At 60.0% G+C, this 56,522-nt stretch carries 53 protein-coding genes (2 of these 53 cut by a window edge); 25 read left to right on the forward strand and 28 right to left on the reverse strand.

Annotation, left to right across the window (positions count from 1 at the left end):
• The 3 genes in view from AC24GY_RS07875 to AC24GY_RS07885 are tightly spaced (at most 18 nt apart) and all read right to left on the reverse strand, a layout consistent with a single transcriptional unit that may run on beyond the window.
• Nucleotides 1–379 carry the 5' portion of an acyl-CoA thioesterase gene (locus AC24GY_RS07875; protein ID WP_422315250.1) on the reverse strand. Its footprint begins 47 nt before the window's first position, so 379 of the gene's 426 nt are visible here — the first part of the coding sequence; it begins with the start codon at nt 377–379; its stop codon lies off the left edge, out of view.
• Nucleotide 380: 1 nt separating this feature from the next.
• Nucleotides 381–1,625, reverse strand: a complete 1,245-nt coding sequence (locus AC24GY_RS07880) for a 4-hydroxy-3-methylbut-2-enyl diphosphate reductase (RefSeq protein WP_487681771.1) — start codon at nt 1,623–1,625, stop codon at nt 381–383.
• An 18-nt stretch (nt 1,626–1,643) separates the two neighbouring features.
• A complete protein-coding gene (locus tag AC24GY_RS07885; RefSeq protein WP_422315254.1) occupies nt 1,644–2,270 on the reverse strand; it encodes a L,D-transpeptidase in 627 nt (208 codons plus the stop codon).
• Nucleotides 2,271–2,383: 113 nt separating this feature from the next.
• Here AC24GY_RS07885 and AC24GY_RS07890 point away from each other — a divergent pair, with 113 nt between their 5' ends.
• From AC24GY_RS07890 to AC24GY_RS07960, 15 genes are all read left to right on the forward strand, one after another.
• Nucleotides 2,384–4,081, forward strand: coding sequence for a GspE/PulE family protein (locus tag AC24GY_RS07890; RefSeq protein ID WP_487681773.1), 1,698 nt, complete (start codon nt 2,384–2,386; stop codon nt 4,079–4,081).
• Between the two features lie 36 nt (nt 4,082–4,117).
• Nucleotides 4,118–4,348, forward strand: a complete 231-nt coding sequence (locus AC24GY_RS07895; protein WP_422315258.1) for a hypothetical protein — start codon at nt 4,118–4,120, stop codon at nt 4,346–4,348.
• Nucleotides 4,345–4,644, forward strand: a complete 300-nt coding sequence (locus AC24GY_RS07900; RefSeq protein WP_487681775.1) for a type II toxin-antitoxin system RelE/ParE family toxin — start codon at nt 4,345–4,347, stop codon at nt 4,642–4,644. Before AC24GY_RS07895 ends, AC24GY_RS07900 begins: the two co-directional genes overlap by 4 nt.
• Before the next feature lie 40 nt (nt 4,645–4,684).
• Nucleotides 4,685–5,920 carry a type II secretion system F family protein gene (locus AC24GY_RS07905; protein WP_487681777.1) on the forward strand — a complete coding sequence of 412 codons (1,236 nt, stop codon included), beginning with the start codon at nt 4,685–4,687 and terminating at the stop codon, nt 5,918–5,920.
• A gap of 66 nt (nt 5,921–5,986) precedes the next feature.
• Complete coding sequence (gspG, locus tag AC24GY_RS07910) at nt 5,987–6,439, forward strand: type II secretion system major pseudopilin GspG (protein ID WP_422315264.1); 453 nt, start codon at nt 5,987–5,989, stop codon at nt 6,437–6,439.
• A gap of 3 nt (nt 6,440–6,442) precedes the next feature.
• Nucleotides 6,443–7,162 carry a pilus assembly FimT family protein gene (locus tag AC24GY_RS07915; RefSeq protein WP_487681779.1) on the forward strand — a complete coding sequence of 240 codons (720 nt, stop codon included), beginning with the start codon at nt 6,443–6,445 and terminating at the stop codon, nt 7,160–7,162.
• Nucleotides 7,159–7,572, forward strand: a complete 414-nt coding sequence (locus tag AC24GY_RS07920) for a type IV pilus modification PilV family protein (RefSeq protein ID WP_487681781.1) — start codon at nt 7,159–7,161, stop codon at nt 7,570–7,572. Before AC24GY_RS07915 ends, AC24GY_RS07920 begins: the two co-directional genes overlap by 4 nt.
• The gene (locus tag AC24GY_RS07925; RefSeq protein WP_487681783.1) at nt 7,547–8,536 is read left to right on the forward strand and encodes a type II secretion system protein; all 990 of its coding nucleotides are present in this window, start codon (nt 7,547–7,549) and stop codon (nt 8,534–8,536) included. Before AC24GY_RS07920 ends, AC24GY_RS07925 begins: the two co-directional genes overlap by 26 nt.
• 68 nt (nt 8,537–8,604) lie before the next feature.
• Nucleotides 8,605–9,483, forward strand: coding sequence for a hypothetical protein (locus tag AC24GY_RS07930; protein ID WP_461525724.1), 879 nt, complete (start codon nt 8,605–8,607; stop codon nt 9,481–9,483).
• A 98-nt stretch (nt 9,484–9,581) separates the two neighbouring features.
• Entirely contained in the window at nt 9,582–10,799 is a 1,218-nt protein-coding gene (locus AC24GY_RS07935) for a hypothetical protein (RefSeq protein WP_487681785.1), read from the forward strand.
• Nucleotides 10,800–10,822: 23 nt separating this feature from the next.
• Entirely contained in the window at nt 10,823–11,392 is a 570-nt protein-coding gene (locus tag AC24GY_RS07940) for a GspMb/PilO family protein (protein WP_487681787.1), read from the forward strand.
• Complete coding sequence (locus AC24GY_RS07945) at nt 11,389–12,165, forward strand: hypothetical protein (protein ID WP_422319763.1); 777 nt, start codon at nt 11,389–11,391, stop codon at nt 12,163–12,165. Before AC24GY_RS07940 ends, AC24GY_RS07945 begins: the two co-directional genes overlap by 4 nt.
• 50 nt (nt 12,166–12,215) lie before the next feature.
• Nucleotides 12,216–14,936 (forward strand): secretin N-terminal domain-containing protein, encoded by a 2,721-nt coding sequence (locus AC24GY_RS07950; RefSeq protein WP_487681789.1) that lies wholly within the window; start codon nt 12,216–12,218, stop codon nt 14,934–14,936.
• 76 nt (nt 14,937–15,012) lie between these two features.
• The gene (locus AC24GY_RS07955) at nt 15,013–15,996 is read left to right on the forward strand and encodes an enolase C-terminal domain-like protein (protein WP_487681791.1); all 984 of its coding nucleotides are present in this window, start codon (nt 15,013–15,015) and stop codon (nt 15,994–15,996) included.
• Nucleotides 15,993–17,231 (forward strand): M20/M25/M40 family metallo-hydrolase, encoded by a 1,239-nt coding sequence (locus tag AC24GY_RS07960; protein ID WP_487681793.1) that lies wholly within the window; start codon nt 15,993–15,995, stop codon nt 17,229–17,231. Before AC24GY_RS07955 ends, AC24GY_RS07960 begins: the two co-directional genes overlap by 4 nt.
• Nucleotides 17,232–17,554: 323 nt before the next feature.
• On the opposite strand, the gene AC24GY_RS07965 is transcribed toward AC24GY_RS07960, so the two are convergent.
• The 6 genes from AC24GY_RS07965 to AC24GY_RS07990 form a co-directional block, all read right to left on the reverse strand.
• Nucleotides 17,555–18,532 (reverse strand): SMP-30/gluconolactonase/LRE family protein, encoded by a 978-nt coding sequence (locus AC24GY_RS07965; protein ID WP_487681795.1) that lies wholly within the window; start codon nt 18,530–18,532, stop codon nt 17,555–17,557.
• 41 nt (nt 18,533–18,573) lie between these two features.
• Complete coding sequence (locus AC24GY_RS07970) at nt 18,574–19,875, reverse strand: PQQ-binding-like beta-propeller repeat protein (RefSeq protein WP_487681797.1); 1,302 nt, start codon at nt 19,873–19,875, stop codon at nt 18,574–18,576.
• A 65-nt stretch (nt 19,876–19,940) separates the two neighbouring features.
• Nucleotides 19,941–20,141 (reverse strand): hypothetical protein, encoded by a 201-nt coding sequence (locus AC24GY_RS07975; RefSeq protein WP_487681799.1) that lies wholly within the window; start codon nt 20,139–20,141, stop codon nt 19,941–19,943.
• Between the two features lie 5 nt (nt 20,142–20,146).
• Nucleotides 20,147–20,716, reverse strand: a complete 570-nt coding sequence (locus AC24GY_RS07980; protein WP_487681801.1) for a hypothetical protein — start codon at nt 20,714–20,716, stop codon at nt 20,147–20,149.
• Nucleotides 20,713–21,255: a hypothetical protein gene (locus tag AC24GY_RS07985; protein WP_487681803.1), complete on the reverse strand. Its 543-nt coding sequence runs from the start codon at nt 21,253–21,255 to the stop codon at nt 20,713–20,715. Before AC24GY_RS07985 ends, AC24GY_RS07980 begins: the two co-directional genes overlap by 4 nt.
• 43 nt (nt 21,256–21,298) lie before the next feature.
• Nucleotides 21,299–22,978, reverse strand: coding sequence for a ribulokinase (locus tag AC24GY_RS07990; RefSeq protein WP_487681805.1), 1,680 nt, complete (start codon nt 22,976–22,978; stop codon nt 21,299–21,301).
• 148 nt (nt 22,979–23,126) lie between these two features.
• Here AC24GY_RS07990 and AC24GY_RS07995 point away from each other — a divergent pair, with 148 nt between their 5' ends.
• From AC24GY_RS07995 to AC24GY_RS08005, 3 genes are all read left to right on the forward strand, one after another.
• Nucleotides 23,127–23,804, forward strand: coding sequence for a 3-keto-disaccharide hydrolase (locus AC24GY_RS07995; RefSeq protein WP_487681807.1), 678 nt, complete (start codon nt 23,127–23,129; stop codon nt 23,802–23,804).
• Nucleotides 23,805–23,877: 73 nt separating this feature from the next.
• The gene (locus tag AC24GY_RS08000; protein ID WP_487681809.1) at nt 23,878–24,669 is read left to right on the forward strand and encodes a dienelactone hydrolase family protein; all 792 of its coding nucleotides are present in this window, start codon (nt 23,878–23,880) and stop codon (nt 24,667–24,669) included.
• Between the two features lie 16 nt (nt 24,670–24,685).
• Complete coding sequence (locus AC24GY_RS08005) at nt 24,686–25,540, forward strand: hypothetical protein (protein WP_487681811.1); 855 nt, start codon at nt 24,686–24,688, stop codon at nt 25,538–25,540.
• A 53-nt stretch (nt 25,541–25,593) separates the two neighbouring features.
• On the opposite strand, the gene AC24GY_RS08010 is transcribed toward AC24GY_RS08005, so the two are convergent.
• The 5 genes from AC24GY_RS08010 to AC24GY_RS08030 all read right to left on the reverse strand — a co-directional run bounded on the left by AC24GY_RS08010 (nt 25,594) and on the right by AC24GY_RS08030 (nt 32,575).
• Nucleotides 25,594–28,068 (reverse strand): PPC domain-containing protein, encoded by a 2,475-nt coding sequence (locus AC24GY_RS08010; RefSeq protein WP_487681813.1) that lies wholly within the window; start codon nt 28,066–28,068, stop codon nt 25,594–25,596.
• Nucleotides 28,069–28,089: 21 nt separating this feature from the next.
• Nucleotides 28,090–28,602 (reverse strand): hypothetical protein, encoded by a 513-nt coding sequence (locus AC24GY_RS08015; protein WP_487681815.1) that lies wholly within the window; start codon nt 28,600–28,602, stop codon nt 28,090–28,092.
• A 3-nt stretch (nt 28,603–28,605) separates the two neighbouring features.
• Nucleotides 28,606–30,690 (reverse strand): FAD-dependent oxidoreductase, encoded by a 2,085-nt coding sequence (locus tag AC24GY_RS08020; RefSeq protein ID WP_487681817.1) that lies wholly within the window; start codon nt 30,688–30,690, stop codon nt 28,606–28,608.
• A gap of 112 nt (nt 30,691–30,802) precedes the next feature.
• Nucleotides 30,803–32,209 carry an efflux transporter outer membrane subunit gene (locus AC24GY_RS08025; RefSeq protein WP_487681819.1) on the reverse strand — a complete coding sequence of 469 codons (1,407 nt, stop codon included), beginning with the start codon at nt 32,207–32,209 and terminating at the stop codon, nt 30,803–30,805.
• A 63-nt stretch (nt 32,210–32,272) separates the two neighbouring features.
• Nucleotides 32,273–32,575: a hypothetical protein gene (locus AC24GY_RS08030; RefSeq protein WP_487681821.1), complete on the reverse strand. Its 303-nt coding sequence runs from the start codon at nt 32,573–32,575 to the stop codon at nt 32,273–32,275.
• A gap of 95 nt (nt 32,576–32,670) precedes the next feature.
• On the opposite strand from AC24GY_RS08030, the gene AC24GY_RS08035 reads away from it, so the two are divergent.
• Nucleotides 32,671–34,305, forward strand: a complete 1,635-nt coding sequence (locus tag AC24GY_RS08035; RefSeq protein WP_487681823.1) for a sulfatase family protein — start codon at nt 32,671–32,673, stop codon at nt 34,303–34,305.
• Nucleotides 34,306–34,366: 61 nt separating this feature from the next.
• A complete protein-coding gene (locus AC24GY_RS08040; protein ID WP_487681825.1) occupies nt 34,367–35,848 on the forward strand; it encodes a hypothetical protein in 1,482 nt (493 codons plus the stop codon).
• 529 nt (nt 35,849–36,377) lie between these two features.
• Here AC24GY_RS08040 and AC24GY_RS08045 read toward each other — a convergent pair.
• Nucleotides 36,378–36,767 carry an RNA-binding S4 domain-containing protein gene (locus AC24GY_RS08045; protein WP_487681827.1) on the reverse strand — a complete coding sequence of 130 codons (390 nt, stop codon included), beginning with the start codon at nt 36,765–36,767 and terminating at the stop codon, nt 36,378–36,380.
• On the reverse strand, nt 36,764–37,462 hold the full coding sequence (locus AC24GY_RS08050; RefSeq protein WP_487681829.1) for a YggS family pyridoxal phosphate-dependent enzyme: 699 nt from the start codon (nt 37,460–37,462) through the stop codon (nt 36,764–36,766). Before AC24GY_RS08050 ends, AC24GY_RS08045 begins: the two co-directional genes overlap by 4 nt.
• 71 nt (nt 37,463–37,533) lie before the next feature.
• On the opposite strand from AC24GY_RS08050, the gene AC24GY_RS08055 reads away from it, so the two are divergent.
• Nucleotides 37,534–38,853 carry a Gfo/Idh/MocA family protein gene (locus tag AC24GY_RS08055; protein WP_487681830.1) on the forward strand — a complete coding sequence of 440 codons (1,320 nt, stop codon included), beginning with the start codon at nt 37,534–37,536 and terminating at the stop codon, nt 38,851–38,853.
• A gap of 613 nt (nt 38,854–39,466) precedes the next feature.
• Here AC24GY_RS08055 and AC24GY_RS08060 read toward each other — a convergent pair.
• From AC24GY_RS08060 to AC24GY_RS08085, 6 genes are all read right to left on the reverse strand, one after another.
• Nucleotides 39,467–39,949: a transposase gene (locus AC24GY_RS08060; RefSeq protein ID WP_487681832.1), complete on the reverse strand. Its 483-nt coding sequence runs from the start codon at nt 39,947–39,949 to the stop codon at nt 39,467–39,469.
• A 50-nt stretch (nt 39,950–39,999) separates the two neighbouring features.
• Complete coding sequence (locus AC24GY_RS08065; protein ID WP_487681833.1) at nt 40,000–40,233, reverse strand: hypothetical protein; 234 nt, start codon at nt 40,231–40,233, stop codon at nt 40,000–40,002.
• A gap of 451 nt (nt 40,234–40,684) precedes the next feature.
• Nucleotides 40,685–41,335, reverse strand: coding sequence for a C40 family peptidase (locus AC24GY_RS08070; protein ID WP_422318613.1), 651 nt, complete (start codon nt 41,333–41,335; stop codon nt 40,685–40,687).
• Between the two features lie 179 nt (nt 41,336–41,514).
• Nucleotides 41,515–42,264, reverse strand: a complete 750-nt coding sequence (locus tag AC24GY_RS08075) for an ABC transporter ATP-binding protein (protein ID WP_422318615.1) — start codon at nt 42,262–42,264, stop codon at nt 41,515–41,517.
• Nucleotides 42,264–44,069, reverse strand: a complete 1,806-nt coding sequence (locus AC24GY_RS08080; protein ID WP_487681835.1) for a hypothetical protein — start codon at nt 44,067–44,069, stop codon at nt 42,264–42,266. The genes AC24GY_RS08075 and AC24GY_RS08080 overlap by 1 nt, the downstream gene beginning before the upstream one ends.
• Nucleotides 44,066–45,751, reverse strand: coding sequence for a TolC family protein (locus tag AC24GY_RS08085; RefSeq protein ID WP_487681837.1), 1,686 nt, complete (start codon nt 45,749–45,751; stop codon nt 44,066–44,068). The genes AC24GY_RS08080 and AC24GY_RS08085 overlap by 4 nt, the downstream gene beginning before the upstream one ends.
• 147 nt (nt 45,752–45,898) lie before the next feature.
• Here AC24GY_RS08085 and AC24GY_RS08090 point away from each other — a divergent pair, with 147 nt between their 5' ends.
• From AC24GY_RS08090 to AC24GY_RS08100, 3 genes are all read left to right on the forward strand, one after another.
• Nucleotides 45,899–46,573, forward strand: coding sequence for a sigma-70 family RNA polymerase sigma factor (locus AC24GY_RS08090; RefSeq protein ID WP_422318621.1), 675 nt, complete (start codon nt 45,899–45,901; stop codon nt 46,571–46,573).
• Between the two features lie 195 nt (nt 46,574–46,768).
• Nucleotides 46,769–48,169 carry a N,N-dimethylformamidase beta subunit family domain-containing protein gene (locus tag AC24GY_RS08095; RefSeq protein ID WP_487681839.1) on the forward strand — a complete coding sequence of 467 codons (1,401 nt, stop codon included), beginning with the start codon at nt 46,769–46,771 and terminating at the stop codon, nt 48,167–48,169.
• Between the two features lie 94 nt (nt 48,170–48,263).
• Nucleotides 48,264–48,539, forward strand: a complete 276-nt coding sequence (locus AC24GY_RS08100; RefSeq protein ID WP_487681841.1) for a hypothetical protein — start codon at nt 48,264–48,266, stop codon at nt 48,537–48,539.
• A 19-nt stretch (nt 48,540–48,558) separates the two neighbouring features.
• On the opposite strand, the gene AC24GY_RS08105 is transcribed toward AC24GY_RS08100, so the two are convergent.
• Entirely contained in the window at nt 48,559–48,822 is a 264-nt protein-coding gene (locus AC24GY_RS08105) for a hypothetical protein (protein WP_487681842.1), read from the reverse strand.
• 161 nt (nt 48,823–48,983) lie between these two features.
• Between AC24GY_RS08105 and mgtA the strand changes: the two genes are divergently transcribed.
• Complete coding sequence (mgtA, locus tag AC24GY_RS08110) at nt 48,984–51,506, forward strand: magnesium-translocating P-type ATPase (RefSeq protein ID WP_487681844.1); 2,523 nt, start codon at nt 48,984–48,986, stop codon at nt 51,504–51,506.
• Here mgtA and AC24GY_RS08115 read toward each other — a convergent pair.
• The 5 genes from AC24GY_RS08115 to AC24GY_RS08135 all read right to left on the reverse strand — a co-directional run.
• Nucleotides 51,503–52,522: a lysylphosphatidylglycerol synthase transmembrane domain-containing protein gene (locus AC24GY_RS08115; protein WP_487681846.1), complete on the reverse strand. Its 1,020-nt coding sequence runs from the start codon at nt 52,520–52,522 to the stop codon at nt 51,503–51,505. The genes mgtA and AC24GY_RS08115 overlap by 4 nt on opposite strands.
• Before the next feature lie 50 nt (nt 52,523–52,572).
• The gene (locus AC24GY_RS08120; RefSeq protein WP_487681848.1) at nt 52,573–53,508 is read right to left on the reverse strand and encodes a sodium:calcium antiporter; all 936 of its coding nucleotides are present in this window, start codon (nt 53,506–53,508) and stop codon (nt 52,573–52,575) included.
• 134 nt (nt 53,509–53,642) lie between these two features.
• Nucleotides 53,643–54,935 (reverse strand): SGNH/GDSL hydrolase family protein, encoded by a 1,293-nt coding sequence (locus AC24GY_RS08125; RefSeq protein WP_487681850.1) that lies wholly within the window; start codon nt 54,933–54,935, stop codon nt 53,643–53,645.
• Between the two features lie 9 nt (nt 54,936–54,944).
• The gene (locus tag AC24GY_RS08130; RefSeq protein ID WP_487681852.1) at nt 54,945–55,775 is read right to left on the reverse strand and encodes a ThuA domain-containing protein; all 831 of its coding nucleotides are present in this window, start codon (nt 55,773–55,775) and stop codon (nt 54,945–54,947) included.
• Nucleotides 55,776–55,990: 215 nt separating this feature from the next.
• Nucleotides 55,991–56,522: the 3' portion of an NAD(P)-dependent oxidoreductase gene (locus AC24GY_RS08135; RefSeq protein WP_487681854.1), read on the reverse strand. The gene runs 296 nt beyond the window's last position; the window shows 532 of its 828 coding nt (coding positions 297–828); its start codon lies off the right edge, out of view; it ends in the stop codon at nt 55,991–55,993.

The raw sequence follows: 56,522 nt of genomic DNA on the forward strand, positions 1-56,522 counted from the left end.
GCAGGCGGGCGGGGCGGCCTTCGGGCATTTGGACGAGGGCGAGGGACTGGCGGCAGGTGATGAGGAGGGCGTTGTCTTCGGCGCGGCGCACTTCGAAGGAGCACCAGAAGCGGACGCGCTCGACGGTTTCGAGCCTGCCGTGAATGATGAGTTCGTCACCGAGTCTGGCTGGTTTTTTATAATCGATCTCGGTGCGCACCACGACGGGGAAGAGCTGGGTCTGCGCCATTTCACGCATTTTCATGCCCATCAGGCTGGCCAGGCGGGTGCGCGCGGTTTCGATCATGCGGAGGTAGGCGATGTTATGGACGACGCCACCGCAGTCGGTGTCGAAAAACATTACCTCTTCGCGGGTTTCAATGGTCGGAGTGTGCTGCATGTCAGTTCAAATCCAAAGCGGCACGGACAGCGGCCTCATCGACCCCCCGCAACCCAAACACGCGCAGCACGGTGTCCTCAATGAGATTGTTGGGGCAGGAGGCGCCGGCGGTGATGCCGACGGTCACCGGACCATCGCCAGCGAGCTTGGTGGAGTAGCTTTCCTTCTCTGCCTTGAGGTGAAGGTCAAAATGGACGATCTGCTCCAGTGATTTGAGGCAGTCCGCAGTGCGGATGAAGAAGGTGGGGAGCTGCTGCTCGCCGATTTCGACGAGGTGCGTGGTGTTGGAGCTGTTGTAGCCGCCAACGACGAGGAGCACGTCCAAGGGCTGCTTGAGCAGGCCAAAGAGGGAGTCCTGCCGCTCCTGCGTGGCACCGCAGATGGTGTCGAAGACCTGGAAATTGGTAACGCCGACTTCGGGACCGTGGCGGTCCAGAACGGCCTGACGCAGGCGACGCTGAACTTCTTCAGTCTCCGATTTGAGCATGGTGGTCTGATTGGCCACACCGATGCGGGTGAGGTGCAGATCAGGGTCGAAGCCGTCAGAATGAGCAGTGGCCGGGAAGCGCTTCATGAAGGCTTCTTTGTCACCGCCGTTGCGAATGTAGTCACAGACGTAATCGACATCAGCCAGGGTGAGCACCACAAGGTAGTTGCCCATGCCGTCGTCGCCCATGGCACGGGAGGAGGTGGCGCGGGTTTCTTCATGGCTGGCTTTGCCGTGAATGATGGAGGTGAAGCCGGTCTTGGCATACTGCCGGACACGCTTCCAGACGCTCATGACATCGCCGCAAGTGGTGTCGACCACCATGCAGCCGCAGGCTGCGATGAGCTTCATGAGGCGCGTTTCCGCGCCGAAGGCAGGCACGATCACCACGTCTTCAGCCGTCATGGTGGCGACCATGGCCTCATGATCGACGTTGGGAATGCTCACCACGCCCATTTCGGTGAGCTGGCGGTTCACTTCCTGGTTGTGGATGATCTCACCCAGCAGAAAGACGCGGCGGTCGGCAAATACTTTGCGAGCTGCGTAGGCAAGGTCGATGGCGCGTTCAACGCCGTAGCAGAAGCCGAAATCCCGTGCCAGACGAACGGTAGTGCTGCCAATCTGAATCACGCTGCCTTTGGAGCGGATTTGCTCGACAATATGGCTGCGGTAATGAGTCTCCACCTCGGCCTGCACGCGCTCCATGACCTCCGGGGTGCGAACATTCACACGGCGGGCGGCTGGGGCGGGTGCAGACATGAGATGGAATAAGTTAAATCAATAGTACATTTTGCCCTTGGCGGCGTCTTCGAAGACCTTGTTGCTGTTCATATACGAATCAGGCGGGTCGGCGAGCTTGCTATCATCAAGCACTGGGAGAGTTTTGCCAATGGTGGCGTCTTCAGGCTGGGATGAGGCGATGTTGAGCGGAGTTCCACTCTTGACCATGCTGAAAATCTTCTGTGCAGCCTTGATCGGCAGACGGACGCAACCGTGGGTGCAGGGATAAGGCTTCACCCAGCCCCAGTGCATGCCGTAGGCGGACTTGAACTCCATCCAGAAGGTCATGGGATAGCCGGCGCCGGGGCTGCTGGCACGGCGGCGGTTGGCCACTTTGCTGTAGATGGTGAAGTTACCCTGGGGGGTCGGGGCGCTGGCGGTGCCAACGGAGCATGGGGTCGCGAGCAGCACTTCATTGCCTTCCATCACATACACGCGCTGGGCGCCTGTGCTGAGCTTCACACGCACATTCGAGGGATTTTTCACCGGCTTCGTTACTGGGTCATAGCTCAGGGAGGAATGGCCGCCTGTTTTGCTGCCGGCGCAGTTGCTGAGAGCGAGAGCGAGTCCGGCAAAGGCGAGCACCTGCAAGGACCGGCGGAGAATGGGGAAGTGCGAATTCATAGAGGCTGCGCATGTAGCACATGATTCCCCTCACTCCACCGTTTTTCTTTGTGGATGATCCTGTTGCAGAGAACGCGAAACTTTGCCCTCGTTGCGGCGTTGTATCGCCCCACATGCCCACCCCTACTTTGATCGACGTCCTCGTACGAACCGCCGCCAGCGCAGGATGCGAAGAACCCACCCGGCTGCGCCATGCCCTCGAAGTGGCCTCCGACAACCGCCAGCCGCTCATGGATGCCGTGGTGGACAGCAGCATGGTGGATGAAGACCGATTCTTTGCCCAGCTAGCGACCGGTCTGGGCATGCCGTATGCCGAAGAAGGCGTCGGCGAAGCCGCTGAAGGACTGCGCAACAACTTCCCCGCCAAACTGGCGCTGCGCCACCGCATCTGCCCGATGCATGTGGCGAGTGGTGAGGCGACGATCCTGACCTACAACCCGTTCGACCTCAGCGCACGGCAGGCGGTGGGCCAGGAACTGCGCAAACGCGTGCACTGGCAGATCGCGCCGCGCCACCGCATCCTCGAAGCCCTGCATCAAGGCTACGGCGTGGGTGCGGAAAACTTTGAAGAGCTGCTGGAAGGCCGTGAAGGCGGTGACGAGCACGACGACCTCAAGCAGGAAACCACGGTGCTGGACGAGGCGGATGAAGAGGCCACGGTGCTCAACTTTGTGAACCAGATCTTCCGTGAAGCTCTCAAGGAACGCGCCACGGACATTCATGTGGAGCCGCTGGAGCGCGATCTGCGCATCCGCTACCGGGTGGATGGCAAGCTGCTGGAAGTTCCTGTGCCGCCGAACATGCGACTGCTGCAGGCATCGCTCATTTCGCGCCTGAAGATCATGGCGCATCTCGACATCGCCGAGCGCCGCCTGCCCCAAGACGGACGCATCAACCTCGAACTCGATGGCGAACCCATCGACGTGCGTGTGGCCACCATCCCGAGCGTGAATGGTGAGTCCGTGGCGCTCCGCCTGCTGACGCGCAAAAAATTTGACCTGATGGCACTCGGGCTCGACCCGGCCACGGAGGCGACGATTCGCAAGCTGCTCGCGGCGCCGAACGGCATCATCCTCGTCACAGGCCCGACGGGTTCTGGCAAATCCTCCACGCTGTACACTTTCCTCAAGGAGCTCAACACCAAGGAGCGCCGCATCGTCACCATTGAAGACCCGGTGGAAAACAAGCTGGACGGCATCATCCAGATCGCGGTGAAGCCGGAGATTGATCTGACATTCGCCGCCGGCCTGCGCAGCATTCTGCGTGGCGACCCGAATGTGATCATGGTGGGGGAAATGCGCGACCAAGAAACGGTCGAGATCGCCATCCGTGGCGCTTTGACGGGTCACCTTGTTTTCTCGACGCTGCACACCAATGACGCCGTCGGCGGCATCTCGCGTCTGCTGGACATGGGCATCGAGCCCTTCATGATTTCGTCCTCGGTGAGGGCCTTCCAGGCGCAGCGCCTTGTGCGTACGCTGTGCGGATTGTGCAAGCAGCCCGCGCATCACGAGGAAAGCCACCTGCGCTGCATTGGTTTCCCTCTGGAGTGGAAAGACAAGCTGTTCAATCCTGTGGGCTGCCGTGCCTGCCGCAACACTGGTTTCACCGGACGTCTGGCGATCATGGAAATCTGCCTCATGACGGAAGCCTTGCAGGACAAGATCAACAAACGCGCCAACACCATGGAACTCAAGGCGCAAGCGCTCAAGGACGGCATGGTGCCCATGCGGCAGTATGGATTCCGGAAGGCTTCGCAAGGGGTGACGACACTGGAGGAAGTGATGACCGTGACAGCGGCGACTGAGTAGTGTTGCGAAGCCCCCTCCCATGAATATCCTTTGACCATGACACTCTCCGCCAATCCTCCTATTGAGCTTCCATTGGAAAGCCTTTCCCTTGCACAGAAATGGCAGGTGTTTGACTGGCTGAAAAGCGATCTCGCTGTCGAAGAGATCGGCCCTCAGGAGTGGCATTTCGATGTCCTTGCCGAGCGTGAGAAAATGCTGGCGACTGGAGAGACGGAGCTCATCAGTCTGGAGCAATTCTCCAAAGAACTGCGCGGGGAGCTGTCATGACGGTCCAGGTCGTCCGGGCCGCTAAAGCGGACATAGCCTCCTCTCATAAGTTTTATGAAAACCAACAACAAGGTCTCGGGAACTATTTTGTTGAGTGCATCCTTGCTGACATTGCTGAGCTTGAAACAACGGGAGGAATCCACCGCCAAACTCGCGGTTATCACCACGTGAACTCGAAGCGTTTTCAATCTGTTCTCTATTACCGCATTGTGAATGAGACAGTCATTTTGACCGCCATTATTGACGGCAGAATCAACCCAGCCAAACGCGACCGTATTTTGTCACGGCGTCATTGATCCATTTGGCACCTGCCGCCTGTTTCCGTCACTTCCTCGTATGCCCGCCTTCACCTACACCGCCCTCACCACCACCGGCCAGACCGTCACGGGATCCGTCACGGTCGGTTCGCGTGCGGAGGCATTTCGAAAAATTGAGGCTCAGGCACTGACGCCGGTGAAGGTGACGCAGGACGAAAAGTCCGATGCAGCGAAAGCGAAAATCGCGGCGGCCGCCGCAGGAGGCCCCGTGAAGCTGAAGCGCGCCCAGCTTATCTTGTTCACGGAAGAACTCGCGGATCTGCTGGATGGCGGCCTGCAGATCGACCAGGCATTTCGGGTGATGCAGGAACGGCAGGAGTCGGGAACGCTGCGCATCATTGCCAGCACGATGCGGAACGAACTGCGCGAGGGCTCATCGGTGGCGAAAGCGCTGAGGAAAGCTTCGCCAAGCTTTGACGATCTGTACTGCAACCTGGCTGCGGCTGGCGAAGTGAGCGGCTCGCTGCCGAGCATCCTGCGACGCCTCGCCAACAATCTGGCGGTGATGGCCGAACTGCAGGCCAAGGTGACGCAGGCGATGATCTACCCGGCTTTCCTGATCGGTGCGTGTATCGTGCTCATGGTGGTGTTCATGACTTTCATGGTGCCACAGATCATGGACTTGATGGGCAAGAACGGCCAGAAGCTCCCCGCAGCCACGCAGCTGCTCATCAGCTTCAATCAATTCATGGGCCAGTGGTGGTGGGCCATCGCAGCGGCCATCACGGCAGGTGTGCTTACATTCCGGGGCTACATCTCTAGCCCGGCGGGCCGGATGTGGTGGGATGAAACGAAGCTCAAGCTCCCGCTGTTTGGCGCGATTATGAGCATGCGCTTCTATGCGCAGTTCGCGCATTCGCTGGGCAATCTGATCACCAACGGGGTACCGCTGCTGAACAGCATCCGCCTCGTTTCCAAGATTTCTGCGAACGTCTTCATCCAGTCGCTGCTGGCCAAGGTGACCAGCATGGTCTCCGAAGGAGCCCCGCTTTCCAACACACTGCGCAAGGTCGGCAGCTTTCCCCTGCTGCTGGCGGACATGATCGCCGTGGGTGAGCAGACGGGGCAGCTTGGCAAATCGATGGAAAAATGCGCCATCCGTTACGACAAGGAGCTCGACAAGCGTATCAAACGCATGACCTCGATGATCACGCCGATCATCCTGATCGTGATGGCCGTGATGGTCGGCACGGTGGCGTATTCCATCGTTGCGGCCATCGCCCAAAGCGTCACGGGCATCCGTGGTGGCGGCTAAAGCCGGCGCAACCAACTTCATTTCCTCCTGTTCATCTCTCCATAAATCCTGTTCAATCGTCCCGTCATGAAAATCCGCACCTCGAACCCCAAGACACTCCCTGCCGCCGCCTTCACGCTGATCGAAATCGTGATCACGCTGACCATCATCGCCATCCTGGCCTCCGGTTCGATTTACCTGCTCAAAGGCCAGATCGACTCCGCCAAGGACACACGAGTGGACAGCGATTTGCAAGCCATCGGGCTGGCGCTGCAATCTTATGAATCCCGTGCGCTGCGCATGCCGACGACCGAGCAGGGCCTGATGGCGCTGGTGGAAAAGCCGACGCTGGAGCCGATCCCTGAAAACTACCGCGCCTTCATGGAAGAGCTGCCCAAAGATCCTTGGGGCCTGCCATACAAGTACCGTTTCCCAGCCCAGAAATCCAAGAAGCCCTATGACCTCTGGACGGCTGGCCCGAACGGGATCGACGGCGACGAAGACGACCTCGGCAACTGGAAGAAGTCGGCGGCGAAATGACCCATGAAACCTGCATGCCGAAGCACGAAGACCAGCCATGACGCGAGTGATGCCCTCACCACCCGTCATCGCTCCTTCGTTCGGCATGGAGACGCCCGGGCGTTTACGTTAATCGAGATCGTCATTGCTTTGACCATCGTCGCTGTACTGGCAGCGGCGACGGTGCCGATGCTCAAAGGTTTCCAGGATGAGCGGCTGGCGCGGGAACCCGTCACGGCGCTGCTTAAGCTGGCACGTGAGGCGCGCATGCGTGCCATGCAGGAGAAGCGGCCCTACCAGGTGGCCTTCCATGCCACGGGATTCACGGCATCCCGCTATTTCAATCCGTACCTGCAGCTCACGGAACTGAACGAATTTCTCGCGGCGGGCGAAGCGGCACCTGCCGTGGAGAGCACGATCGAAGAGGGTGACAAAACGGATATCGACAATGGCGGCAAATCTAACAAGACCACGGAACTGCCGCTGGCCCCGCCTGCGCCGAAGTATGACGAATACTGGTCTGAAAAATACGAACTGCCGAAAGAGGTGAAGTACCAGATCCAGCATTGGTATGATGCTGAGCCAACGCCAATCGAAGGGGAGATGGTGAAGCTGTGGGTGTTTCAGCCCAGCGGCGTCTGCCAGCCGCTGAAGATCCATGTGGAGGGACCGTCCTCGACGTTTGACGTGGAGTTTGCGGCACTGACGGCAGACATCGTGAAGGAAACCGTTGATCTGCGATGAACGCGAAATTCCATCGCCGGCAGCGCCCGGTTTCGCGCGGGTACATTCTCTTCGAGCTGGTGCTGGCGCTGACGATTTTTGCCCTCGCGGTGCTGGGGCTGGCAAAGTCGCTAAACCAGGCGCTGGAGACGGCGAATCTGCTGAAGCGTGACCAGATCATCCGCATCGGCATGCGCAATGTTTTTGAAGAGCTGCGGAACAAGCCGCTGGCCAAGATGAGCACGACCATCTCCGACACGACCTACGGCATCACCTACACGACCAGCACGGAGGCGCTGTCGCTGAAGACCACCAGCGGCGGCATCTTGAGCGACATGTACAAACTCACCATCCACGCGACTTCGTCTTTTGACGGGGTGCCGCAGGGGGACACCCTCGACGTCTATGTTTACAAGCCTGCCCAGCCCTAGACGGCGTTCCGCCTTCACGTTGATCGAGGTGGTGATCGGCATCACCATCCTGTCGATGATCACGGCCACGTTGTTTGCGATCATCCGCGGCTCGGTGCGCGGGGCGTCGGAGATCGAGCACATCCAGCGTGAGAGCGATTCCATGAACCGGTACATTGAGCTGTGCCGGCGTACGTTTGCCACGCTGCCGAGCACGGCCACGCTGGCATTGAAACTGGTGCAGGGTACGGACCCGGTGATTCAGGAACTGACCATCACCGGCTCGCCGGACTGCTTTCCGTTTGGCAACAATCCCATCACCTCCAAGGACACCATCCTGAGCCTGCGGCCCTACCCGGATGCGGTGGTGGACGACAACCAAAAACCACTGAACTACCTGAGCCTGTCGCGTGAGGATTTGATCCCGCAGACCGGGGACATGAAGTCGGGCATTCAACAGTCCACGACGGGAATCTATGCGCCGGACACGGAGGGGCGGTACTGGATGCCGCTGCTGCCGGATGTGGTGTCCTTCAAATGGCGCTTCTATGTGGAGAAGGAGGAGACGTGGTATGAGGAGTGGAGCAAGTCGAACTGGCCGGACCTCATCGAAGGCCAGCTGGTGATGAAGAACCGGACGCTGCCAGTGCGCATGGTTTTCAGCCTGCCAGTGCTGACGCTGATCGCGGGGAGAGCACCGGCCACCAATGGCAATAGCAACAGCAATAATAACAACAACAACCAGCAGGGCGGCGCGGGTGGTAACAATGGCCAAGGCGGTCCGGGAGGCGGACGTGGAGGTCCCGGCGGCGGTGGGCCGGGAGGCGGACCGGGTGGCCCGGGCGGACCAGGCGGCGGTGGGGGGCGTGGAGGTCCTGGTGGGCCAGGTGGAGGCGGCTTTCCAGGCGGAGGGCCTCCTGGTGGTGGACCTCCCGGTGGCGGGGGTGGCCCTCCTGGCGGCGGCGGTGGAGGTGCCGGGCCATGAAGACTTCTGTTCACAGCACTTTTTGCAACGTTCGTCCGGCATCTGCACGGGGGTCTGCGCTCATGCTCATGATTTGGGCCATCCTGCTCATGTCCGTGACGGTCATGGGGGTGGTGGAGTACATCACTTACAGCGCGGAGGAATCCAAACAGGCGGCGTATGATTTCCGCGCCCTGCATCTTGCGGAAAGCGGCATCGCGGTGGGTTTGCACCCCAGCACGCGGCGGGGGGACATCGTGATGAAGCAGAAGGTGGGGCCTGACAGCGGCTTCGACGTGGTGATCAACTATGAAGGCGCGCGCATTCCGATCAACTACATCACGGATGAGCGGCTGCGCGAGGCGATCTACAATCTCTTCATCTACTGGCAGCTCAATGCGGAAGACGCTGGTGTGGCGGCGGATTCACTGGCGGACTGGGTGGACAATGACAGCACCCAGCGCGCCAACGGTGCGGAGGCGGAGTATTACAAGAGCCTGGGAATTTATGACGCGCCGCGCAACCGGGGCTTCATACGCGTGGAAGAAATGATTCTGGTGCGTGGCATGGATGCCGTGGACCGCAAAAAGCCGGACTGGCGTAATTTCTTCAGCATCTATGGAGAGGGACAGATCGACCTGCGCACGGTTTTCAAGGATGTGCTGCTGGCCATCACCGGGGCATCCGAAAACGACGTGCAGCGCTTCATCAGCGAACGCGATGGCGGAGATGGCATTCCCGGGACGGAGGACGACCGCCGCATCCGTGCGCCGGAGGCTTACCAGATTCTCGGCCTCAACGGGGACAGGCTGAACGCTGTGAGCGGCATCGTCAATGACAGCGACACGACGCTGCGCCGCATCACCAGCATCGGCTGGGTGGGGACGAAGCGCTCGAAGATCATCCTCGTCACCCGGCGCGATCAGACGACGGGGGCAGTGACCTATCTCGGAAGGATTGAGGAGTAAAACGGACTCGACAACCAGAGCATCACCGGACATTCGATAATCGTCATTCAATCACGCAACTTCCCACGCGATCGCGCGTTCTACCCAGCCCTTCACGAATGTCACTCGCCGCCACTACCCTGCTCCTCCCCGCCCCTGATGCCTCCTGGCGTGTGTGGAAGCCGCGCGCGACCTCCAGTGCTGAGACGGTGGAAAGCCCGGCCGAGGCGAAGCATGTGAGCAAACCGCTGCTGATCGGGCTGCCTGCCTCGGCATGCCGGACGATCGGGCTGATCCTGCCGCAGACGGATGCCGAACTGCTGGAGCAGATCATTTCCACCCAGTTGGAACGGCGAGGCTTCAAGCTGGAGCAGGATGCTGTGGGCAGAAATTACCGCTGGCATCTGCTGGGCCAGAACGGCGGACTTGCCATCGTGAGTGTGGACATTCTGGCGGAGCCATTCCCGGAAGCACTGGCCGCATCGCACGCCAGCGATTACACCGCCGCGCTGAGGCTGGCTCAGCTGCCTGCCGGACACATTGTCATCATCGAAGAACAGGGAGATCTGGTGCTGGCGGCCAGTCATCAGGGCAAGCTGTACCACAGCCACATTTTTGCCAAGGCACCGGCTGCGGAAGATGTGCTGACGCTGGAGATCACCCTGGCCCGGCTGACCTTGGAGTCCGAACTGGGACCCGACACGATTGACGGGGTGGCGCTGGTGGGAGCGAATTTTGACAAGGGGCTCACCACGCGTCTGAGCTCCATTCTGGACCTGCCGGTGCGGGTGCTCGCTGACCTGCCGCCCAATGGGGCACTGGAAACCCGCACCTGGACGAAGATGCTGCCCTCAGGGGTGCGGACGGCGATCAGCGCGAGCGCCCAGCGCTCCAAGCTCATCCGTGCGCTGGTGCTAGGGGGCATGCTGTATGCGTCGCTGGCATTCCTCGGTTTTGCGTATCTGCATTTCCAAGAAAAGCGGGCGGAAAAACTGGCCGAAGAGGTGGAGGTCACGAGCGAGCCAGCGGCGGCGGTGCGCAAGGCGAATGAACGCTGGAAAGTGCTGGCGCCGGCCATCGAGCCGCAGCGGTATCCTCTGTTTCTGCTGGGTGAGATCAACCGCATCATGCCGGGCAGCGGCATCGTCATTCGTAAGTTTGAAGTGAAGGGCAAGGAGATCGACATCCGTGGTGAAGCACGGGATGCGCAACTCGCGTTTCAATTCATCGAAGATTTCAAAAAGAACCGCGTCCTCAGCCGCTATGAATGGACGAATCCCCGGCCTGAAGTCAAAGGCACCACGGCCTCCTTCCGCGCCCAAGGCAAACTGCCGTAACGAATCCGATTTTTTCAAATTCCATGGCACTCGCCCTCACCCAACGTGAAAAGAAACTGCTCGGAGCCTGCATTGGCGCCCTGCTGCTGATGGCGACGTTCATCATGCTGAAGCAGTTTCTGGACCGCCGCACGGCGGTGCTGGCGCGCATCACCTCGCTGGAGAATGAGAAGAAGGAGAACAGCCACTGGATGGCCGACCGTGAGTTCTGGGACAAGCGCTCGGCGTGGATGGAGCAGCACATGCCCACCACCGAAAGCCTGGGCACGGCGCAGGCCAAGCTGCTGGAAGAGATTCAGAATGTGGCCCTCGACTATCAGCTGCAGGTGCAGAAGCAGCAGCTGCTGCCAGATGCCGCTGACAGCAAGACGAATGCCTCCGTGTATCGTGAGGTGGCCGTCGAAGTACGGCTGCGCGGTGATCAAACCACGCTGCTGGGCTGGCTGGCCACTTTGCAGTCGCCGGAAAAGTTTCAAGCCATCAAGCAGCTGGAGCTGGAGATCGACGGCAAAGCTAAAGAAAAGACACCCCAGGCCTTGTGCAACCTCGTCCTGGCGCGCTGGTTCAAACCTGAAGCCGGATTCCAGCCATGAAAACTCTTTCCACCACTCTGCTGATGCTGAGCGCGGCACTGAGCCTGCGCGCGCAGTCGATTGTACCAGCTGCGCCTGCTGAGGCACCGCTCACGACTTCGGATCTGCTGGCACTGCCCGGGGACGAACTCCTGACACCGGAGCAACCCGTGGCCGCACCTGCGGCCCCCGCAGCGCCAGCCGGGCCGGTGGACCCCGACCTGCCGCAGCCGTTTGATGCGACGTCTTTGAGCGCGATCATTCAGAACTCCCCATTCACCCGCATCGTCAGCATCTCTGACTCCCTCGTTCTCACGGGGATGGCCTACGTGAATGGCAAACCGGTCGTGACCATTTTTGACAAGAACGAGAAGCAATCCCTGGTCGTCAGCGAAGAACCCAATCTCAAAGGCTGGAAACTGATTGAAGCGCTGCCCACCAGCAACATTGAGCGCGCCCAGGCCAAGATTGCCATCGGCGGGGAGACCTTCAGCATCCGTCACAGTGTGCTGGACAAGAACGACCTGACGAAAGGAAAAAGTGACAAGGGCGACAAAGGCCCGCGCAGTGATTCCTCCAGCGGAGACCGTTTCAACCGAGGCAACCGGGGCCCCAGTGAGGAAGACCGGAAAAAGTACGAAAGCCTCTCCGACAAAGCCAAGGAAAAGTTCCGCGATGCCATGCGTGAAAAGTTCAGCGATGAAAAGTTCCGCAACGCCCCTGAGGAGGAGCGCCGCAACGCCATCCGCACCATGTTTGAAAAGATCCAAAAAGAAGACGGCGGGGGCAAATAACACGCCCCGCTGACCGCCTACACCTGCCACTCACGCCACATCCCTTTCGCATGCATCGTTGTCTTCCTGCCCTCACCACGCTTCTGTTTGCCATCTCCGCCGTTGTGCGCGGGCAGAGCATTGTACCGCCAGCCCCACCGCCGACACCTGCTGCAGCTCCTGCAGCCGCCACGACGGAAACGCCTGCGGCCACGACCACCACAACAACCACGACAACGACACCGGCTCCCCTTCCCCCACCGACTCCGACAGTCGCCTCCCCTGCAGCAGGCGGCACTGCCCCTGCAATGCCTCCCGACGGTGCGCGTCCTCCTGCAGGCGGCTTCCCTGGCGGAGGGAGAAGCGGTTTTGGCCGCCGTGGTGGCTTTGGAGCACCGGGCGGTGGTTTTGGTGGTCCTGGCGGCATGAGTGCTGACGGCGCGGGTGGTCCCGCAGGAGAGGCGGAGGCCTTCCAGATCACCGGAGACAACGTCATGATGCAGTTTGCCAACAATCCCGTGGCCGACCTGCTGGCGATCTATGAAAAGCTCACGGGCTACACGCTGATCAAGGACACCAACATTTTTGAAGGGGCTACGATCAGCCTTGTCACCCCCAAGCAGGTTCCCAAGGCCGAGGCCATCAAGCTCATCGAGGCCTCACTGCTCGCGAACGGCTACGCCATCGTGAACGAGCCTGGCAGCAACAGCGCCAAGATCCTGCCGGCACGCAACCAAAGTGCGAATGCCGTGCAGTTCTCCCATGGGGTGCGGTTTTACACCAGTGCCATGGACATCCCTGACGGTGAAAGCATCGTGTCCTACTTCATGAAGCTGGACTATCTCGCGCCTGAAGACGCGGCCACCATGTTCTCAGGTCACGTCGGTCTGGGTGCTTATGGCCGCATCACACCGGTGACTTCCCCGCCCGGACTGCTGATCACAGAAAGCGCCACGATCGTCAAGCAGCTCATCGGCATCCGCGAAGCCATTGATCTCGGTGACACCGGCTCCACGCTGGTCACGAAATTCATTCCCATCAAATTTGCCGATGCCGCAGTGATCGCCCAGATCATCCAGGCCACCTTGAATGCGCAGGCGCAGGAAAAGGAAACGAAAGGCGTGAACACCATCCGTGGCTCTGCCGCCAGTGATGGCCGTGACAACAAAGGCGGCGACAACAACGCCCCAAGGCCGCCCTCGTCCATGCCAAACAATTCATCGCTGTCATCGAATCAAAATGCGCTGAATCCCCAGCCTAGCACGCAGGTGGTGGCCGATACGCGTTTGAACCAGATCCTAGTCGTGGCTTCACCGCTGGACTACACCTACGTCGCCAGCCTCATCGCTGAATTTGACAAGCCGCTGGACAGTACGGAGCCGTATGAGCGCAAGCTCAAGTATGCCGCCGCCCTGGATGTCTTGAGTGCGCTGGTGGACCGCCTGCAGGAAGTGAACGCAGGCACTACCCAGCTGCCGGGCGGGGGCAGCATTCAACAACAGCGCCAGCAGGTGCTGGCGACGAACAGCAGCCAGCTCCTTGGGGGCAGAACCACCCAGGGCACACGGGGTGGCGTGGTGGGCAACACCGCCTCCTCCGCATCTGGCTCTGACACCGCCAGTGCGTCCACAGGAACCACCGGCACCACATCATCAGCTACAAGCACTGGAGGCTCCCGTGCTGACGTCGTGTCCGGTCCCACGGAAAACAATGCCCCGGTGTCCGTGCTGGTTGGCAAGTCCCGCATCGTCGCAGACCCGATGTCGAACACGATCATCGTGATTGGTCGGCAGGAGGAGATCTCCAAAGTCGATGCCCTGCTCGACAAGCTCGACCGCAAGCCTTCGCAGGTTTACCTCGCCACCGTCATCGGCGAACTGACCCTCACCGACACGATGACCACCGGGGTGGATTACATCTCCTCTCTTACCAACAAGAACTTCAGTGCCAGCAGCATCACCAGCCGCACGGACATCCTTGGCACGACGGGCGGCGCGGGACGCGCCATCAATGACCTGCGCAACAATGCGATTACCGCGCCCTTCGGTCCCACCTCAGGCCTGAACCTGTATGGAGCCGCCGGCAGCGGTCTGAGCATCTTCCTCAACGCGCTGCAGACGAACAGTAATTTCAAAGTCCTCTCCCGGCCCTCCATTTTCGCCCTGAACAACAAGAAGGCGGTCATCTCTTCCGGGCGCAAAGTTCCGTATCCGGCGAGCACCGTCACGAACGCCGCCAACCTCAACGGCACCGTCACGTCCACCACCAGCTACCTGGATGTGGTTCTGAAACTCGAGGTCGTGCCGCTGATCAACACCGATGGCGAAGTCACGCTCACCATTTCTCAAATCAACGACACCCTCATCGGCACCCAGCTCATTACGCCAAATTTAGTACCCATCATCGGCACCGAGCAGCTCGTCACTTCCGTCACCATCCCGGACCGTAACACGATCGTGCTTGGCGGCCTCATCTCCGAGGAGAAAAACCTCGGCCAGAGCGGCATCCCTTTCCTCGGCAAAATCCCCGGTCTGGGCAAGCTCTTCCGCACGGACAACAACAGCGTGACCCGCAAGGAGCTGATTGTTTTCATTCAGCCGCAGGTCGTGACTGACACAGAAAGCGTCCGCGAGACCTCGCTGAGCGAAGACATTCGCACCACGTCGGGAGCTCAGGCAGCCCAGCGCTTTCCGCAGGTGCCGCCGCCGCCCGTGCCTGAGCCGGTGGAGGTTCCTGCGAAGAAGAAGAACCTCTTCCAGCGGCTATTCAGCCGCGACCCGAAGCCGCAGTGACTCGGAAGAGAAGCACGAGACAAGATCGAGACAGGATTCCTTGACCTGCGGGGCTCTTGACCTTTGACTGGGAGCCTTGCACTTCGAGATCAAAACCCTTCATCTCAGCGAGCCTTTTCGCATCGCCCACGGCACCTCGGCTACGCGCCAGGTGCTTCGTGTCTCGAATGGAGAACGCGTCACTGAGGCCCCGTTTGTCCCTTACTATGGAGAAGATCCGGCGCTGACGCTGGCCGTGCTCAATCAAGCCGTGCTGCCGGAAGTACTGCCGCGCACCGCAGGCCTCGCGCTCAATCTGCTGCGCCATGACATCATCGGCCACCAGTCCGGCCGGACACTGGCAGCCTACGCCGAGTCAAAGCTGGGCATGCCCGTGCATCACACGCCTCCCGGCTGCCGCTCCTTCAGCATTCCCGAGGATCTCGATGTTTTTGCGGACAAGGTTCGCGAGATCGCCACCCAATTTCCCGTGCTCAAACTCAAGCTCGGCTCAGGTGACCTGGGGCTGGACATTGCCATCGTCTCCGTCGCACGCCAGGCTGCGCCGCATGCGAAACTGCTGCTGGATGTGAACGGCGGCTGGGACATGGCCGAGGCTCCGCTCATGATCGAGAAGGTTGCGGAATACAGCCCGACGCTGATCGAGCAGCCCATCCATCACCGCCTTGGTGTCGATGGCTGGGAAGAACTGCGCACGCTGCTTCCTGGCAATCCCCCGCCGATCTTCGCGGATGAAAGCGTGCAAACCGTGGCGGATGTTATCGCACTCGCGGATTTCGTGGATGGAGTGAACATCAAACTCCTCAAGAGCGGCAGCTTGGATGCTGCTGTGGCCATGATCGCGGCGGCGAGAGAGCAGGGTCTGCAAGTCCTGCTTGGCTGCATGATCGAAACCAGCCTGGGCACCACGGCAGCGGCGCATCTGGCGCCGTGGGCCGACTGGATCGACCTCGACGGGCATTTCTACGTGGCCGATGACGACTTCACGGGCATCACATATGATGCCACCGGCAACCTCATCATGCCCAACCTGCCTGGCATTGGCGCTGTACCGCGATGAACGTTTCTCTTTTTCAATCCGCCGCAGAACTCCATCTCCCGGCTGCGCTCGACTTCCTGCGCCGACTGGTGGCCATCAACAGCTTCACCGCCAATGCTGAAGGCGTGGATGAAGTGGCCCGACTGACTGCAGCCGCTTTTGCGCCGCTGGATTTTGAGGCTGAACTTGCGCCCTGTGTCACTCCCGGCACCGGCCATCACCTCTTTCTCACGCATCGCGGTCAGGGTGGTGAACCCATCGTTCTCGTCACGCATTCAGACACGGTGTTTCCACCGGAAGAAGAACGGCTCAATGATTTCAAGTGGGATGAACGGCCCGAGGAAGGCCGCATCTATGGGCCGGGCACCGTGGATAACAAAGGCGGCACGGCCTTGATCTGGCTCATCTTGCAAAGCCTGCGAGATACGGCCCCCGAGGTGTTTGAGCGCACGCACTGGCTCGTGGCTGCCAATGCTGCTGAAGAAATCACGGGGGACGATTTTGGCCGTGTGACCACTGAACGTTGCGGAGGGAAAGCGCGCGCGGTGCTGGTGTTTGAAGGCGGGCCGGTGGATGAGCGCGGCTGGCACATTGTCACCTCGCGCAAAGGGCGCAGCACGTGGAGACTCAGCGCCGAAGGCAAGGCCGCGCATGCGGGCAGCAAGCACCATGAGGGCATCAATGCCATCGATGCGCTGGCCCGTGTGCTGCCGGACATCGCTGCGCTGACGAATGCGGAAGCTGAGCGAACGGTGAACATCGGCCTGGTGCAGGGTGGCACGGTGGTGAATCGCGTACCGCATGAGGCCGTGGCCGAGTGGGAGTGCCGGGCCACGGAGCCTGCGGCATTGCAGCATGCGGATGATTTTTTTGCAACGCTCAGCGGAACGGCGGCCAACGGCGCGAAGCTCATAGCGGAACGGACCGGTATCACTGCTGCGTGGCCTGGGGGTGTGGAGTCTGAAGCTTTGTTTCACCTTTGGCATGAGGCTGCTGCGATGATGAATCTCACGGCGGTCTCTGTACCGCGCGGTGGCTTGAGCGATGCGAACCACCTCTGGCACCTGGCACCCACTCTCGATGGTCTCGGACCCTATGGTGCCAATGCCCACTGCTCTGAACGCACGGCTGACGGGAGCAAGCTGCCGGAGTATGTGGAGCCGGGGTCGTTTGTGCCGAAGGCGGTGATGAATGCGCTGGCGCTGGTGAAGCTTGTGAAGGGTGATGAGGTTGCGGGTCGCGGTAACGCAGCCTGACTCACCGTGATCGAGGTCAGAAGCTCCCTGCCTTGTCAGAGCAGTTTCCAAAACTGACTTCCAAAAGAAGCGGTATTTTTAGACTTTGCCTCTGCGGAGCGCATTGGAGTGCCGCTGCGAGGAGCTGCTGATTTCGAGTGGCTAGTGGTATGCGTCAAGTGACCGGCTGGCGAAGAATCATCGGCTCCCGCTTACTGGAATTTTCTGACACGCATGAATCACCGAGTCCGGCGAAAGCGGTAGCTGCGTTCGTTCCTCACTACGCGACCGCAGTCCATATCGGAATGCTCGGCTTGATCGGGAAATGAGTTTTACGAATTGCTCTAGAGTCCTTTTGTCAGCGTCTTCACGCGCAGCAGGAACATGTCTGCGGTGATGTAGAGGGTGCTGTGGTCAGCGCCGCCGAAGGCGCAGTTTGCCGTGGCCTGGCCTGTGAGGATGCTGCCGAGGTGTTTGCCGTCTTTGCTGATGATCAAAACGCCGCCGGGGCCGGTGGTCCAGATGTTGCCATTGGCGTCCACCTTCATGCCATCGCAGCCGCCTTTGCGTTCGGCACTTTTCAGAGGCTGCGCATCGAAGAAGACGCGACCGTTTTTGGCGGTGCCGTCGTCCTGAAGATCGTAGGCCATGACACGGGTGTTCTTCGGATCAGACACGGCGATGTAGAGCGTGTGATGGTCGGGGCTCAGGGCGATGCCATTTGGGAAACGAATGTCTGAGATTACCAGCGAGACTTTGCCAGCAGGAGTCACGGAGTAGATGCCGTGCTGCGGGAGCTCTGGTGCTTCGCCTTTCTTCAGGCCGTAAGGAGGATCGGTGAAGAAGATGGTGCCGCTCTTGGCGATCACGAGATCGTTCGGGCTGTTGAAGCGCTTGCCTTCATACTTGTCCGCCAGAGAGGTGAAGGTGCCGTCTTTTTCGAGACGGGCGATGCGGCGCTCGCCATGCTGGCAGAGGATGAGATTTCCCTGGGCATCGACTTGGAGGCCGTTCGAACCCTGGCCGTCTCCGCTGAGACTGCCGCTGGGTTTGAGAACGACCTTGGCAGCGGTGTCGCCTTCCTTCCAGCCGAAGACGGTGTTCTCCGGCACGTCTGAGAAGACGAGGCCGCCATCCCGCCAGACGGGGCCTTCCGACCAGTTGAAGCCTGATGCGAGCACTTCGATTTTTGCTTCGGGTGCGATCAAGGCATCGAGCGCGGGATCGAGTTTTTCGATGGAGCCTTTGAATTCAGGTACGGGCTCGGCAGCGAAGGCTGCGAGGGATGAGGCGAGGAGAAGGGAGAGGGTGCGGTGAAGCATGAGGATGGGATGTAAAGGCGTGGAAGCTGAAGAAGAAATCTTCACCGCGCGGCGGTTTTCGGGGTGCGTTTGCCGAGGCAGATGAGGCTTTTGTCGCTGCGGATGAAGATCTGGCCTTCGCTGAGTGCGGGGGAGGCGAAGACTTTTTCCTTGAGTTCGCTTTCGGCGAGGAGCTTGTAGGTCTTGTCGGGCTGGACGGTGCGAAGGATGCCGAAGTCGTTGATGAAAAAGACGTGACCTTCGGCGCTGGTGAGGGAGGCGTGGTGCTCGCGCATGCGCTCCTCCCATTGGATCTCGCCGGATTTCGCATCGAAGCAGTGGGCGACGCCGGAGTCGGAGACATTGAGCAGATGGCTGCCTTCGATGAGCGGTGATGGGACGTAGGAGACGCCTTTGTTGGTGCGCCAGACGATGTGGGTGTTGGTGACGTTGCCGCTGCCGTCGGGCTTGATGGCGAGGAGGTGGTGCTCGGGGAAGCCTCCGGTCATGTAGAGGAGGCCGGATTGATCGCTGTAAACGATGGAGGCGACGAACTGCTCGGTGGGGCCGTCGATGATCCAGAGGAGCTTGCCGGTGCGCGGGTCGTAGCTGGTGACGCACATGGTGCCGGAGAGGACCATCTGGGTGCGGCCGCCGATGTCGCGAATGAGAGGGACGCAGTAGCTGCGGGTGTTGTTGGGGCGTGCGATGCGCCACAGCTCCTTGCCGTCGGCGCGGGCGAGGGCGACGATGTAGCCGTCCCCATCGTGGTCGCAATTGACGATGACTTTGTCTTCAAAGACGATGGGGCTGGAGCAGAAGCCGTGCTTGCTGGAGAAGAGGCCGGGGCGCACCTGCCAGATTTGTTTGCCGCTGAAGTTATGTGCGGAGATGACGACGGTGCCTTTGGGCACTTCGCCTTTGCCGATGACACGACCGGCGTTGGCGGCGCGGGTGGCGTCGGTCTCGGTGTTGTCGAGGAAGGCGGTGAAGACGCGCTCGCCATCCGTGGCGGGGGTGCTGGAGGCCTGGCTGTTGAGTTTGTGGATGCTTTCGATGGGTGCTTTGAGGACCGTGGACTGCCAGAGCTGTTTTCCTGAAGCACGGTCGAGACAGAGCAGGACACGCTCCTGGTTTTCTGTCAGTGCGGCGACAATGAAGATGCGATCCTGCCATACGATGGGCGAGGCATGACCGCTGCCGGGGAGCTCGACTTTCCATGTGACATTGCCATCTGCGGAGATCGGAAAGCCGGTGTCTTTGGAAGTGCCATCGAGACGCGGTCCGCGCCACTGCGGCCAGTCTTCGGCAGGCAGGAGCGAAGGGGTGAGAGCGAGGAGCAGGGAAAGCGTGCGGAAAGTCATGAGTGGGAGAAAACGCCGGGGAGAGGGGGGAGCTTGCGAGAATGAGGCGAAGAGCTTCCGCCACATCAGCCGAGCCACCAATACAACAGCAAGACGGCGGTGATCGCGATCAAGCCACGCAGGCAGAGACGGATGAGGCGGCGATCACTGGCCGAGGTGTCCGGCGAGGTTTTGGAGAAATCCTGCTGGAAGATGACAGACACATACGGTCCCAGCCAGAGGAGCAGAATAAGCAGGGCTGGGTAAAGGATGTGGCGCCAGTCCATGGTGCTCACGAGGGCGAATAAGTGTCGAGCAACCGCCTCACCACCGGCAGCGCACGTTCGAAGGCATCTCGCAGTTCATGGATGTCCGGCATGCGCACGTCGCGAAAGGCGGGCTCCATCTGTTCGCTGGTGATGCCATCGTGTCGGATCAGGAACTCCACATCCTGCATGTCCTGAGGGTCGTTGCCTCGCATCATTTTGGTCAGAATGAGGTCGATGGTGTGAGGACGAAAGAGCTTCAGAAAGCGAGTGGCCGGACGGAGCACCGGAACGATGAAATTCTCCCAGTCCGGGCGGAGAAAGACCTGATCCTCTTGAAACAGATGTGTCATGTAGAGGCCCTGCTTTTCCAAGATTGCATTCACCCGGGCCTGGGCCTCCCAAAACTGGTCATCTGCTTCAAGTTCAGCGGACTTGGAGAAGCGTAAAATCACATCCATGTCCAATGAACGTCCAATGGCTGCAGGCACGTCATCGAACCCAAGCGCGATGGAGGCACGGCCATAAGCCACCAATGAAACCTCATGGTCGAGCAAACCATCCAGGGTGGAGGCAATAATCTCAGCATTAGTCATGCCGCAAAACGCCGTGGACGCTGCCATTCAAAAGTAGTTTTCCTCCCCACATGCCGCTCGTAACCATTCATCGCCACGAAGCGGGTGGGATGAGGCATCACGCCGTCTTTAGGCTCCGGCATGGGCGGCAGCAGCGCCAGCAGTTCAGTCCAAAAAGAATTGTCCGGTTCGTATTTCCTACCGCATGCCGCCACATAGGCGACGACCATTTCGCTGCGCTCCCAAACCGCAAGCCGCGCCAGCACCTGCGGATCATTCCCTTCCGCTCCGAGCATGGCAGCCCCGCAACGGATCGAAAAAGGATCGTAAACCTGCGCGATGGAAAGCAGCGCCACGGCAAGTTCCTCATTCGAGAAACTCTCTACCGGGACAAGTTCGCCCTCAGGCTCATCTCCCTGCCAGTAATGGCGGCATCCGCGCTGAACTGCCAGCACGCGCAGATCCTCTGGCACACGCAGCCCCAGCCGACGCGCCTTCATCAGCAGCGGGGAGAGGTGCGTCGTGGTGCCAAGTTTGCGGGCCAGGGTTTCTGTTTCCACAGACGGAGTTTAGCCGAGCTCGGCTCAAAAACAAGCCCTCGCATCAGCTCTGCCGTGCGCGGATATCCAGCAACTGCTTCATCACGTGGTTGATCTTGCCGCTCCATTCGGTGGTGCCGAAGGCGTCGTGGAGGGTGCGGTAGAGGGTGTAGAGTTCGGCGTAGACGGCCTGGTTTTCGGGAATGGGGTAATAGACTTTTTCGCGGGTGGCGGTGACCTGGGACTGGAGGGTGTGAATGTCCCCTGCCCCGGCGGCGGCGGCACCGAAGATGGCGGCGCCGAGGGCGCAGGTTTGCTCGCTCTGGCTGACTTTCATGGGCTTGCCGATGATGTCGGCGTAGCACTGCATGAGGGTGGCGTTTTTGATGGAGAGGCCGCCGGTGTTGATGACTTCCTCGATTTTGACCCCGTATTCCTCGACGCGTTTGATGATGGTGAGCGCGCCGAAGGCGGTGGCTTCGATGTAGGCGCGGTAGATCTCGTGAGCCTCGGTGTGGAGAGTCTGGCCGAGCAGGAGGCCGGTGAGGCGGACATCGACGAGCACGGTGCGGTTGCCGTTGTTCCAATCGAGCGCGAGCAGGCCGGTGGAGCCGGGCTTTTTGCCGAGCATGGCCTTCTCCATGTTCACGAACTTTTCGCCCACGGTGGCGCCGTAGGTGTCGGGCACGAGGTGATTGACGAACCAGAGGAAGATGTCGCCCACGGCGCTTTGTCCGGCCTCGATGCCGTAGTAGCCGGGGAGAACTGAGCCATTCACGATGCCGCAGACTCCGGGGATGTCGGCGAGAGGTTTGCTGGTAGGAGCGATCATGAGATCGCAGGTGCTGGTGCCGAGGATTTTCACCAGCGTGCCTTCTTTGATGCCTGCGCCGACCGCGCCCATGTGCGCATCAAACGCGCCGACGCTGATGGCGATGCCCTCTTTGAGGCCGAGGCGCAGGGACCATTCAGCGCAGAGAGAGCCGGCCTTCACATCGGCGGTGTGGGCCACGGAGTAGAGGCGGTCGCGGAGATCGGCGAGTGCGGGGTCGAGCCGGGCGAGGAATTCGGTGTCGGGAAGGCCGCCCCATTCGGTGCTGAACATGGCCTTGTGCCCGGCGCTGCACACGCCGCGCTTGAGCGTGAGAGGATCGGTGTTGCCAGTGAGCACGGCGGGAATCCAGTCGCAATGCTCGACGAAGCTGAATGCGGCCTCGAAGACCTGGACGTCCACGCGGCGGAGGCGGAGGATTTTGCTCCACCACCACTCGCTGGAGTAGATGCCGCCGCATTTGGCGATGATGTTGGGCCGCATCTCATGGGCTAGCTGCGTGATCTCTGCTGCCTCGGCGTAGCCGGTGTGGTCTTTCCAGAGCCAGACCATGGCGTTGAGGTTGTTCTTAAACTCGGGCAGCAGGCCGAGTGGCGTGCCCTGTTGGTTGACCGGAATGGGGGTGCTGCCGGTGGTGTCGATGCCGATGCCGATGACCTGCGCGGGATCAAAGCCGGGAACGTTTGCCTGAGCCTGCTGCAAGGCACCGCGCACCACGGCTTCGAGGCCGTCGAGGTAATCCTGTGGATTCTGCCGGGCGACGTGGGGGTCTTTGGGATCGAGCAGGATGCCCATCTCGCCGCTCGGGTAATTGAAGACGGTGGAGCCGACTTCGGCGCCGTTGTCGAGGTCGATGAGGAGGGAGCGGCAGGAATTGGTGCCGTAGTCGATGCCGAGGGAGTAGCGCTTCATGGGTTGGGTTGGAGCAGTCTGCGGATGTTTTAGCGGGTTCATCCCGCAGTGCGAGCCAAAACCGGACAAGGTTTGTGACCGGGGTGTGACGGTTCTTGATGCATGAGAGGAGAAAGACCGTGCGCGGCAGGCCGTTTATCACCGCCCTATGACCAACCGTCTGCTTTCTTTCGCCGCTGTTTTCTCCCTCACTGCCGCCCTGCATGCCGAGGACGCTTTTGTCCCGCTGTTTGACGGCAAGACCCTCGCAGGCTGGGAGCAGCACAGCGGCAAGGCGGAGTACCGTGTGGAAAACGGTGCGGTGGTGGGCAAGACGGTGCCGGACACGGGGAACTCCTTCCTGTGCACGACGAAGAAGTACGGGAACTTCATCCTGGAACTCGAGTTCAAGGTTGATCCCTCGATGAACTCGGGGATTCAGTTCCGCAGCAACTACTACACGCAGGAGACGGAAGTGGAGATCGCGGGGAAAAAGAAGAAATTCCCGGCGGATCGGGTGCATGGCTACCAGTTTGAGATTGATCCGAGTGCGCGTGCCTTCACGGGCGGCGTGTATGACGAGGGCCGCCGTGGCTGGCTCTTTGATCTGAAGAACAACGAGGCGGCGCGCAAGGCCTTCAGGCAGGGTGAGTGGAACCAGGCGCGCATCGAGTGCCGTGGCAGCAGCATCAAAACTTTCATCAATGGGGTTCTGGCTGCGGACTTCACTGATGACATGACCGCCGAGGGCGTCATCGCCCTGCAGGTGCACGGGATTGGCAAAAAAACCGAAGCGGTGGGCAAGGAAGTGATGTGGAAAAACATCCGCATTCAAGAACTCAAGTAGAAACATCTTTCGAGTTCATCCGGGAAACGAGTTGGAAAACTCGCTTCCTTCTGTGTACACTGCCCCCACAACCATGAAAACCAACCGCGCTCTGCTTTTCATCTCCTCCCTGCTACTTTCCACCAGCCTGCTGAAGGCTGAGATCAAGGAAACTGTCGTCGAATACAAATCCGGAGACGTGCTCTGCGAAGGCCTGCACGTCGTCGATACCGCCAAGACCGGCAAGCTGCCCTCTGTGCTGATCATCCACCAGTGGACCGGCTTGAGTGACAACGAGAAGATGCGGGCCCGCATGCTGGCGGAGCTCGGCTACAACGTTTTCGCCGCCGACATCTATGGCAAAGGCATCCGCCCGCAGCCTCCAGAAGCTGGCAAGGAGGCCGGGAAGTACAAAGGCAACCGCAAGCTGTACCGCGAGCGCATGCTGTCCGCGCTGGAGGTGCTGGACAAGGACCCGCAGACGGACCTCTCCAAAGTTGCCGCCATCGGCTACTGCTTTGGGGGCACCGGGGTGATCGAGCTGGCCCGCAGCGGCGCGCTGATCAAGGGTGTGGTGAGCTTCCATGGCGGGCTCGATTCCCCGACTCCTGCCGACGGCAAGAACATCAAGGGCAAGGTGCTGGCGCTGCATGGCGCGGACGACCCCTTTGTGCCGGCCAAGGACATCGCCGCGTTTGAGCAGGAGATGAAGGACGCGAAGGTGGACTACAAGCTGGTGAGCTACCCCGGCGCGGTGCATGCCTTTACGCAGAAGGGTGCGGGCAATGACAACAGCAAAGGTGCAGCCTACAATGAAGCCGCCGACAAGGCCTCCTGGGAGGAGATGAAGGCCTTCTTCGCACGCATTTTCAAGATTGAAGGCTGAAACAAGGAGGCCGACCATGAAACGACTTCTGCTGCTGCAAGCCACTCTGGCCTTTGCCGTGCTGACGGCAGCGGAAGAGCCCACGAACTTCATCCGGTTTGTGGAGGAGGATGAGAGCGACAGTCTGCAAACGGCGGTGGTGAGCTATGAGTCGCCGCAGAAGGTCAAAGTGGACCTTGTGGGGGCCATCCACATCGCTGACAAGGCGTATTTCGACGGACTGAACGTGCGGTTCAAAGGCTATGAGGCGGTGCTGTATGAACTCGTCGGCCCGTCCTTTGAGGAACGGGGCAAGCCCGAGGCCAAGAAGCAGGCGGAAAAGCTGCAGTGGGTTGGTCAGCTGCAGACCATGATGCGTGACACGCTAAAGCTGCACGGCCAGCTCGAAGGCATCGACTACACAGCGAAGAATTTCGTGCATGCGGACATGGACATGTCCCAGTTTACGCAGACGCAGACCGAGAAGCAGGAGAGCTTCCTTTCGCTCTACCTCAAGGCGGCGCAGGCGCAGAAAGAGGTCAATGAAAAGCGCGGCGTCAATTCGGATACCGCCGGGATGGTGATGCTGCTGAAGATTCTGACGATGAAGGACAGCAGCACGGAGCTGAAGCGCATGATCGCCCAGGAGTTCGACAGTGTGGAGGACATCATGGCGGGCATGGAGACCGGCGACGGCACCGTGCTCGTGGGAGAGCGGAACAAGGTGGCGCTGCAGGTCATGGACAAGGAGATTGCCACCGGGAAAAAGCGGATCGCCATCTTTTACGGCGCCGCGCATCTAGGAGACATGGAGGAGCGCCTGCTGAAGAAGGGCTTCAAGCGCACGAAGGTGGAGTGGCTGAAGGCCTGGGATCTGCCGCATGCCAAATGAAATGAGGAAGACCGAAGCCTTCCTCATCACAAATTCAAAGCTGAGCAGCTGGCTTATTTCTTAGCACCTGCGGCTTCCAGACGGAGCTGCTCAAGACGGGAGAGAACTTTCGGAGCGGCCGGAGCAGCAGGCTTGGGGGCTTCCTTGGGTTTGTTGGCAGCGAGGACGGGGGCTGCGGGTGGCGGAGTGACCACCTTGCGAGGGGCGTCGATGCGCAGGATGGAGCCGAGCGCAATGCGATGGATCGTGGTGGCATTGGTGCCCTTCACAGGAACATCGACACGCACAAACAGGTTGGCCTGCTTGCCGATGGGCGACTTGTCGTTCGTCTTCACCTTGAAGGAAACTTCCTTGGTGTCCTTGGTGATCTTGGCAGGCTCGATCGGGATGGTGTCCGGGACGCCGAGAACCTGGGCGGTGGCCTCGCCATCGAATGGCAGGAGCTGCTCCAGCTTGGCGACCATGACGGCTTCCTTGCCCTGCTCCACGGCGACGAGCGGGATGGCCGGCGCGGTGATGTAGGCCGGCGCGGTGACGACTGCCGTGAATGGAGACGCATTGTAGATGCGGCCCTTGCCGGCATCGGCCTCACCCATGACGGTGAAATTCCAAGAACCGGCAGGCGTGCCAGCATTGGCATCCAGCTGGAAGACGCACTCGTTCTGGCCTTCCGGAATGGTCTGCTCGCCCAAGGCGCTGACACCGTTGGGCTTCCAGATCATGAGCACACGGATGGGGGCCTTGAAGCCTTCCTTGCGCTTGGAGACGACCTTGAGTTCGAGAATGCCGTTGTTCACCAGCGGCACGGCAGGCTTGACGATTTCGAGGGAGTAGGGAGCCTCCTCCACGACGGCGACGGGCAGGCGGTCTTCGATCTGGGTGTAGTAGACGACGTTGCCATTGCGCACGATGTCGAACTCCTGGCGCAGCTTGCCACGTGTCTTGGTGTTCGGATCGACGGCATTGAGAGAGATGGGGACGACCTGATGACCGAGTGGTGCATCCGCAGTGGCTTCAAAAAGCAACGGCACGCTGCCGAGGTCTTTCGGGGCCATTTCGGTGAGCAGTTTCACGCCCTGGGGCATGTTCTGGACGTCAAACTTGAAGTCGCCGCCGACGTTGTTGCGGCTGACGTTGACGAGCGTGGCATAGCGTCCGCCTTTGGGAACAGCGATGAACTGGCGGTAGTTGTTGTCGTTCACCGAGTACTGAGGCGAGGCGAAGAAGACCTCAGGCTCTGCGGCGATGAGTTCAAGGCGATAGACGTAGTTGGCACCGCCGCGTTCCAGATGATCGGCCACGCGCACGAAGTAGTCGCCGTCCGCTGGAATGGCGACTTTGAACTTGCTGTCGAGACGGCGGCGGCCACCACCGTCGTCGTTGCCGCTGATGGAGCCGCCTTTGGCATTGTAGATGTTCACCACGCTGTCGAGCGGGGAGCCGAGGCTCTGAGCAAAGGCCTGCACTTCCAGCGTCATGCCTTTCTTGAGCGGCACTTTGAAGAAATCGATGTCACCGGGTTTCTCGATGATGCCGTTGAGGGCGATTGGGGAACCTGGGGCGACCGTGGCCTTCGCCTGCTCATCGTTGGGCTCGGCTTCGAGCACGTTGTCATAGTTGACAAGACGGAATGGGTTGCCGGAAGGAGCGGGCTCCTGGGACTTCGAGAAGAGCATGTAGTCAGGGTCGATTTCCGCTGGCAGCTGAACCTCTTCTTCAAAGGAGCTGTCGCGCTCGATGAGGCGCACTTTGGTCTTGGAGCCGATCTTGCCACCGGCGGGATAGACGACATCAGGGCGGCGGAAACCGCCGACGTGCAGGCGGTAGTAGGAATTGCCACCGCCACGGTAGGAGGATTCGCGGATCATGACGGTGTAGTCGCCATCTTCTTCAGCCACATAAGAGCAGTAACCATCCTGACGGTGGAGGATGGTGTCGTCAGAGATCACCTTTTCGAAGCGGTCTTTGTCAATGATGGCCAGGAAGGGGTCAAACACGGTGTAGCCGAGGCGGAGGCCGTCCACTTCGACGGAGAGGCGCTGGCCTTTCTTGAGGCTGACGCGGTAGTAGTCCACGTCTTCGTTTTGCACGACGCCCTCAATGGTTTGATTGAGCTGGATGACCTGCGGAGATTCGAAGTCGCTGTTGGGCTCCTTCTCATCCACGTTCGGGAAGATGCCCACGAAGAACTGGCGGGCATGCGACATGCCGGACTTCGTGCGGATGCGCATGAGGTGATTTCCCGGCGGCACATCCGGAGCGATGCCGATGGTGAGCTGCACCTTGTTGGGTTCCACCTTGTCCACGCTCTTCTGGGTGAAGCCGGGGGAGAAGAAGATCATGCTCTCAAAGTCAGCCAGCTGGGTCCCCGTGACGGTGAGTTTCACCTCCGTGCCACGCTGGCCGCCGTTTGGCGCCGTGGTGGTAAAAGTGGGGTACGCCGCAAAGGCACTGGTGGCACAGGCTGCGGTGATGAGGATCAAATGACGGATGGTGGACATGACAATGAGGTAGGGGTCGTTCAGCATACGCCCCGGCAAAGGCGAAAATTACGAATTGCGTGAAGTTCCTGCGGACATTTGGCGCACCAGATGCAGGCAGTAAAGCAGCGGCAGGGCTCCAAAAAGGCCAAAAGAACAGTCCACCAGCCGCCAGTAGAGAGGGATGCCGCGCACTGCTCCGCAGATCAGCGCCAGAGGAAAAACTGCGGCACAGGCAAAGAGGCCCACCTTTAAAACCCAGGCATTGGGCAGCGGATCACGCCAGGGCCCGGCGATGAAAAAGACCGCGATCATGAGGTGGCCGAACGCCAGCCAGTCCGTGCCGTAGGCAACGAAAGGAAACTGCGCCTGAGTGACCTCCAGCCCATGCCAAACATAGCCGATCCAGAAGGACAGCCCGCTGTGACTGGCGTACTCGGCGTGATGCTGGATGCCGAGCCACGAAGCCATCAGCCGCAGTTCATGCAGCAATGGGAAAGCCGTGAGTCCGCTGAGGATCAGGCCGATGATGAAGAGGCCCAGAACCAAGCGGCAGCGCCGCAGCAGCGTATCCTTGCTCATGCCTCAGTCCTCCACCGGCAGCCAGCGTGCGCCATCCACGACCACGTAGCCGTCAGTGCCTTCATTGGAAATGGTGATGGCGGTGTCGTTGCCGCATTCGTATTCGCCGAGGTCGATCCAGAACACGCCTTCAGCGGGCTGGGGGGACTTGAGGTCGATCTTGAGCTTTTTCACGCCACCTGCGTACTGGATTTCCACGGGGGCGTTGCTGGCGCGGTTGCTGTTGGGCGGGGAGGCGAGCATGAGGCGGTATTTGCCGGGCTTGGTGAGCTTTGGCTCAAAGCGCAGGCTGCTTTTGCCGTCCTTGGCGTTGCTGTCGTGCTGGTAGCCGTCGCCGATGAAGGACTTGGCGGCGCCGCTTTCATGCCATGAGCCGGTGACCTTGGCCTCGGTGTCATCCATGACGATGCCTTTGATCGTTTTGGGGTCCACGCCGCGCATGGTCTTGGGGCCGTCGTAGTGCAGGATCTGGCCGTCTTTGAGAATCTGTTTCTTGAGCTGCTCATACGGCACGTCCTGGACAGGAATGCCTGCATCCATGGCGAGCACTGCTGCGGTGGCGGCGCTCTGGCCGAGGATCATGAACACGGGCTCCATGCGAATGCTGCCGTAGGCGATGTGGCTGGCGGACATGGCGACGGGGACGAGGAGATTGCTCCCCTGCCCTTTCTTGGGAACCAGTGAGCCGTAGGCGATCTCATAGGGGCCTTTGGTGCTGATGCCGATGTCGCCTTCGTTCTGCACAAAACCCTCGGGCGTGATGTAGCGCTGGATGTTGTGGGAATCGATGCCGTAGCTGCCCATGCCGACGCTGTCGGGCGTGGGGCGCTTTTTGAGCAGTTCGTTTTCGGTCATCACGTAGCTGCCGATCATGCGGCGTGCTTCGCGGATGTAGAGCTGGTGGCTCCAGTTGCCGTTGTCGGTGAATTCATCCTTGGGCAGGCCCCAGGTCTGAAGCTCTTCCTGCACCTTCTTGGGCACGCGGGGGTCGTTGGCCACGAACCACAGCAAGCCCTGCTGATACTGGCGGTGCTCGGCGATGATCTCGCGGCGCTTTTCATAGCTGCCTTCGGGGTAGTCGTAATTGTAGCCGATGTTGTCGAAGCTGAAGGGCCCGTGATTGTTGGTGTCGGTCTTGTGGTTTGGAATGGGATCGAACTTTTCGAAGAACTCGCCCCAGCCTGCATTCAGCACGCGCAGCAGGATTTCGTACTGGCCCGCATCATAACCTTCCGGCTTGGGAAAAGGGATGCGGTTGCTCGGATCATTCGTGTAGCAGGAGCGAAAGCAGTAGGCCTGCACGCGCTTGTCGCCAGCACCGTATTCACCTGGAGGCGCTGTGCTCACGCGTGGTAGAACGCCGCTCTTGGGATCTCCCGGCACCTTGTAGGCGCTGATCGGCTCCTTCACCGCGCCGAAGTGGTGGCGGTGATGCAGTACACCGACCTGAATGCCATTCCACTTCTCGTCATACACAGAAGTCGCCTCACGGCCCACGTGATAGTCCACGCCGGCAGCCGCCATCAGATCGCCTTCGTAGGTGGCATCGATGAACATTTTGCCAGCGTAGGTCTTGCCGCTGAGGGTGGTGATGGAGGTGATTTTATCGCCGTCCTTTTTCACGCCCTTGGCGCGGTCCAGCCACTCGTCGCGCACCACTTCGAGACCGAACTCCTTGACGTAATCTTCAAAGATCTGCTCCGCCACATGCGGCTCAAAGATCCACATCGTGCGGTTTTCGCCATCCACCGCAGGCGTGCCCTGGCCTTTGCCGCCGTATTCGGATTTTTTCTGCTGCACCCAGGCGGAGTCCTTGTCGTAGTGCTGCCAGACGCGATGATAAAAATCGCGGGAGAGACCGCCGATAACAGCCTTGTTGCCGGTGTCGGTGAAACCAAGGCCGCCGCTGCTCAATCCGCCGAGGTGCTTGTCCGGAGACACAACGATCACGCTCTTGCCCATCTTCCTGGCCTGCACGGCGGCGATGACGGCAGAGCAGGTGCCGCCGTAGATGACGATGTCATGATCGGCTGCGTGAAGAACCTGGCTGGAAAGCAGGAAGGAGGCTAGAAGGGTGCGCAATTGCATGGCTTGAAGTTGGGGGTTGGCTGAGCCGGTTCAATTCCATCGCCGCATGAAAGGAATCGGCAAACAGAATGTTTCGCCCTCATCCGTCCCCCACTTTTGCACCAGCCTCTGATCACTGCCAGCCGCCGCCGAGAGCCTTCAGCATCGCCACAGCAGCCATGAGGCGTTGGCCTTCCACCTGGGCGGAAAGCAGCTTGGCATTGAGCACGGTGCGGTTGGCATCCACGACTTCAAAGTAGCTGGCGAGACCTTTCTGGTAGCGCAGTTCGGCCAGACGCTGCGTCTCCTGCGCGGCGGCGATGGCTGCATCCAGCGCCTGCCCCTGCTTGGCGTAGGCTCTCGCATCGATGAGGCTGTCCTCGACTTCCTGCAGGGCCACCAGAATGCTCTGGCGGTAGTTGGCCAGAGTCTCGTCGTAAGCCGCCTTGCTGGCCTTCAAATTTGCCCGCAGCCTTCCACCCTGAAAAATCGGCAAGGTCATGCTGGGTCCAATGCTCAAGATGCGGCTGCGCTGATCGTAGAAATTCTCGGCACCGATACTTTCCAGACCACCGCTGCCGACGATGCTGAAGGCCGGGTAGAACGAGGCCGTGGAAACTCCCACCTTGGCGTTCGCCTCACGCATTTTCTGCTCTGCCGCGCGGATGTCAGGCCGACGCTGCAGGAGTGTGGAGGGCAGCCCGCCGGGCACTTTCGGCGGCCTTGGCAGGCTGGTGGCCTTGGCGATGTGGAAGTTCGAAGGGATTTCACCGCAGATGACCGCGAGAGCGTTTTCGGCATTGCCGCGCTGGCGCTCCAGTGCGGCCAGATCGTTGCGGGCGAGCTCCAGTTCCGTCCGGGCGCGGGCCACGTCCATTTCGTTCGCCAGGCCGCCTTTGAAGCGTGATTCCTGAAGCTTCAGCGCTTCTTCGCGCCAGGTCTGCGTGCTGATCACGACCTGCATCTGACGATCCAGCGAATGAGTCAGGAAGTACAACCGCGCCACTTCTGCGGCGAGGGTCAGACGCCTGGCGGAGAGAGTCTCCATGGCGGCAAACTGGGAGGCTTTGGAGCCTTCCACACCGCGACGCACCCGGCCCCAGAGGTCAAATTCCCAGCCCAGTTCGAGCAGGTTTTGAAACCGGCGGCGTTGCGTCTTGGGCAGGGAGACACCGGGGGGAAGGTTGGCACCAAAGGAGCTTTGCGAAAGGCGCTCATAATTCATCCCATTTTTCATGTCGAGCTGGGGGAACCAGTCCGCCTGCTGCACGCCGACTAGCGCGCGAGCGGTTTCGACACGTGCCAGAGCACTGCGCAGCTCCTGATTGTTCTCCATTGCGCGTTCTTCCAGCCGGTTCAGTTCAGAGGAGCCAAACAGCTTCCACCATTCACCGGGGACGGGGATGTCCGCCGTGCTGGCAGTGCCGCCATTCTTCCACTTGGAGGGCATCAGCACATCCGGCAGTTTGAAGTTTGGCCCGACGCTGCAGGAGGCACACGTCAATGTGGTCGTGAGGCAGAGAATTCGAAAGTGGTTCATGCGCGCCTATTCATGGGGTGAAACGTTCTTAGTGCAACCATCAAGACAGAGGTTCGTCCCCGGCTACTGAGGCAGACAGCCTGCCACTTTCTGCCGCCAGCTGGCGAGGACATCGTTTGCAACCTCATGCGCTTCCTCTGCGCTGACGTGCTCGGTAACGGCATGTGCGGTGGGCAGCCAGGAGGGAGTGGAGACTTCACCGATGTGATCGTGCTTTTCGGCACGGAGGAAGGCGCGCAGCTGCACTGTGAGCAGGTTTGTGCTGCGATCATGGCTGGCGACCGCCTCAACGCAGACTTCAAACGGAACTCCTTCAATGTCAAGGATGCGGATGACTTGAGTGGTATCGAGCAGTGAGTGAATCATGGATTGAGGTTCCTGAGCAATGCCGGGGTGTCGCTGCGTTGTTTACGCTTATTTTTGCGAAGGTTTACGCGCCAAGCCCTCGTTATGACGCAGCCATGCGTTTTCTTCTTTGCTGCCTAGCCCTGACCACCCTCGCCACTGCGGCTGACAAGCCGCTGAACATCCTCTTTCTCTTTGCCGATGACTGGGGCCGCTATGCGAGCATCTACGCAGAGCACGAGAAATTTCCTTCACCCAACCAGGTGGTGAAGACGCCGAACATCGACCGCATTGCCCGCGAGGGTGCGCTGTTTCGCCGGGCCTATGTGAACGCTCCGAGCTGCACGCCCTGCCGGAGTTCCCTGCTGTCAGGCCGTTATTTCTTCAACTGCGGACGCGCCGCCATCCTGAACGGTGCGGTGTGGGACCCGGCGATCCCGAGCTATCCGCTGCAGCTCAAGGAGCAGGGCTACCACCTCGGCAAGTCCTTCAAGGTTTGGAGTCCCGGCGAGCCTGCGGACGCGCCTTATGGCGGCCAGCAGTTTGCGTATCAGAAGAGTGGCGGGCGTTGCAATCAGTTCTCGGAAGAGGTCACCAAGATGGTCGCCAATGGTGTGCCGCTGGAGGCGGCAAAGCAGCAGATCTACGACGAGGTGCGGGGTAATTTCGACAGCTTCCTTGCCGCCCGCCCCAAAGGCGCGCCCTTCGCCTTCTGGCATGGGCCCACCAACGTGCATCGCAAGTGGGTCAAAGGCAGCGGACAGGCGCAATGGGGCATCAATCCGGACGACTTGAAGGGCAAGCTGCCCAAGCACCTGCCCGATGTGCCGGAATTCCGCGAGGACTTTGGCAGCTACCTCGGTGAAATCCAGGCCTTCGATGCCCAGGTGGGGGTGATCATCAAGCGGCTGGAAGAGGCGGGCGAGTACGATAACACGGTCATCGTCATCAGCGGCGACCATGGCGCGCCCGGATTCCCCGGCGGCAAGTGCAACCTCTATGACTTTGGCGTGAATGTGACGCTCGCAATCCGCTGGCCGGGACAACCGGGCGGACGGTATATCGAGGATTTCGTGAACCTCATGGACCTAGCGCCCACATTCATGGAGATCGGTGGGGCCAAAATTCCTGAAGGGGTGAACGGCAAGAGCCTCGTGAGCTTGATGAAGTCCGGCAAGTCCGGCCAGATCGAGAAGGAACGCGACTACGTCATCACCGGTCGTGAGCGCCACGTGAGCATCGCCCGGGAAGGCAACCTCCCCTACCCGCAGCGTGCGCTGCGCAAGGACGGCTTCCTCTACATCCACAACTTCAAGCCTGAGCGCATGCCGATGGGGGACTACAAATCGCTGACCGACAGCTTTACCCCTTCACAGGACGCGCTGGAGAATGACACCTATGCCGCTTTTCCTGACATGGATTCCTCTCCCGCCAAGGCCTGGCTGATCGAGCATCGCAACGACTCGCAGTACAAGTGGTACTTCGACTATGCCTTTGCCAAGCGCCCCGAAGAGGAGCTGTATGATCTCAGCAAAGATCCTGACTCCACGATCAACGTGGCCAAAGAATCTGCGTATGCGGATGTGAAAGCCAAGATGGCGGCGGAGCTGCAGGAGAAGCTCAAGGCTGTGGGCGATCCACGAGTGACGATGGATCCCGTGCCGTTTGAAGGCCCGCCGTTTACGCTGGACACCAAGTCGGATAAACCCGGCAAGGGGAAGAAGGGCAAAGGGAAGGCGAAGGCGGAGTAAGTTTAATTGCGGAGAGAAGGCAGCCATTGACCCAAGAGTCATCTGCATTATAATTTTCATAATGCAGTCTTTTCTTCTTCCTTTTCTCCTCCTCTGCTTCTGCGCTCAGGTTCTGGCGCAAGCCCCGCTGCCTGAGCATAAGATGCAGCAGCTTCGCCGGGAGGCGCGTGATCCCCGGACGCGGGACAAGGTGGAAGATTTTCAAATGGCCGCTGAATACTGGGCGCATTCGCGAAACCTGAAAAACATCCCCGACATGGATGAAGCACTGGCCCATGTGCTGCCTGAGGCCCTGCGGCTTTCAGAACAGATCCACAATTTTCAGAGCTGGGAAAAGGCGCACGAATACAAATCCTACCACGACGCGGGGGCCATCCTGCTGGCACGATGCTACACGCTGCTCTATTATGGCGACGTGAAGGCGGCGCGTGAAGGGCTGGATCTGATCGACACGAAGCTGCGCTTTTCAATGCTGCTCAGCCGTGACCGCGGAGTCACCTGGGTGCGCAAGCAGATGCATTATAATGAGCACTTTTGCGCCATGTATGCGCTGATGATCAACAAGAAGTTCGAAGCCTATCGATTCCCGAAGGAACGAGACGAATTTGACGGTGACGCGATGTACAAAGCCATGATGGACATGGTACGGCTGCGGATTCAGGACGGAGGAATCGGGCCACTGGAGCACCTTTTCAAAGCCACCCGAAGCACCCAACTGGCCCTGCCCTCGGGACAACGCGCGCTGTTTCTGTGCTATGGAGCCACGGTGCCCCTTGATTGGGAAAGGAACAGCGAGACGGCCTGGGATGAAATGCTGGCGGGAATCGTCCGCTGGCGGAAGGCCGTGGAGGTTTCCGTTTCTGCGCGCATTGCCGAGGCTCACTTCTATCTCGAGTACGCGAAGCATGCGTATGAGAAGTCGGACAGGCCCCCGACCGACAAGTATGCCGCCTACCAGCAGCGTATTGCCAAAGCGCAGGCTCTTTTGTCGGAAGCTCCGCGCACGTGCCCGGAATGGTATTCGACCCAGCTGGACCTGCACCGCTGCCAGGGAGCCACCATGGAAGCCGTCGCGGCCACGTTTCAGGAGGGCATGAAAACATTCCCGGACTATCTTCACATGCAGGTCAGCCTGTGCCGCTATTTGGATCGCAACAAAGAACTCGGCGGAGCTTTGATCGCCGCCACCTTGAAAGAGATCGCCGCAGGAGCCCACCCTGAAAATGCCGCCTACTGCCTGCGCTGGGTGGTGCTGAACGGCAATTATGAGCATCTCATCCCACGACTGGACATGAAGCTGATGCGCATGGTTATCAAGCAGGGCATCGAAACCTACCCCTTTAGCCTGAAACTACGCAGCGACTATGGGCTGGTTTCACTCATCCTCGGACAGCAGGAGACAGCGGCATGGTGCTTGCGTGGCATGAAGGACCGCTGGGACCGGGACACGTGGAAAGACCGTGAAGACATCGTGGTGAGAATGGCCACTGCGCCGACTTATGAGAAGCAGGATGTAAAGAAAGTGAGCACGTCTTCCCTTTAAGCGCTAGCTCTGCGTGCTGGCGAAGGCGGCTGCCAGGTCTGCTCTTCCCAGAATTTGCGCAGTTCGCGGAGTTGTGGCGAAGGGTGAGGGTTTGAAGGCGCGCACATGCTGTGACAAGAAATTTCTGGCAGCATTTTCTAACTCTGCTCTGGTGCTCGGACGGCTTAGACGTCAGGCCGCTGCGCACGTAGTGAATATTCGAGCATACATTGGCACTTCGTGCGGCATTGGAGTCGGAGTGCTTGCCGTCGTCGCTTGGATGCTAACGTTCCAGCCGCATGGCGACGTCGAGTTATCACATTACTTATTTCCTGGCAGCGCCATTTTGTTGGAGAGAATGTTTCCGACACGCTCAATTCCAGTTCCGTTGTGGCATGTTGGGGCGTTACTGCATTGGGTCATCCCCGACGCGCTTGTTGATTTACTACGCAGAGCCTTTCGTAGAGAGTCACACCGTGCGTGAGCTTTAGCTCACATTGGGAAGGGCGGTGCATTTTCCAGAGCGAGCTAAAGCTCACGAGTATTTTCCTCACTCGCTGTGCTCCTCCCAAAACTTCCGCAGTTCGCGCAGTTGCTTCTTGTCCGGCTTGGCGACGACTTCATGCGCGCGGGGCTGGATGAGTTCGCGTTCGCGGCGGAGTTCGCTGGCGCGTTGGATCCATTCGATGGGGGTGAGGTTTTCGCAAAACTCGGGGACTTTGGGCGGACCGAGGCGTTGGGGGGAGAAGGCGATGACACGCAGGCGCAGGCGGAGATCGCCACGCACGACTTCGAGGACGTCGGTGGGTTTGAGATCGCGCGAGGCTTTCACGGGCTGGCCGTCGATGGTGACGTTGCCGCGGGCGCAGGCCTGGGTGGCGAGGGTGCGTGTTTTGAAGACGCGCACGTGGTGGAGCCATTTGTCGGCACGCTGGCTCATGCAGCGGTCTGGTAGGTACGTTCGCCGAAGATGGCGCTGCCGACGCGGACGATGGTGGCACCTTCTTCGATGGCGATTTCGAAGTCGTGGCTCATGCCCATGCTGAGGCGCGGGAGGGGTGCGCCGCCGCGTTGTTCGAGTTCGTCGCGGAGCTCGCGCAGGTGTGTGAAGTAGGGGCGGCTTTTCGCAGGGTCGGCATCGAAGGGCGGAATGCACATGAGGCCCTGGATTTCGAGGCGCTTGAGCGAATACAAGGCTTCGAGGCTGGTGCGGAGCTGTTCGGCGCTGAAGCCGTGCTTGCTGCTTTCGGCGGCCAGATTGACCTCGATGTAGACCTGGGGAAAGAGGCCGAGTTCTCCGGCGATGCGGTCCACATCCCGTGCGAGATCGAGCGAGCCGATGCTGTGGATGGCCTTCACATGCGGGAGGACTTTGCGGACCTTGTTGGACTGGAGATGGCCGATGAGATGCCAGTGCAGGTTCGCGGGAAGCTGCGGGGCTTTGGCGAGGATTTCCTGCACTTTGTTTTCACCAAAGAGAAGCTGACCGGCATCCACGGCTTCGCGGATCGCTTCGACGGGGAAGGTTTTGGAGACGGCGAGCAGTTCGATCGAAGCGGGATCACGGCCGCAACGCTGGGCGGCGGCGGTGATGCGGTCGCGGATGGCTTGCAGGCGTTCGGAGAGGGCGTTCATATCTTGGCAAAGAGAAACGGAAGATGGGCAGGCCGCGCAACGTATTTTCGCGCTCCACCTATTCATTCCACATGCAATCACGCCGCCATTTCATCCGTCAGTCCGCCGCCACGCTGTTCGCCGCCCCCTGGGTCACCACCGGAATGCGTGCCGCTTCTCCGAACGGCAAGCTGCGCCATGCGGCCTTCGGTGCCTCGGGCATGAGCATGGCGGACATGAGCGCCATGTCCAACCACCCGATGTGGGAACTGACGGCGGTGTGTGATGTGGACACCCGCAACTTTGCCAAGGCGCAGGAAAAATGGCCGAACATCAAGGTGTACCAGGACTGGCGTGAACTGCTGGAAAAGGAATCGGCAAACATCGACAGCGTGAACGTTTCCACGCCTGACCACATGCACGGAAGCATCGGCCTGGCCGCCATCGCGAAAGGCAAGCATGTGTACGGGCAGAAGCCGCTGGCACACAACCTGTGGGAGTGCCGCCAGATGGTGGAGCGTGCGCGTGAAAAGGGTGTGATGACACAGATGGGCATCCAGATTTCCTCGGCGTTCACGGAACGCCATGCGGTGGCGCTGATTCAAATGGGGGCCATCGGCAAGGTGAAGGAAGCCCACACCTTTTCGAACAAGAAGTGGGGCGACCTCGAAGTGCGTCCGACGAAGAGCGATCCGATCCCTGCGGGCTTCGACTGGGACAAGTGGCTCGGTGTTGCCGCTGAGCGCAGCTACATCCAGGGCTACGATCATCCGAGCAACTGGCGCAAGCGCCGCGACTTTGGCACCGGCACCCTTGGAGACATGGGCTGCCATATGTTCAGCGGCTGGTTCCGCTCGCTGGATCTCGCCGCTCCGATCTCGGTGAAATCCAGCGGCCCTGTGCCCAACAAGGACAACTGGGCCATCAATGCTGTCGTGGAATACACCTTCAAAGGCACGAAGTACACCGCTGGCGAAACCGTGAAGGTGACCTGGACCGATGGCGATGCGCGTCCGCCGGCGGAAGTCATGGCTTTGGTGGGTGATGTGGCAAAGTTCCCCGGCCAGGGCACCATCTACCTGGGCACCGAGGGCGTGCTGCTTTCTCCGCACGGCTCCACGCCGCTGCTTTATCCACGTGAGAAGTTTGCCAGATTCGGCGCTTATCCCAAGCTGGAGCCCCGTGACCACTGGGCAGACTTCATCGACTGCTGCCTGAAGGGCGACAAGAAGCCCTCCGCCAATTTTGACTACGCAGGACCGCTGACAGAGGCGGTGCTTCTCGGCTGCCTTGCGAGCGCCTTCCCGAATGAAAACCTCATCTGGGATGCGCCCGCGCTCAAGATTCCAAACAGCGCCAATGCGGACAAAATGGTGCGCCGCGACTACCGCAAGGGCTGGGAAATCGTGTGAGGAGGAGCGACCTTTTCACCTTCAGATCTCAAAGTAGCGAGCCGCTTCGTAGGATGGGCGTGGCGACAGCCCGCCCGTCTATGAGCGTTTAACAAACACACCGGCATAGTTACGCCCTCGCAGTCGGGCGGTTTGGCGAAGAGGCATTCGCATGTTGATGAGTGTCTTGGTCGCCAAACACACCCATCCTGCTATGAGGGCTCTGTCAAAGGTGTGTTGTTGTTTTCTTTGTCTTTCGTTTTTTGGGGACCTCTGCGGCGAGTGATTCGCCTCGTGTCGGGGGTGGGTTGTTGATGCGATGGGTGACGGCTTCCTCCAGCTAGGGCGCCTGGACTCAAGCGCTTTCCATCCTGCTATCCGCACGTGATCTCTGCGGATCAGTGCATGTTACTTCATTCGTTTGCGGCTGGAGGAACGGGCGGCGGCTCCATCTACGAGTCGGTCAGCTCTCACTGACCAGGACGGGTGTCGAGCGCGCCGCGCCGTTCCAAAGGGGTCTCGGGGGGGGGGAAAGGGGTGTCTGTGTTGGCGAGGGCTGTGTCTTGGGGCTTGATGTCGCGATGGGTTCACTCGGGTTTGGGATGAGTCACTTCGCGTGCTCACCAGCACCGTGTCATGCGGCCGTCTTTGCAGCGATGAGTCCAAGGGCCTCCAGCGTGCTGCGTCCGGTGTTGAGCCGCCAGAGGTCCACGGCAAGCTCGCGCGCCAGGGCCACGGCGATCTTTTTCTTGTTGGCCGGAGCTCTGCCGCCATCGCCCTTCAGGCGCTCCACCACTTTGAGCAGCCGCTTCCATCCGGGCTGCAGCCGGATGAACCGCCACACCGATTCCACCAGCGCATGCCGCAGCCGGGGATTGCCATGTTTATTAATGCCGCCCTGCCTGCGTTTGCCGCCGCTGCTGTGCTCGCTGGGACACAGCCCGGTATAGCTGCTGACCTGCCGCCGGTTGTTGAACCGGGTCCAGTCGAGCACTTCGTTTTCGATGATGCGTTCGGTGAGCGCTCCGAGCCCCTTGGGCCGCGACGTCGCCGCAGCGGCCCGCGCTTCGATCTCTGCTTCGCGCTGCGCGATGAGTTCATCAAGCTTCACGAGCACCTGCACCAGCGGCTCAAGCAGATCTTTGAGATGCTGCGGCAGCCGTTTGCTCAGCGCACTCCACGCGCCCTTGCGCCACCAGTTCCTGCGGCTTCATGCGCTGCGCGGGCTGCACGGTGGCGGCGTCGGTCTTGCGGCAGACCACGTGCTGGCGCAGACTGCGCAGCCGATGTTTCCGGCTTCACCGCGATGCTTGCGGCAGCCGGCTCCTTGCTGCTCAACGTCGTCTTCGCCGCTTTGCCGCTCTTGTTTGTCTTGATGCTTTGGGTAGTTTGTTTGGCCATGTGGGTGGTGTGTTCAGGGTTGCTCAACACTCCCTTCTTATCACCGATCCGCTTCGGTGACTCCGCCCACATGGTATCTACGGTCCAGAGAGCCCTCATGCCTTGTCAACTAACAGACCTGTTTTCACTTGAGCTTGTTATGATATCGTCAGCGATTGAAGAAGAGTCTAAGGGAACCCAAGTCGTGAAAGGCGGTAAAACAGAGCTTACTCCGTTAGATTGGGACATGGCAGCAATCCGACCAACCACCGCTCCCGCCGTTCCACACTTCAAGGACGGCGCACCTTTTTGAGCGCCCGCGAAACCATAGACCCGAAAATTCGGACCCGCACAGCGTTTCACTACCAGCGCTGCGTCACGCGCGCATCTTGAATGGCAGGGATGCACGGCATGCTTCCTTTTTCTGGATTGCTGATCAAGCATGTCACAGACATGAAGCCTTGAGCATCCCTCAAAATGCCCAGCGAAACGGGGCGTTGGGGATCAGTTTGGACTTTGGATAGGCGGAGATGCGCACCTGATTGTGGGAGTTGCCGCTGAGGAGCCAGACGTTGGTGGCGTCCTGTGCGTGCAGGAATCCGATGTGGCCGCTGCCGGCCTGATCCACTGTGAGGGGCTGCAAGATGCAGATGGCACCGTAGGTCGCGACCACCGGGCGGCCCCAGCTCCACCAGTCGGAAACTTTGGCGCTGCCGCGGGGCTGGTAGCCGGAATTCTTCACGCACCAGTTCACGAAAGCGGCGCACCAGGCGGTTTCATCGTGCAGCAGATTGCCGCTGATCCCGCAGCTCCGCAGATACTCCAGAATGCGCGGATTGTCTGCTGCTCCCGCCCACTCCTGCACGCCCACTTCCATGATGGCGATCTGCATCCAAGGCGGCGGTGCCGCAAAATTTGTGGGAGCAGCCGCAGCGGTTTCAGGCGCTGCGTAATCTCCACCGCCGTCGATGGTCACGATCTGGCCCGGAAACAGCACCTTCCATTTCCCGGAACCCCAATCAACCAGCGCGGGGTTCAGCTCTTGAAAGCGATCCAGCGTCATGCCAAAAGAATTCGCGATGTGAGTGGGATTGTCGCCGGGCTGAACAATGTATTGGGCCATGGGATGGGATCATTGCAGCAGTGCGGGAGAGAGTTCAAATGGCAAAGAGATCCAGATGCGCGGAGGCGCGTGCCACGCAGGGAATCTGCGGACTGCTGCGCGGAGGGATGGGTGCTTGCGGAGTGCTGCGGGTTCGGAGACCCGCGCTCCCTGGCACCGTGGACTTCACTCTGCCCGATTCAGGCGGCAAGGCCGTAGTGCTCGCCGATGACTTTGCCGCGGAGGCGGTCGGCTTTGGCGCCGGCCTGGTCGTGTTCGATGACGCCGTCGCGGAGGCGGATGATGCGGGTGCAGCGCTGGACCATGCGTTCGTCATGGGTGACGAAGACGAGGGTCTTGCCCTGCTGATTGAGATCGTCGAAGAGATCGAGGATTTCCTTGCCGGACTTGGAGTCGAGATTGCCAGTGGCTTCGTCGGCGAGAATGACGAGCGGGCTGTTCGACAGGGCGCGAGCGATGGCGACGCGCTGCTGCTGACCACCGGAAAGTTCGTTGGGCTTGTGATGGAGGCGGTGCTCAAGGCCGACCTGGCTGGCAAGCCGGGTGCCGGTTTCGATCATCTCTGAGTCTTTCGCGCCGCCATAGTACATCGGCACGGCGATGTTTTCGATGACGCTGAGCTGCTGGATGAGATTGTAGCTCTGGAAGATGAAGCCGAGGTTTTTGTTCCGCGCGGCGGAGAGATCGTCATCCTCAAGATGCGCGACATTGAGACCGCCGAGGAAGTAGTCGCCAGAGGTGGGCTGATCGAGACAACCGAGGACATTGAGCAGGGTGGACTTGCCGCAGCCGGAAGGGCCCATGATGCAGACGTATTCTCCAGGATAGATGGAGAGTGAGACGCCCTGCAGCACGTGCTGGGTGGTCTCCCCCATCTGGTAACTCTTGCAGATGTCCACCAGCTTGATGATGGGATCGGTGTCCGGCATCACGGTTTGGCGATCGCCACGGCTTTGTCCTTGGGCTTGGAAGGTTTGGCTTTGGGCTGACCGCCTTCAGGTTCAGATTTGACCGCACCTCCCATGTCGGTTTCGGCTTTCTTCGGGAGTGCCAGGGCCACGGCTTCGCCGCCCTGCAGACCATCACGCACCTCGATGAATTCATCATTGAAGAGACCGGTGCTGATCTCCCGGCGTTCCAGATTGCCGTTGTTGCTGATGTAGCAGAAATGATGATCCTGATCGACCTCAATGGACTGAACCGGGACGTAGAGCACATCGGCCAGTTGATCGACGATGATCTCGACCTTGGCGTTCATGCCCGGCTTCATCCAGGGGTGGTAGCCGTTGATGTGAATGGTGCAGGGATAGACTTTCAGATTGGGCGTGTAACGGCTGCTGCTGGAGTCTGGTAGCACGGCGAGTTCGGCAACGCGACCATCCAGCTCCTTGCCGGGTTCGGCATCGACGCGGACTTTGACGGGCTGGCCGATGCGCACCTTTTTGATCTGGGATTCATGAACGTTGACGCGGACACCCATCTGGCTCATGTCCGGAATGGTGAGCAAGGTCTGACGCAGGCGGACCGTGGCTCCTTCTTCGATGCTGTTGTTGTAGTTGTAGGATGAGCTGGCGTTCAAATCGCCGTAGGCGACCAAGCCGGGCTGCGGGGCCTTGATGACGCAGGCCTTGAGCTGGAGCTCCAAGTTTTCACGCTGAGCGAGCTCCATTTCATAGCGCCGCTTGGCGGTGCTGAACCGGGTCTCCGCCTGGGCCATGCGGGAGCGATTGGCGCGGATGGTGCGCTGCAACTTGTTGAGCGCCTCACGATAGGCGGCGAGGTAGGTGGCGCAATGCTTGCTGAATTCGTACTTTTTATACAAGGCGAGCGCCGTTTCCGAAGTTTTCACGGAGAGCTGCACTTTTTCGAAGCCCACCAAGTCATTCTCCATCTGGGCGGAGGTGACGAATTTTTTCTCCGCGAGACGCTTGGAGGATTCCACCTTCTGCTTGGCGAGGGCCAGTTCCGAGCGGTGCAGCAACAGATCGTCCTCGAGCTGCCGCAGCTTCTGCTGGGCCTCACCATCACTCTGCGCCTTCTGTTCAAGGAAGGGAGTGAAGTTGATCATTTCGCTGACCGGAGGTGCTGCAATTGTTTTTTTGGCCACGCCGGGCTTGGCATTGGCACCGCGTTTGGCGAGGGCCGCCTCCGAAGAAACTTGGGCGTTGGCCTGAGTCTCCAGGACATCCGCGTATTTTTCAAAGGCATCCACGTCCGGGGGCAGACCTGCCGTGGTGAGAATAGCGCCGGTGACTTCGCGCCCGAGGTACTTTTCAAAGTCCATGAGGGCGAAGATGGCAACCTGCTTCACGTCGCGGACCAGAGTTTGGTTTTCACTTTTCTGGATCTCGCGGTTCTCATCGGCGTCGATGTAGTTTGAAACCGTGGTCTGAAAGTCGATCTCGTGGGTCTCGATCTTGGTTTTGAGGTCGGTGCTGTCGAGTTCGATCAAGACCTTGCCATCTTTGACGTCTTCCTCGCTGATCAGATAGCCTTCAGGAATGAGGCTGAGAATTTTGGTGGGGATTTCGATTTCGCTCTTCACCTCATTGTTTTGCAAGGCGCGTATTTCCCCGCCCTGGAGCACGGTGATCTCGAGCGGGCCACGCTGCACAATGCGCGTGGGCACCTTTTCAGCTGCAGCGCCACCGCCGGACATGCTCCACCAGCCGACGACAGCGAGGACGCTGACGCCTGCGATGATGATTCCTTTGTTGGATTTTCCCTTCTTCATTCTCCTTTTGGCTTCTCCTTGTTCAATACGTCCACCCAGCCGCCGTCTTTCTCAATGAACAGCACTCCCATGTCCCGCCAGAGGCGGAGACGGACGAGCGTGTGATTGATGGTGGTGGAAACCATGAGGTTTCGCGTGGTGTTCATGTCGCGCTGGGCATCGACGAGGTTGATGGCAGTGCCGAGGCCTTCGGCGTTGAAGGCTTCTTCGACCTCCAGACGCTGCGTGCTGATCTCCATGCCCAGCTTGGCGAGTTCGTACTGCTTGCGGGCGAGCTGCAAATCACGCCAGCCGGTGCGGACATCGCTGCGGGTGTTTTCTTCAAAGAGATCGAGGGCACGTCTGGCCTGCTGCTCGGCGACGATGGATGAGCGCAGGATATTTCTCTCAGGCTTTTGATTGAGGTTGAGATCGGTGTTCAGGCCCACGCTGTAGCTCTTGTTGCGGGGCTCGATTGTGAAGTCGTTGCGGTCCGGGTTGTCGAGCATGTTGTAGTTGACCAGGGCGTTGACACTTGGGAGCGCCTGCTGCTTGGCGATGAGAACGCGCCGACTGGTGTCCTCCACCTGATCCCGCAGGTTCCAGATGTCGAGACGGTTGGTCATGGCGATGGAGATGGCCTCATCCAGCGTGCCGGGGGATTCGATGATCTGGAGGGCGTCCTTGTCCTTGTAGTCCACGACGAAACGCTCGGTGACGGGCAGTCCGAGATTAACCTTCAGGTCATCCAATGCCTGCTCGTAGTCGCGGATGGCGCTGATCCAAGACCGCTCAAACACGATGCGGGACTGAACGAGACGAAAGACGGAAGACTTGGTGCTGTTGGCGGCATTCTCCTTCTGCATGGCGGTCTCACGAGCCACGACAAAATCAAAGGCCTTGAAGGCGAGGTAGGCGTTGCGGGCGGTCTCGCGGGACTGGATGACGCCGTAGTACTGGGCGGCGATGTCCACAGCGAAGGATTTGCGATACTGGGCAAAGGTACGAATCGCGTAGAGGACACTGCGCTCACTTTGAGTGAGTACTTCCGAGGCGGAGAGATAGCCGGCACCGCTGAGGAGCGGCTGCGCCAGGGAGAAGCCGAGCTGGGAGATGCCGCTGTCTTTGCCGCCAGTGAAGAACCGCACAAAATTGGTGGTCAGGTTTGTGGCCAGCAAGGTCCCTGTGCGAGTGAGCGCGGAAAACCCCAGATTTCCGGTGGTGGTGAGCGTGGAGGTGCGGACCAGATTGTTGATGCCGGCGACCGCATCGGTGCTGGCCTTGGTGGTGGAACCGCTGCCTGAAATGATAGGGCCGTACTGCTGCCGGACGAGGGTGAGGTTCAGCGCGGCAAGGTAGACCGTTTCCTTTTGGACCAGATAGGTGCGATTACGATGCACTGCGTAGTCCAAGGCCTCAGCCAGACTGATCACGCGTGCATTCTCCTCCAAGTAGGCGCGGTCCCCCAGAAACTCCTCCTTCTTCATGTTTTTGCGGAGTTCCTCCATCCTCACCGGTGGCGGTGGAGTAATGTCTAGAAACGCCTGCCCTGAATTTGGCACCTTGCTGGCTTTTTTGCGGAGGATGCCATAGGTCTCTTTGTCAGCCCATTTCTTGTAAAATCCCGTGCTGCATGAGCTCAATCCCAGGGCCAGCAGCGTGAGAGACGCGACGGCAGGCTGGAAGAGACGATGATTTGGCATAGGAAGTCTGACCGGCATTTGGGGTGGTTGGGCCGGGGGGGTTGGTTTTGGGGACAATGCAATACGGCAGCCTGCAGGGCGATCTATCGAATGGATGACAAAACGTCGTTGCCTCCACTCAAGCCGCCGTTACTATCCAGCCCCCGCATGTCCGACCTCCCGAAAGTCGCTGAAACTGAAGAACTCCTCAGAGAGACCTCTGGATCGCCCCCGACCCGGAAGACGCTCATTGAAAAATTGGACAACTGGGATGACTGGGCCAGCTGGGATGAATTTTACCGCACCTATTCGGGTTTCGTCTTCCACGTGGCGCGCAAGACGGGCCTGAGTGATGACGAGGCCAATGATGTGGTGCAGGAGACCTTCATCGGCGTGGCCAAGAACCTGCAGAAGAAGAAGTTCGACACCAGCCTGGGCTCCTTCAAATCCTTCCTCCTCAACCAGGCACGCTGGCGCATTCTGGACCAGTTCCGCCGACGCAAGAAGCAGCAGAGCCGTGAGGCCAATCTGTACGCGGACGAAACCGACGAGCGCCGCACGGCGCCGATCGATCGCTGCGCGGATCCGAATGGCGTGGCGCTGGAGAAGCTGTGGGAAAAAGAGTGGCAGGACAAGGTGATGGACATCGCGCTGCGCCGGGTGCGTGCGCTGGTGTCTCCGCGTCAGTTCCAGATTTTCTCCTGCTATGTGATCAAGGGCTGGAGCCCTGAGCGCGTGAAGAAGGAGCTTGGCGTCAATGCGGCACAGGTGTACCTGGCGAAGCATCGGGTGGGACGCATCCTGAAGCGCGAAGCGGCGAAGCTGTCTGAGGCGGAGCAGTAGGGCTTGCTGCGGTGCGGGCTTGGAGAGCACTGAAATCGTGGGACGTTTTCAACATCCTCGCAGACGGGTGGGCTGTCGCCATCCCCATCCTACGGTTGGGAGCATGTTTCGTTTACTCAACGGACTGATGACGATACTCCAGACTGCTATCGAGCTTCGTGAAAGCGCCGGCCCTTCTCACGCGTAGCGGTATGCATGCGCCGCACTCTCGCTCTCCTCTTATTCGCCGTCTCATCTCTGCATGCAGCGGATCCAGCACCGCTGTTCATCGAAGGCTATGCCTGGCAGCGGAGCATCGCGCAGGGGGAGGAAATTCCGATCCATGTGAGTACGACGGCGGCGAAGTATGAGATCGAGGTGGCGCGCCTGGGCGCCACGCGGGAGGTCGTGTGGAAGAAATCGGATGTGCCCGGTGCTGCCCATCCGGTGCCTGAGGATGCGTCTGCGAATGGCTGCCGCTGGCCGGAGAGTGTGCGCGTGCCCAGCGGTGCAGCGTGGAAAAGCGGCTACTATGAAGTGAGCCTGCGTGCGGCTGATGCGGGCGGCAAATGGACGCACCGTGGCAAACGCACTGCGGAGAGCAGCACGTGGTTTATTGTGCGGCAGGCCCAACCGGGCACGACCTCGAAGATCCTGCTGCAGCTTTGCACGAACACGTACAACGCCTACAACAACTGGGGCGGATTTTCTGTGTATGCCTACAACAGCCTTTCGAACAACCAGGGGCATCGGGTGAGCTTCGAGCGGCCGGGGCCTTCGCAGTTTGCGCGGTGGGAACTGCCCTTTGTGCAGTGGGCGGAGAAGAATGGCTACGCGCTTGAATTCGCCGCGAATGACGATCTGGAATTTCGCCCGGAGATGCTGACGAGTTACAAGCTGGTGCTGAGCGTGGGCCATGATGAGTACTGGAGCACGCCGATGCGCGACAACTTGGAAGCGTGGATCGGCAAGGGTGGCAATGTGGCCTTCTTCAGCGGGAACACGTGCTGCTGGCAGGTGCGTGCCGAGGACAACGGCCACGCCTTCACCTGCTGCAAACAGAACTACCACCTGGACCCCGTCTTCGCGACGCGTGACTTCAAAACGCTGAGCACGGCATGGAGCCATCATCTGCTGAAGCGTCCTGAGAACGAACTGACGGGGGTCGGCTTTCTGTGGGGTGGCTATCGCAAAAGCCATGGGCAGTTCATGACTGATCCGGCGGAGTATGAGGTGCACCGCCCCGACCACTGGGTGCTGGCGGGCACCGGCCTGAAGCGTGGCGACAAGTTCGGCGGCAAGGACACCATCGTGGGCTATGAATGCGATGGCTGTGAACTGAGATGGAAAGACGGCCTGCCGTTTCCGACTTTCAAGGATGGGACGCCGAAGACCTTTGAAGTCCTGGCTACATGCCCGGTGCGCTGGCACCCCGATGATGCGGAATGGTATGAGCAGTGGGAGAAGGGACGCACGGGCGCGGCCTGTCTGGGACTCTACACACGTGGAGGCACCGTTTTCACCGCCGCCACCACCGACTGGGCGCACGGCCTGCAGGGTGGTGATGCCGCAGTGATACGCATCACGCAGAATCTGCTGGAACGACTGGGAAAATGAGGTGGCGAGGATGTCGGTTTGAGAGCATCTTCCGCCCAGCTTCACGCAAGATGCGTGAAGCCACTTAAGCGAGATGGGATACGTTTAATCTGCCATGAATCCTCAAACGCCACCGCACGCCGCAGAGCTCTCCATTCACCAAACTCTGAAGCGAGTGGAAGAATGTGTGCGACGTGAACCGACGAAAGCGGTGGTGGTGGCACTGGGCACGGGCCTGATACTCAATCTCCTGCCCTCACGCGTGCTGGCCAGAGCGACGGCGAGCATCACAACCCGTCTGCTGCCACCAGTTCTCCTGGGACTGGGCGTGCTGAAAGCCTTTGAGATTTGCTGTGAAAAGGATGCCGCCAAGACACCGCAAAATCGTTGAATTTAAGTCAGCCTAGCTCTCACAACAAGGGGTCGGCGTCTGCCCAGATCAGCAGCGCGTCTTGAGGATCATCTTCCAGATTGTCCCAGTGCAGACTGCCGTCCGGCCTCACACAGGGTGGCAACTCATGGGGGTAGTACATCGACTTCACGCCTGAGAACTGCGCGCTGCCGAGGTGGCCACCTAGCACGACGCTCGGCTTCACGAGAAGCCGCAGGCACATGCAGCTGCCTCTCCATGGACAGTCCAGAGAGCATTCCAAGCTGGTGGCGTGCTTGTTCATGGTTGTATGCACCTTGAGCTAGTGGGCAACTGCGTGCTCTGTCCATGCGCAATATCCCTTCGTCACTCCTACTGGATTCCAGTAGGGTTCGGAGCAGGCAGAGGTGGGAACAGAGATTGTGTCATTGCAAATTTCGTGGCTGCGCCTGACAGGTGGTGCGCATGGACATTCACCTGCTTACTATTGACGCCGCACTGGCGCAGGTCAGTTCAAACCGAGATGGCCTGACGTCCTCTGAGGCTGCGGCAAGGATGGCGCGGGACAAAGCCAGAGTGCACAAATCTGGCGGCGGCCCATGGCGGCTGCTGCTGAATCAATTCCGCAGCCCGCTGGTGATTTTGCTGCTGGTGGCCATGGTGATCTCTTCATTCCTTGGCGACAAGATGGACGTGGTGATCGTCTCGACGGTGGTGCTGATGAGCACGCTGCTCGGATTTTGGCAGGAATATCGTGCAGCGAATGCGGTGGCGGCGCTGCTGGCGGTGATCCAGGCGAAGGCCACCGTGCTGCGTGATAACAAGACGATGGATCTGCCGGCCGATCAGATTGTCTCAGGGGATGTGGTGATGCTGAGCGCGGGAGACACCATTCCAGGGGACGGGCTGCTGATTGAATCCAAGGATCTGTTTGTCGATGAATCCGCGCTGACGGGTGAAAGCTATCCTGCGGAGAAGAAGGTCGGTGCGGTGGCTGAAAACGCGAGGCAGAGCGAACGCTTCAACGCGGTGTTTGAAGGCACGCATGTGGTGAGCGGCACGGCGCGTGTGCTGGTGGTGCACACCGGCGCGGAGACGGAGTTTGGCGCCATCTCCGAGAGGCTGCGGCTGCGCGCGCCGGAGACGGATTTTGAGCGCGGGCTGCGCCGCTTTGGTGAGATGCTGATCAAGGTGACGCTCGTTTTCGTCATCGCGATTTTTGCCATCAATGTTTTCTTCCACCGCCCGGTACTGGAGTCGTTCTTGTTTGCGCTGGCACTGGCCGTGGGCATGACGCCGGAACTGCTGCCAGCCATCGTGAGCATCACGCTGGCACGCGGCGCGAAGCGCATGGCGGAGGATCAGGTCATCGTGCGAAGGCTCTCCGCAATTGAAAACTTTGGCAGCATGAACGTGTTGTGTTCTGACAAGACGGGCACGCTCACTGAAGGGCGCGTCAAGCTGCTGGGGGCGTATGATGCGCAGGGCAGTGCCAGCGAACTGGTGCGACTGCAAGCCGTGTTGAACGCCACTTTTGAAAGCGGCTTCACGAATCCGATCGACGCCGCGCTGCGTGCGGAAGCCGGCCTCGATTTGAGCGCCTTCAGCAAGTTTGATGAAGTGCCCTATGACTTCATCCGCAAGCGGCTCAGCGTGGTGGTGGAGCAAGCCGACGCGGCACGACGCCATGTCATGATCACGAAGGGGGCCTTTGCCAATGTGCTGGCGGTTTGCACCAAGGTGTCCACGCCGAAGGGAGATCAACCGATGGCGGAGTTTCATGCCGATTTGCTGCAGCGATTTGCCGACTACAGCAATGCCGGCCATCGAGTACTGGGAGTGGCCAACCGGGATGTGACCGACGATCCCGTGATCAACAAGGATGACGAGCAGGAGATGACCTTCACAGGCTTTCTGCTGTTTGATGACCCGCCCAAAGCGGGTGCGGCCGAGGCGATTCAAGAGCTGCGGCAGCTGGGGGTGGACTTCAAGGTGATCACGGGAGACAACCGCCTCATGGCCCAGCGCCTGGGCACGCAGATGGGCATTGCGAGGCCGGATGTACTCACGGGTGAAGAGCTGCACAAGATGAACGACGCCGCGTTGATCAATCGCGTGAGCGAGGTGGACATCTTTGCGGAAACGGAGCCGAACCAGAAGGAGCGAATCCTGATCGCGCTGCGCAAAGCCGGGCATGTGGTGGGTTATCTGGGTGATGGGATCAATGACGCCTCCGCGCTGCATGCGGCGGACGTGGGCATCTCGGTGGAGGGAGCGGTGGATGTGGCCAAGGAGGCGGCGGACATCGTGCTGCTGCGGCATGATCTGGGTGTGCTCGCGCGGGGTGTGCGCAATGGGCGCATCACGTTTGCGAATACGCTGAAATACATCTTCATCACCACCAGCGCGAATTTTGGAAACATGTTCAGCATGGCGGGGGCATCCCTGTTCCTGCCGTTTTTGCCGTTGCTGCCGAAGCAGATTTTGCTCAACAACTTCCTCTCCGACCTGCCTGCGCTGACCATTGCGACGGACAGCGTGGATCCCGAGCAGGTGCTGAAGCCGCGGCGCTGGGACCAGAAGTTCATCCGGCGTTTCATGGTGGCCTTCGGCCTCGTGAGCTCGGTGTTTGACTACCTCACCTTCGGCGCGCTGCTGCTGATGCTACAGGCGAGCGAGGCTCAGTTTCAAACGGGGTGGTTCATCGAATCACTCATGACGGAGCTGTTCATCGTCATGGTCATTCGCACGCATCGCTCGATCTTCCAGAGCAACCCCGGCCGCATCCTCGCCATCGCCACGCTCGTCGTCGCGGGCAGCACCATCGTGCTGCCTTACACCGCTCTTGGCGCCATGTTTGGCCTTGTTCCCCTGCCCTGGTATTTCATGGCTACGCTTGTGATCATCACCTTGCTTTATTTGCTGACCAGCGAGGTGGTGAAGCGGGTGATGTTTGCGAAGCTGGAGCAGGCGGCGGCGCCTCGTTAATCGCGGCGGTTTCGCAGGAGACGCCGTGAGCAGATCAGGCCGGGAATCATGGGCAGCCAGAAGCTAAGGCCACGGAAGAGCAACGTGGCTGACAGGCCGACTGAGAGCGGCATGCCGATGCTTCTCAAGGCCATGACGGAGGCTGTTTCAAAGGTGCCAAGCCCCCCCGGGATGATGCCGATGGTGCGGAACAAGTTTGAAACCATGAAGCTGGCAAACACTCCGCCGAGGGACGATGTCACGCCAAGTGCGCGCGCAGCCACCCAGATGGTCGCGGCATCCAGCACAAAGATGAGCGCGTGCATGACGAAGGCACGCAGCAGCACGCGATGGTTTTTGAATGTGCCGGCGGGTGCATGCTCCACCCACTGCAGGAGGCGCGTCAGTTTGGTGAAACGCTGGAGTCTGGTTTTCACCCAGTTCAAGCCGCCACTGGGCAGGTAGATCAGAAAGGCAACCACACCCAGTTCCACCAGCAGAAAGACCAGCATGGCGGCGTTCACCCATCCAGGCAGATAGGCATGGTAGAGGGTCACTCCTAGAGCCACGGCCATGCAGGAGGCATAGGCGAGGTGATACAGCGCCACGTCCACCAACACCGCAGACGCGACAACGGCACGTGGCATGCCCAGACGTGAGAGGGCACCGGACACCACCGCCACGCCGCTGATGCCACCGGATGGCAGCGCCTGATCCACAAAGAGCATGGCCAGACTCAGCTCAAAGGATTTGCCCAAGGATAGCGCCTGCCCACCCATGCTCACCACCACGCGCCAGACGATGCCCTGCAAAAAGTAAGTGCCCGATTGCAGCAGCAGAGCCAGGACGAGCCAGGACACATTGATCTGGTTTAACAAGCGCAGAAACTCCTCCTCTTCGGTGAGGTGCGTCACGACCAAAACCAAGGTGCCGCAGGCGGCGGCCCCCACCAGCCAGATCAACCACGGTCTGGATGATGCCGCCCCTTCAGGCAGGAGCGAATCATCAGATGCGACTGGGATCTTCAGTTCTGGCATGCTCTTTAGTTGCAAGCGCCAGTCTTTGTCGTCAATTGCGAAACCTGCCGTCAGTGCGCAGCACTGTGGTCCAAGGACAGCATGACATAGACCGCGTAGACAGCCAGCAGGAGGAAGCCGCGGAAGCGGCCGATGTAGCCGCCGGGGCCGGGGATGATCAGCAGGGTGGTCAGGGCACCAAAGAGCAGGCTTGGCATGACCTCAGGCAGGTTCACTTTGTAGGGGTGGATGAAGGCGGCAACAGAGGCGATGAACATCACATTGAAGATGTTGCTGCCCAGTATATTGCCCAGGCCCACATCATGATGGCCGCGCATGCGGGCAATGAGCGTGGTGGCAAGTTCTGGAGTGCTGGTGGCCATCGCGACGATGACCGCCCCCACGATGAAAGGACTCCAGCCCAGTGCCGCAGCAATCTTTGTGCCGCCATGCACGACGAACTGGGCCGAACTGATCAACAAAATCAGGCCAACAAGGATGCAGCCCACCATCCGAGCCAATGGCACTTTTTGCGCTGGTGCTGCTTGAGCCGCCGCATGGGTGCGGGCATGGGAGATCACCACCAGGAGCCAGACGAAGAAGATGCCCATCATGATCATGGCATCCGAGCGAGAGAACCAGCCGTCCATGAGCAAGGCATACACAATGCCCGGCACCAGCAGGGAGACGAACCAGTCCCGCAGCACACCGCTGTCCTCCGCCTTCATGCCGGAGAACGACAGAACCAGACCGAGCACAAGGGAGACATTGACGACGTTGCTGCCCAGCACATCGCCGAGGGAAATCTGTGGCACACCATCGCGCGCAGCATGGATGGCGACCATGAGCTCAGGGGCGGATGTCCCGAACGCCGCGACGGTGACGCCGATCACTGCCGTGGGCCAGCGAGCCCAAGCGGCCAGCCCGACCCCGCCTCTCACAAAAAGCTCACCACCAAACCAGGCGAACACGACACCGGCGATGAGATACAAAATGGCTTCATTCATAGATGTGAAAGGTCGTGGCCCCACCCCTCGTCAACAGTGCCTATGGCGGCAAGTGCGAACGACGCATCTTTTTGGAATGGACGGCTCCAGGTAGATACAAGGGGCCACTCCTCTTTGCTCCGCTCAATTCCTGCTCATTTTCCTTTTCCCAGCACTGGCAAGACGCGACCGGCGATCTCCTGGCTGAGCAGTTGATACGCCTGCGACTGCCAATGGAAATTGTCGCCAGAGGCGAGATCAAGGTGTGCGGCCAGCAAAGCATAAGCATCGATCACTTCGATCCCCTCTTGTCGCATCACTTGGGCGGAAAGCGTGTTGAGGCGCAGCACCACGTCATTCTTGTCGCCAAAGGCGGTGACGGGTTTATCGGGTGCGGGACGCACGGCCGTGTGCGGCGTGGTCATGAGGTAGAAGATTTTTGCCTGCGGTGCGCCGGTCTTGAAGCAACGTGTCAGCTTCTGCATCCGCTCCATCACGAGAGTGTCGGGGACTTTGTCCGGTGTCCAGCCCAGGGAATGCAGGCCATTGTTGAAGACCACCGCGTCAAACTTGAACCGTCCGGCCATCTCTGTCAGCGCCTGCTCGGGCACGTCACCACCCACGAAGTGGACGCAGTGGAAGACATAGACGTGCTGCTTGAGCATCTCGGCAATGAAAGGGCCGCTGTAGCCTCCCGAGATGGAGTCGCCGTAGATCAGCACCTTGGGCCACTCCGGGTGCTCGACCTTCGGCACGTCCAGCGCCCAGCCTTTTCCGGCGACCGCGCCGCGTGGAAACGCGCCAGTGGTCTCCTTCTTCGAGACGTAGCTGTAGGCGGGGCCGAAGACCTTCACGGCATGCACCGTCACCGGCATGGTTTTGGCCTTCGCGTTGTCGTTGCGCCCAATCCACATGGGTTCGCCATTTGGGATGAGCTCCATGAAGCATTTTTTGATGGGAGCGTCATTGATGTAGAAGGTGGCCAGGCCGTTGCGCACGGCCATGGTGAATGTGACGGGCTTGTTGATCTCCGGCTCGTTGCGACCGTTTAGCGCGCCGCCGACCATGAGGATCTTGTTCACGACGGAGTTCACCTGCCGCGCATAATAGGGCTTGTCCTTGTAGTTGAAGAACATGGCGAAGCCGTCGTCCTTGTCGCTGCTCTGCTTGTTCATCAAGGTGAAGACGGCGTCCTGCACCAGAGCATCGAGCGAAAGGGTGACCTGCACGGTGAAGTTCTTCTGGTCAGGAAAAGCTTCCGCAGGCACGGCGAACGATGCGCCATCGCGCAGCTTCACCACGCCGTCTGCTTTTTCCACCGCGCCGGACTTGTGCGCCGCAGGGATCTCGTTCTTGGCCAGATCCCAGAGAACGGGTTCATCGGCGGCGGTTGCTGCGCTGGTGAATGCGAGCAGCAGGACGGTGAGAAGTGTGCGTGTGTGGATCATGAGCGTGTACTACTTGGTCGCTTTGGCTTCGGTTTTACTGGCTGCAGCAGCCCAGCGGATGCCCTCCAGCACATGCTGGCGGACGAAGGGGGTGCTCAGTGAACGCAGATCGTGGCCGAACTCGGTGTAGAAAAAGCGACCGCCTGCCGCCGGCTCATGCGTCCAAGCGATGGGATGATCCGCGCCCATGGGCTTGCCGCCGCGGGTTTTGAAATAGTCGCGCACGGGTGTGTAGGTGTTCTCATCCACGCGCAGCAGGACCTGGAAGCCGGGCAGTCCGGTGACGCAGCGGTCGTGATTGGTCCAGTCGGCCTCGATGAAAAATTCCGCAGGCTGGCCTTTCACGGCGGGATGATCTTTTGCAGCAGGATCGACGATGACTTTTGCCTTGGAGAAATCCGAGTCGCTGTTGAAGTCGCAGCCGCCCAACTGGTTCAGCCATGGCCAGCCGGTTTGATGCACGAGAGCCGCATGCAGGCCGACGACGCCTTTCTTCCCGGTGGCAAACCATGCCTCCACCGACTGCCGCTGGGGCTCGGGGATGATCTTGTCGAGTTCGTTGGCGTTGTTGAGCAGCAGCACATCGTACTTGGCAATCACCTGCGGCATGAGGTCTTTCGGGCTCTCGGTGATGTCCACATCGAAGCCGTTTTCATGACCGAGCAGCACCAGCCAGCGGTTGATGGCGGGGATGTCGGGATGACGGTAGTAGGCTGTGGCAGAGAAGACGAGCACCTTCATGCGGTCTGCGCTGGATGTGGCGGGAGCAGGGGTGTCGTGAGCGAAGGTGAAGCTGGTGAGGGCGATGAGGAAGAGGAGAGTGAAGGCGCGGGGAGTCATGGGGAGGGCGTCTGCAGGTGGGTGGGATGAGGCGGGATTCGGATTCCAGACCGGCTAAAGCCGGTACTACAATACGAAGAGGCTGAAGCCCGAACTACGTACGAAGAGGCTGGCTCTGGGGCGGAGGTGGGGTGGTGGCTTGGGATCTTGTACTTGAAGGAAGCAAGGCGCTGTGATCGAGGACGATGGTGTCCGTGCGCGTGTGCGCGGTCAGTTTAGCGCTGGCCGATGACGCTGAAATCGAGGTCGCCTTTGCCGGCGTCCACTCCGGCGCGCATGGCGGCGGCGGTGCAGTCGAGGGCGGGGGTCTTGAGCTTTGCCTCTGCTGCGAGTTCGCGGGCAAAGTCGGCGTCCTTGAGCATGTTACGCAGGGCAAAGTGGGGTTCGAAGTCGCTCTTGATGATGGCGGGGAGCTTCATGCCAATGAGGGTGGAGTAGTTGGCATTCGATTCCAGGGCTTCGTGCAGGCGTTCGAGCGAGATGCCATTGGCCTTGGTGATGTCCGCGGCTTCGGCCACGGCCTCGACGATGACGGCGGAGACGAGGTTGGTGACGATTTTGAGCACCATGGCTTCGCCGATGGCCCCGAGAGGCAGGATCTTGGCGGCGCTGGCTGCGAGGACGGGCCGGGCGCGCTCCAGCAGCAGATCACTGCCGCCGATGTAGTAGCTGAGCTTGCCGTTCTGTGCGGCCATCTTGCTGCCTGTAAAAGGAGCATCCAGAAACGCCGCGCCGGTTTCTTCGACG

This window comes from Prosthecobacter sp. Pr1 (assembly GCF_057652315.1).

What these genes read in the sequence shown, in the direction of transcription:
- AC24GY_RS08100 (WP_487681841.1), top strand. Translation starts at nt 48,264, where the DNA reads ATGAATCCTCAAACGCCACCGCACGCCGCAGAGCTCTCCATTCACCAA.
- AC24GY_RS07920 (WP_487681781.1), top strand. Translation starts at nt 7,159, where the DNA reads ATGAACGCGAAATTCCATCGCCGGCAGCGCCCGGTTTCGCGCGGGTAC.
- AC24GY_RS07925 (WP_487681783.1), top strand. Translation starts at nt 7,547, where the DNA reads ATGTTTACAAGCCTGCCCAGCCCTAGACGGCGTTCCGCCTTCACGTTG.
- AC24GY_RS08105 (WP_487681842.1), bottom strand. Translation starts at nt 48,822, where the DNA reads ATGAACAAGCACGCCACCAGCTTGGAATGCTCTCTGGACTGTCCATGG.
- AC24GY_RS07975 (WP_487681799.1), bottom strand. Translation starts at nt 20,141, where the DNA reads ATGGACTGGCGCCACATCCTTTACCCAGCCCTGCTTATTCTGCTCCTC.
- AC24GY_RS07970 (WP_487681797.1), bottom strand. Translation starts at nt 19,875, where the DNA reads ATGACTTTCCGCACGCTTTCCCTGCTCCTCGCTCTCACCCCTTCGCTC.
- AC24GY_RS07960 (WP_487681793.1), top strand. Translation starts at nt 15,993, where the DNA reads ATGAACGTTTCTCTTTTTCAATCCGCCGCAGAACTCCATCTCCCGGCT.
- AC24GY_RS07895 (WP_422315258.1), top strand. Translation starts at nt 4,118, where the DNA reads ATGACACTCTCCGCCAATCCTCCTATTGAGCTTCCATTGGAAAGCCTT.
- AC24GY_RS08085 (WP_487681837.1), bottom strand. Translation starts at nt 45,751, where the DNA reads ATGCCAAATCATCGTCTCTTCCAGCCTGCCGTCGCGTCTCTCACGCTG.
- AC24GY_RS07995 (WP_487681807.1), top strand. Translation starts at nt 23,127, where the DNA reads ATGACCAACCGTCTGCTTTCTTTCGCCGCTGTTTTCTCCCTCACTGCC.
- AC24GY_RS08050 (WP_487681829.1), bottom strand. Translation starts at nt 37,462, where the DNA reads ATGAACGCCCTCTCCGAACGCCTGCAAGCCATCCGCGACCGCATCACC.
- AC24GY_RS08000 (WP_487681809.1), top strand. Translation starts at nt 23,878, where the DNA reads ATGAAAACCAACCGCGCTCTGCTTTTCATCTCCTCCCTGCTACTTTCC.
- AC24GY_RS08025 (WP_487681819.1), bottom strand. Translation starts at nt 32,209, where the DNA reads ATGAACCACTTTCGAATTCTCTGCCTCACGACCACATTGACGTGTGCC.
- gspG (WP_422315264.1), top strand. Translation starts at nt 5,987, where the DNA reads ATGAAAATCCGCACCTCGAACCCCAAGACACTCCCTGCCGCCGCCTTC.
- mgtA (WP_487681844.1), top strand. Translation starts at nt 48,984, where the DNA reads ATGGACATTCACCTGCTTACTATTGACGCCGCACTGGCGCAGGTCAGT.
- AC24GY_RS07905 (WP_487681777.1), top strand. Translation starts at nt 4,685, where the DNA reads ATGCCCGCCTTCACCTACACCGCCCTCACCACCACCGGCCAGACCGTC.
- AC24GY_RS08040 (WP_487681825.1), top strand. Translation starts at nt 34,367, where the DNA reads ATGCAGTCTTTTCTTCTTCCTTTTCTCCTCCTCTGCTTCTGCGCTCAG.
- AC24GY_RS07980 (WP_487681801.1), bottom strand. Translation starts at nt 20,716, where the DNA reads ATGACTAATGCTGAGATTATTGCCTCCACCCTGGATGGTTTGCTCGAC.
- AC24GY_RS08065 (WP_487681833.1), bottom strand. Translation starts at nt 40,233, where the DNA reads ATGGCCAAACAAACTACCCAAAGCATCAAGACAAACAAGAGCGGCAAA.
- AC24GY_RS08130 (WP_487681852.1), bottom strand. Translation starts at nt 55,775, where the DNA reads ATGACTCCCCGCGCCTTCACTCTCCTCTTCCTCATCGCCCTCACCAGC.
- AC24GY_RS08080 (WP_487681835.1), bottom strand. Translation starts at nt 44,069, where the DNA reads ATGAAGAAGGGAAAATCCAACAAAGGAATCATCATCGCAGGCGTCAGC.
- AC24GY_RS07935 (WP_487681785.1), top strand. Translation starts at nt 9,582, where the DNA reads ATGTCACTCGCCGCCACTACCCTGCTCCTCCCCGCCCCTGATGCCTCC.
- AC24GY_RS07965 (WP_487681795.1), bottom strand. Translation starts at nt 18,532, where the DNA reads ATGCTTCACCGCACCCTCTCCCTTCTCCTCGCCTCATCCCTCGCAGCC.
- AC24GY_RS07945 (WP_422319763.1), top strand. Translation starts at nt 11,389, where the DNA reads ATGAAAACTCTTTCCACCACTCTGCTGATGCTGAGCGCGGCACTGAGC.
- AC24GY_RS08070 (WP_422318613.1), bottom strand. Translation starts at nt 41,335, where the DNA reads ATGGCCCAATACATTGTTCAGCCCGGCGACAATCCCACTCACATCGCG.
- AC24GY_RS08055 (WP_487681830.1), top strand. Translation starts at nt 37,534, where the DNA reads ATGCAATCACGCCGCCATTTCATCCGTCAGTCCGCCGCCACGCTGTTC.
- AC24GY_RS07915 (WP_487681779.1), top strand. Translation starts at nt 6,443, where the DNA reads ATGAAACCTGCATGCCGAAGCACGAAGACCAGCCATGACGCGAGTGAT.
- AC24GY_RS08115 (WP_487681846.1), bottom strand. Translation starts at nt 52,522, where the DNA reads ATGCCAGAACTGAAGATCCCAGTCGCATCTGATGATTCGCTCCTGCCT.
- AC24GY_RS07940 (WP_487681787.1), top strand. Translation starts at nt 10,823, where the DNA reads ATGGCACTCGCCCTCACCCAACGTGAAAAGAAACTGCTCGGAGCCTGC.
- AC24GY_RS07890 (WP_487681773.1), top strand. Translation starts at nt 2,384, where the DNA reads ATGCCCACCCCTACTTTGATCGACGTCCTCGTACGAACCGCCGCCAGC.
- AC24GY_RS07990 (WP_487681805.1), bottom strand. Translation starts at nt 22,978, where the DNA reads ATGAAGCGCTACTCCCTCGGCATCGACTACGGCACCAATTCCTGCCGC.
- AC24GY_RS08090 (WP_422318621.1), top strand. Translation starts at nt 45,899, where the DNA reads ATGTCCGACCTCCCGAAAGTCGCTGAAACTGAAGAACTCCTCAGAGAG.
- AC24GY_RS08120 (WP_487681848.1), bottom strand. Translation starts at nt 53,508, where the DNA reads ATGAATGAAGCCATTTTGTATCTCATCGCCGGTGTCGTGTTCGCCTGG.
- AC24GY_RS08020 (WP_487681817.1), bottom strand. Translation starts at nt 30,690, where the DNA reads ATGCAATTGCGCACCCTTCTAGCCTCCTTCCTGCTTTCCAGCCAGGTT.
- AC24GY_RS07885 (WP_422315254.1), bottom strand. Translation starts at nt 2,270, where the DNA reads ATGAATTCGCACTTCCCCATTCTCCGCCGGTCCTTGCAGGTGCTCGCC.
- AC24GY_RS08005 (WP_487681811.1), top strand. Translation starts at nt 24,686, where the DNA reads ATGAAACGACTTCTGCTGCTGCAAGCCACTCTGGCCTTTGCCGTGCTG.
- AC24GY_RS07930 (WP_461525724.1), top strand. Translation starts at nt 8,605, where the DNA reads ATGATTTGGGCCATCCTGCTCATGTCCGTGACGGTCATGGGGGTGGTG.
- AC24GY_RS08125 (WP_487681850.1), bottom strand. Translation starts at nt 54,935, where the DNA reads ATGATCCACACACGCACACTTCTCACCGTCCTGCTGCTCGCATTCACC.
- AC24GY_RS08075 (WP_422318615.1), bottom strand. Translation starts at nt 42,264, where the DNA reads ATGCCGGACACCGATCCCATCATCAAGCTGGTGGACATCTGCAAGAGT.
- AC24GY_RS07900 (WP_487681775.1), top strand. Translation starts at nt 4,345, where the DNA reads ATGACGGTCCAGGTCGTCCGGGCCGCTAAAGCGGACATAGCCTCCTCT.
- AC24GY_RS08015 (WP_487681815.1), bottom strand. Translation starts at nt 28,602, where the DNA reads ATGAGCAAGGATACGCTGCTGCGGCGCTGCCGCTTGGTTCTGGGCCTC.
- AC24GY_RS07950 (WP_487681789.1), top strand. Translation starts at nt 12,216, where the DNA reads ATGCATCGTTGTCTTCCTGCCCTCACCACGCTTCTGTTTGCCATCTCC.
- AC24GY_RS08095 (WP_487681839.1), top strand. Translation starts at nt 46,769, where the DNA reads ATGCGCCGCACTCTCGCTCTCCTCTTATTCGCCGTCTCATCTCTGCAT.
- AC24GY_RS07880 (WP_487681771.1), bottom strand. Translation starts at nt 1,625, where the DNA reads ATGTCTGCACCCGCCCCAGCCGCCCGCCGTGTGAATGTTCGCACCCCG.
- AC24GY_RS08045 (WP_487681827.1), bottom strand. Translation starts at nt 36,767, where the DNA reads ATGAGCCAGCGTGCCGACAAATGGCTCCACCACGTGCGCGTCTTCAAA.
- AC24GY_RS08030 (WP_487681821.1), bottom strand. Translation starts at nt 32,575, where the DNA reads ATGATTCACTCACTGCTCGATACCACTCAAGTCATCCGCATCCTTGAC.
- AC24GY_RS08010 (WP_487681813.1), bottom strand. Translation starts at nt 28,068, where the DNA reads ATGCTGAACGACCCCTACCTCATTGTCATGTCCACCATCCGTCATTTG.
- AC24GY_RS08035 (WP_487681823.1), top strand. Translation starts at nt 32,671, where the DNA reads ATGCGTTTTCTTCTTTGCTGCCTAGCCCTGACCACCCTCGCCACTGCG.